Below are 41,534 nucleotides of genomic sequence, written 5' to 3' on the forward strand. Positions count from 1 at the left end.
ATAGATCATGGCTAAAGCTAAAGGTAATCGTGAGAAGATCAAATTAGTTTCTACAGCTAAAACTGGTCACTTCTACACAACTGAAAAAAACAAGCGTAACATGCCAGAAAAAATGGAAATCAAAAAATTTGATCCAGTTATTCGTCAGCACGTTATCTACAAAGAAGCAAAAATCAAGTAATCCTTGTTTAGTGTTTCGAGAAAAGCCCCTTATCTAAGGGGCTTTTTTTTTGGTCTTTTTTCGGCTTCTGGTCATCAAGTTGAGATAAATCTGTCCCATACTTGGCCAGTGCAGCTAAATCACATCGAGTTAAAAAAATGTGATCATTTATCAAAAATGCAATTTTTTGAAAATATAAGCACTTTATTGTATTAAAACTGCATTTTAATGAGAATAAATTCTTTATTGGTGAATTAAAATGCAATACTATACGCGTGTTTTAGTCATTCACTCCTGGTGTGTCATGTTGGCATTGCCAGCTCAAATATGAGGTGTAAACAACGCGTGCGTACCACTGAACTGGTTGATGGATTTCGTCATTCTGCTCCTTACGTCAATGCCCATAGAGGGAAAACCTTTGTGGTGATGTTGGGTGGCGAGGCTTTAGCACAAAATCAATTTCGCGGCATTTTGAATGACGTGGCCCTGTTGCACAGTTTAGGCATTAAAGTGGTGTTGGTGTATGGCGCGAGGCCGCAAATCGATGCGGCATTGGCAGCCAATGGGATTGAACCCGCCTACCACGAAGGTGTACGTATCACCGATGAAGACTCGCTCAAAGTGATCAAGCAGGTCGCGGGCGCATTGCAGTTTGATATCACCGCACGTTTATCGATGAGTCTCAGTAATACGCCGATGCAAGGCGCGCAAATCAACTTAGTCAGCGGTAACTTTGTGATCGCCCAGCCTCTAGGGGTCGATAATGGCGTGGATTTTTGTTTAAGCGGCAAAGTGCGCCGTATCGATACTCAAGGGCTTAAGCGTCAGCTCGATAATCACTGTATCGTCTTGATGGGGCCGATTGCCGCATCGGTCACTGGCGAAAGCTTTAACCTCACCGCCGAAGAGATTGCCACTCAAGTCGCGATCAAGCTGAAGGCCGATAAGATGATTGGCTTTAGTTCGCAAAACGGTATTCTCGATCGCAATGGTGATGTGATTGCCGAATTAATGCCAAATGACGCGCAAAACATTCTGACTAAGCTTGCTGAGCAAGGTTCGGCCTGTGTGGGTACTATGGCTTTTCTCAAGGCGAGTATTGATGCGTGCCGCAATGGTGTGCCCCGTTGTCATTTGGTCAGTTATCTCGATGACGGTGCTTTGCTGCAGGAGTTGTTTTCCCGTGAGGGCATAGGTACGCAAATCGTAACAGAAAGCGCTGAGCGTCTGCGCCGCGCATCGATTAGCGATATTGGTGGCGTACTAAACTTAATTCGTCCCTTGGAAGAACAGGGCATTTTGGTGCGCCGCAGTCGTGAGCAGCTTGAGATTGAGATCGAGCAGTTTATGTTGATTGAGCGTGATGGTTTAGTGATTGGCTGCGCTGCCCTGTATCCCTTCGAGGAAGATAACGCCGGGGAGTTTGCCTGTTTGGTAGTGCACCCAGATTATCGCGATGCAGATAGGGGTAGTTTACTGCTGAAAAACATCATAGGTCAGGCGCGTAGCCGTGGTTATTCCCGTTTGTTTGCCTTGACTACCCGCAGCATTCACTGGTTCTTAGAGCATGGCTTTGTGATTGAAGATGTGGAAGCCTTACCGCAGAAGAAAAAGCAGCTGTATAACTATCAGCGCCGCTCTAAAATTCTCGCCCTCGATCTGTAAGCATTTCACGCTTGATAAGATGCCAGACTAGCGCTGGCATTTTTGTTGACATAATATGTCTTTGTTGGCAGATTAAGCTTTTCTACCTTAAGGACTGCCCACCATGGTGACTCAGTTTTTCTCCCTCGCGCCTCTGACTCAAACCTCCATTTTAAGCTTTATTATCTTGTTGTTAGGTTTAGTTGGCGTACTGTGGATGTTGTGGGTTAAACCTATGCCGAAAGTGGCGAAATCGGCAAGCTTAGGCATCTTGTTAGTGATGATTGGCGGTTTTTCTTGGGTGTTTTATCAATCCCATAATGCTGAAATCGCGTTAACCGACACCGAGCTAAAACTCGATATTCCCTTCTATAAAGTGCAGTTAGCACGCTCCGAGCTGCTGGTCGAGCAGGCGCGCATTATCGATTTGAAGCAGGAGGCGGATTTAGCGCCCAGCTTTAAAACCAATGGTATAGGAATGCCAGGGTTTCAACTCGGCTGGTTTAATCTAAAAGGGAAGGGTAAGGCATTTGTGGCAGTGACGGATAAATCCGAACTAGTGCTAGTGCCAACAACGCGAGGCTACAATCTGCTCTTGTCTGTGCCCGAGGGCGAAAGGTTTATCACCCAGCTACAAAAATAGCTGTTAAGTACATGCTCACTTAACCACTATTTTTGCAACTGTCGGCTGCGGCGCGATGTTATCGCGCCGTTTTGCGTTTATAGGCCATATCGAATGTGAACACCAACAGGGCGCTCCAGATAAAGCCAAAGGTGATGCTCTTCTCGGCATCGAAGGGTTCATTGAATAAGGTTACCGCGAGGATAAACATAATACTCGGGCCGATATATTGGAAAAAGCCGAGCATAGACAATGGAATACGTACCGCTGCACCAGCAAAACACAATAGTGGAATTGTGGTGACAATCCCCGCTGCCATCAATAACAAATTAAGGTGCCAATCGTTGGTGAGCATATTCGCCGTGGCGCTATCTAAAGTCGCGACCAGATAAACCAATGCGACCGGTAGCAGGATGGCGGTTTCGACTAACAGACCCGATTTAGCATCCACATTGACCTTTTTACGCAGCAGCGCATACACCCCGAAGGTGCCCGCTAAGGCGAGAGAGACAATGGGAATAGAACCAAATGAAATCAACTGAATAAGCACGCCAGCACTCGCCAGCGCGACGGCAAACCATTGCAACTTACGTAATCTTTCACCTAAAAACAGCATGCCGAGCAGCACATTCAGTAGGGGATTAATAAAGTAACCTAAGCTGGCATCGAGCATATGATCGTTGTTCACGGCCCAGATAAAAATCAACCAGTTGGCGGCAATTAATAGGGAGGTGATGGTGAGCACGAGTAGCTGCTTTGGCTGTTTAAACAGTTGGCGCAGCTTTCCAAAGCCACCGATAAACAGCATGATGATCACCATAAACACAAATGACCAGATCACCCGATGCAGTAAAATTTCGGTCGCCGAAACATGGTGGAGTAGTTTGAAATATAAGGGCGCAAATCCCCACATACAGTAAGCACTGACGGCAAGTAGGATCCCTTTGCGGTATTCAGTATCAGGCATGAGACATCTTCGAAGGACAACAGGACGGCGATTGTAGGAGGCTATGGGAATTGACTCAAGGTGTGTGCGGTCGCCTTTTTCGTTACAGGATGTCTCTAATAACCAGTGCTCAGCAAAAATTAGAGGGAAACACCTGAATAATCAAGGTGTTTCCCTTTAGGTTATCGATGTTGAATACGGTAAAAAATTTCTAAAAAAACGATGTGTGACAACGGACTAGCCAACCATATAAGTGCCAGTGCCGAAGGCGATATGGGTTCCTTGCTCATTATGAAGCTCCATGCGGCATACCGAGACGCGATTGCCGGCACGGATCACGCTGCCCGTGCCAGTGAAAACCTGTCCACGTCCGGGGCGCAGATAATCGACGCGCATATCGATAGTGCCTAAGGTCTGCAACCGTTGTTGTAACTCTTCAACCGCCCAATCATCACGGCTTGCGACCAGCCCTGCAAAGGCGGTGAGCCCTCCGACCACATCGAGCACTGTGGCGGTGACGCCACCGTGGAGAATTTGTTGGTGAATATTGCCAATGAGTTCTGGCTTCATATTAATCACCACTTCGATGCCATCTATGTCGTAGCGTTTGATATCCAGACCCAATAAATTATGAAACGGTACGTGCTGATCAAACACTTCGGCAACACGTTTGAGTACTTCGGCTTGAATTGGGTTTGTCATGCTGTTCGTCCTTGTAGGCTGTAGGGCTTCTTAGAATAGGGCCGAAGCGTGCGCAATGGCGTTCAACTTAGAGCAATTAATCTACAGCCAAGCCTATGCCTAATGCAACTCGAGCCTTTGTGCGGGCAAATCGTTTTAGGCATTATGATTAGTCATGGAGTAGGAAGCCTATCCTCAGGTTGTTCGCGCGGAGGCAGTTTGGGCAAGATGGCGCAAGACAGGAGCGATTCTGTCCTTTAGAATAGGCGCCCTTACTTTTTAGCTAGAAGATCCATGGAAACTCAGTTACTCGACATACATGATGATCCGCTGTCGCAACGCCTCGCGCAGGTGTTTGGCTACCGTGACTTTAGGGACGGTCAGCGCGAGGTTATCGAACGTGTATGCAGTGGTGAGGACTGCCTTGTGATCATGCCCACTGGCGGCGGTAAGAGTCTGTGTTACCAATTGCCCGCACTGCTGATGCCAGGCATCACTATCGTAGTATCACCGCTGATTTCATTAATGAAAGATCAGGTCGATAGCCTGTTGCAGACGGGTGTCAATGCCGCCTATTTAAACTCATCGCAGCCGCGGGAGCAGAGTGTAGAGGTGCTGAGGCAGTTACATCGAGGCGAGCTAAAACTGCTTTATGTGTCTCCTGAGCGGTTACTTAGTGGCGATTTTATCGAGCGCATGCGCTCCCTGCCGTTATCCATGTTTGCCATCGATGAGGCGCACTGCATCAGTCAATGGGGACACGATTTTCGTCCCGAATATGCCGCCCTTGGCCAGTTAAAGCAGCTCTTCCCCCATGTGCCCATGATGGCGCTCACCGCCACAGCGGATCAGGCGACGCGGCAAAATATTTGCGAGCGCCTAGGGATTAATCCCTTTAGGTTACTATCGAGTTTCGATCGGCCTAATATTCGCTATACGGTTGCGGAAAAACTCAATGCCGCGAATCAATTACGACAGTTTTTACTGCAACAAAATGGCAGTAGCGGCATTGTCTACTGCAGCAGTCGTCGCCGTGTGGATGAGGTGGCTGAACGGCTCACCCTACAAGGGTTTCATGCTAAGGCATACCATGCGGGTATGACGCCGCAAGAGCGCGGTGAAGTGCAGGATAGCTTCCTTAAAGATCAAATTGATATCGTGGTTGCCACCGTGGCCTTTGGCATGGGGATTAACAAATCCAACGTGCGCTTTGTGGTGCATTACGATATCCCTAAGAGCATCGAAGCCTATTATCAAGAAACTGGCCGAGCGGGGCGTGATGGACTCGAGGCCGAAGCCTTTATGTTGTTTGATCCTGCCGATATTGGGCGAGTGCGCCATCTTATCGAGCAGTCGGAGCCAGGGCCGCAGCAGCAGGTGGATTTCCATAAGCTCAATACCATGGCTGCATTTGCAGAGGCACAAACCTGTCGTCGCCAAGTGTTGCTGCATTACTTCGATGAGAGCGCGTTAGAGCCCTGCGGCAACTGCGATATTTGTCTCGACCCGCCTAAACGTTATAACGGCACCGAGGATGCGCAGAAGGTGCTGTCTTGCATCTATCGGCTCGGACAGCGCTTTGGTATCAATCACTTGATTGAAGTCTTGCGTGGCTCTAAGGGCGCAGCTATTGTGGATAGAGGGCACGATAAACTCAGCACTTGGGGCATAGGCAAAGAGAAGAGCCATGAATATTGGTTGAGCGTGATCCGTCAGCTGATTCACTTAGGGCTTGCGAGCCAAGATATTACGCGGGGCTCGTCCATCACCTTAAACCCTTCGGCAAGGCCGATCCTTAAGGGCGAGGTGGCGCTAATGTTGGCAGAGCCACGGATTCAACTGACCAACATTAAGCGCAAAGTCACTCAATCGCGGGCACCGCTGAATTACGACCGCAAACTGTTTGCGAGGCTAAAAGCCCTACGTCGTACTATTGCCGAGGAGCAGGATGTGCCGCCCTATCTGGTGTTTAACGATGCGACCCTAGCGGAAATGGCGGCCATGATGCCCACCAGTCCCGGTGAAATGCTGGCGGTTAACGGCGTTGGTGAGCGCAAACTCAGCCGATTTGGCGACGATTTCCTCGATGAAATTGCCGCCTATTTAGCGGGGGAATAATCGCTTTGTGGGTCGCTCCCCTTGAGTTTACCTAATTGATTGATGCTCGCGCGCTTAACCAAAGAATCCAAAGTATCAAACTGTTGCATCACCGCAACGCCAATATTCACCTTGCTTGTTCCTTGTAAGGTTTGGATGGTGGGGGTGATTTGACCGACGACTTTCTGCGCGCCCACGGCAGAGGTATAGGGCAGCACTATGACTATCTCGTCTATCGAATAGCGTAATAGTTTGTCCTGCTCACGTAGCTTGTCTTGTAACTTATCCATTAGCGCGGGCAGATCGACTTGGCGAATTTGGCTGGCATTGAGCAGCAACAGCGACAATGGATAATCGCCTTGCTTAGCGCTGTGAAGAGTCAACTCGAGTAGTTGTTGTGGTGGCAGATTTTGGCTGTCTGATTCAGCTGATGGTGCACGATTATTTTGTTTATCAATGAAATACCAAATGGCACCGCCCAAGAAGGCCATGGCGACTAAAAATAACGTGCTATAGGCCCAATCGATATTGAGCTCTTTCAGTACCGAGTTGTGAGTTGGCTGATTCTCCTTGCTCGCCAGTTGTAGTCCTTGCTGATTTAATCTGGCCTTAAATTGCAGGATACGGGTGTTATTCATCGACTCGTTAGCAAGTTCTGTGGCATCGAAACGTTTTTGCAAATACTCGTAGGCAAGTTTGTAGTTGTCGTGGGTTTGATAATAATCACTCAAAATGCCATAAAACCATTTTAGATCAGAGTATTGCTTTAATGACTCTCCCTGCTCTATGGCGGAGTTCATAAGGGCTAACGCCGCTTCATCTCTATGTTGTGCAAACCGGATCTGTGCCAATAAACGGGTCGAGCGCATCATAGCCGCCCGTTGGTTTTGCAGCTTAAAGGTGTTCATGGCAATGGAGATGTATTCTTCGGCAGTATCCATTCGTCCCTTATCGAGGGCGATTGAAGCCAAAACGGCATAACTATAAGCCAGTTCTAAGGGAGAGCCGATTTCAGGTAACAAGGCTTTTGCCTGTTTCTCCAGTTGGTCGCTGTATTCTCTATCTTGATTATCTAACGCGAGACGCGATGCGTTTAGTAGTAACACATGCCGTGCCTTCCCCTTAGCATCGGGACTGTTGAGTGCCAGATTGGTGTAATACATGGCTTGGGGTAAATCATGGGTTGCGTAGAGTAAACTGCCCATAGCGGCATAGACATAGGCCTGCGGCGGCCACACCCAATTTTGTGTCTGGGTATGAATATCGGGATAGATGTCGATAGCGATGCGTAAATCTTCGATGGCGGAGGAAAAGTTATCCGTGTTGGTATCCAGTTGCCCCCTTAACCGCAGTGCATCGATTAAGGCTTGAGGTTGCTGATAACGTCTCGCGTGGGTAATCGCTGAATCGAGCAAAGGTAAGGCATCTTGCACATTATCATAATTGAGATAGGCATCGGCCTGACAATTCAAAAAGTAGGGACGTGCCTGATCGAGTTTTAGCTGTTTGGCATTGGCTTCGCCCATCTGGGCAAGGTTGATTGCCGCTTCATTTTCCCCTAATTGCAACAAGTTCTGGCACTTGAGCATACTGAGGCGAAGCCTATCAATATCACTAGAGTTATCAGCGGCTTGTTGTTTCTCTAGTGCGCTAATTTGCGTCAAAGCCTTGGTCGGATACTGATAAATCAGTTCTGCAAGTGCATCGAGTTGGTCGTTAGCACTGACCCTAAAAGGGAATAGCCATAACAACAGGCTAAGCGCTAAGACGCGAAAATCCATTTTTTGCTCCATACCATGCATTAATTCTAATATCCGTAACCGCGGGCGAGGATTATAACGTGTCTCAAGGCTTTTTTGCATAAAAAATGATTTTTTTGTTCAAATTTTGACTTGAGCCATTTTGTGGATTTTTCTCTACTGACAAGGGATTAACGAGAGTCTTGTCGAGTGAATATGGGTAAATTTTGCTATTTTGCAGCAAATAACTCGAAGAACATGAAAAAAATTGGGGTTGACACACTTAAGCAAGCGAGTTAAATATTAACCGTCCTTATTTTGAGTCAATAGAATAAATATTTAATTTAAATGAATAGAATTAGCAGCAAACTCGACCTCCTCCTTCTCTCTCTCGCGCCACAAACGCGGAGGTCTTAGTGTTGCTCGCTCGATAGATAGGCAAAACACTCATAAACCCCGCACCAATGTTGCGGGGTTTTTTGTATCTGAATACGGCAAAAGTTAAATAATGAACGGTGACGTTCCATGGAGAAGCGAGATGTCTAACAGAGTAATTATATTTGATACCACCTTACGTGATGGCGAGCAGGCGTTAGCGGCAAGCCTGTCGGTCAAAGAAAAGTTACAGATCGCCATGGCGTTAGAACGTCTCGGTGTAGATGTAATGGAAGTCGGGTTTCCCGTGTCTTCCCCCGGTGATTTTGAGTCGGTGCAGACCATTGCCCGTACCATCAAAAATAGCCGTGTGTGCGCCTTATCCCGCGCCTTGGAAAAAGATATCGATGCCGCCGCCCAAGCATTATCGGTTGCCGAACAGTTCCGTATTCATACCTTTATCTCCACCTCGACTATCCATGTGGAGAGCAAGTTAAAGCGCTCATTCGAGCAAGTGTTGGAGATGGCGGTGGGCGCGGTGAAATATGCCCGCAGGTTTACCGATGATGTAGAGTTTTCCTGCGAAGATGCGGGACGCACACCAATCGACAACCTGTGCCGTATGGTAGAAGCGGCGATTCACGCAGGGGCTCGCACCATCAATATCCCCGATACCGTGGGTTACACAGTGCCAAGCGAGTTTGGGGGGATTATTCAAACCTTGTTTAATCGCGTACCGAATATCGATCAAGCCATTATCTCCGTTCACTGCCATGACGACTTAGGTATGTCGGTCGCTAATTCGATCACCGCCGTGCAGCATGGTGCTCGCCAAATTGAATGTACCATGAACGGTATTGGTGAGCGTGCGGGTAACTGCTCCCTAGAAGAAATCGCCATGATCTTAGCGACGCGTAAGAATCTGCTGGGAGTTGAAACTGGGATCAATGCTAAAGAGATCCACCGCACGTCGAATCTGGTCAGCCAGTTGTGCAATATGCCGATCCAGTCGAATAAGGCAATTGTGGGCGCGAATGCCTTTACCCACTCTTCGGGGATCCACCAAGATGGCATGTTAAAGGCACAAAACACCTATGAAATCATGACGCCAGAGAGCATCGGCCTAAACCGTAACAACCTGAATATGACCTCGCGCTCAGGTCGCCATGTGATTAAGCATCGTATGGAGGAAATGGGCTACAGCGAGCAGGATTTCAATCTGGATGCCCTGTACGAACAGTTTTTACATTTGGCCGATAAAAAGGGTCAAGTCTTCGATTATGACTTAGAAGCCTTAGCCTTTATGGAAGCGCAAGCGGCGGAAGATAACTTCTATCAATTACAGCAGTTAGTGGTGCAGTCCGATTCCACCGAAGGTGTTGCCACGGCTACTGTACGCATCGATGTCGGCGGTGAGATTAAAACTGAAGCCGCGACCGGTAATGGTCCCGTTGATGCCGCCTATAACGCCATTGCCCGTGCGACGGACCGTCGTATCGATATTATCAGCTACAAATTGGGCGCTAAGGGTGAGGGACAAAATGCCCTAGGCCAAGTCGACATTACCGCGGTTTACCATGAACAAAATTTCCACGGTGTCGGCTTAGCGACCGACGTGGTTGAGGCATCAGCCCGTGCGTTAGTGCACGTGATGAACCTGACTTGCCGCGCTGATAAGGTCGCAGATTACAAACAGAATATGCATAAAAACAGAGAGCTGGGCGGCGTATAACCCAAGCGATATCGAGCATAAAGTTTTCACATTGAAGGAGTGAGCGGGCGTATGAGTTATCAAATTGCAGTATTAGCCGGGGATGGTATTGGGCCAGAAGTGATGGCCGAGGCGCGTAAGGTGTTAAAGGCGGTTGAGGCACGTTTTGGTCTTAACATTGAATACTCTGAATATGATGTCGGCGGTATAGCCATCGACAACCACGGTTGTCCATTGCCTGAGGCAACACTGAAAGGTTGTGAAGCGGCCGATGCCATTCTATTCGGTTCAGTCGGTGGTCCTAAATGGGAAAAACTGCCGCCGAATGAACAACCCGAGCGTGGTGCATTATTGCCATTACGTGGTCACTTCGAACTGTTTTGTAACCTGCGTCCGGCGAAATTGCATGATGGTTTAGAACATATGTCACCGCTGCGCAGTGATATTTCTGCTCGAGGCTTCGATGTTCTCTGCGTGCGTGAGTTAACGGGGGGGATCTATTTTGGTAAGCCTAAGGGGCGCCAAGGTGAAGGTGAGAGCGAAGAAGCCTTCGATACCATGCGTTACAGCCGCCGCGAGATTGCCCGTATCGCACGCATTGCCTTTGAAGCCGCCCGCGGTCGCCGTAAAAAAGTCACTTCGGTCGACAAGGCAAACGTCTTAGCTTGCTCGGTATTGTGGCGCCAAGTAGTAGAAGAAGTGGCGGTGGACTTCCCTGATGTTGAACTGGAACACATCTATATCGACAACGCGACTATGCAGTTGCTGCGCCGCCCCGATGAGTTTGACGTTATGCTGTGTTCTAACCTGTTTGGCGATATTTTATCGGACGAAATCGCTATGTTGACCGGTTCTATGGGCTTGTTGTCTTCGGCAAGCATGAATAGCACTGGCTTTGGTTTGTTTGAACCCGCTGGTGGCAGCGCGCCGGATATCGCCGGAAAGGGTATTGCTAACCCGATTGCACAAATTCTGTCGGCCGCGCTGATGCTGCGTCACAGCTTAAAGCAAGAAGAGGCGGCAAGTGCGATTGAACGTGCAGTGAGTAAGGCGCTGAATTCTGGCTATTTAACTGGTGAGCTATTAAGTAGCGACCAACGCCATAAGGCCAAATCGACAGTCGAAATGGGCGACTTTATCGCCGATGCAGTTAAGGCAGGTGTGTAATGACGACTCCTTCAACATCAAACGCTCCGAAAACCCTGTATCAAAAAGTGTGGGATGCCCACGTTGTGGCAATCCCAGAGGGCGAAGCGCCGATCATTTATGTCGATAGACATTTGGTTCACGAAGTGACATCGCCCCAAGCCTTTAGTGGCTTAAAAGTGGCTGGGCGTAAGTTACGCGCCCCAGAGAAAACCTTCGCGACCATGGATCACAACACTTCGACGCGCAGTGCTAGCCTAGATGCTTTAAGCCCTATGGCACGTACTCAGGTCGAGACCTTGGCGCAAAACTGTAAAGACTTCGGCGTGCGCTTATATGACATTCACCATCCTAATCAAGGGATTGTGCATGTGATGGGGCCTGAGCTTGGCATTACCTTACCCGGCACTGTCATTGTGTGTGGCGATTCCCATACGGCGACTCACGGTGCATTTGGCGCCTTGGCTTTCGGTATCGGCACTTCCGAGGTGGAACATGTGCTGGCGACGCAAACCCTGCGACAATTAAAAGCCAAGACCATGAAAATCGAAGTCCGTGGTCAGGTCACCGATGGCGTAACTGCTAAAGATATCGTACTGGCGATTATCGGTAAGATAGGTATGGATGGCGGCACTGGCTATGTGGTTGAGTTTTGTGGTGAGGCCATTGAAGCGCTGTCGATGGAAGGGCGCATGACAGTCTGCAATATGGCGATTGAAATGGGCGCTAAGGCGGGCATGGTCGCGCCGGATCAAACCACTTTCGATTACCTCGAAGGCCGCGAGTTTGCACCAAAGGGCGAAGATTGGGCAGAGGCCGTCGCCTCATGGAAGGCGCTGAAAACCGATGTCGGCGCTGAGTTTGATGCCACCGTCGCGTTGGATGCGGCCGATATCGCGCCGCAGCTGACTTGGGGCACCAACCCTGGACAAGTGGTTGCCATCGATGCGCCCGTGCCGAATCCTGCCGACGAGGCGAATCCAACTATTCGCGCCAGCATGGAAAAAGCGCTGGACTATATCGGCTTGACCGCAGGCACGCCGATGACAGACGTCGCGATTAACAAAGTCTTTATTGGTTCTTGCACTAACTCGCGGATTGAAGATTTACGCAGCGCGGCGAAACAGGCGCAAGGACGTAAAGTGGCTTCGGGCGTTACGGCAATCGTAGTACCGGGTTCTGGCCAAGTGAAGGCACAGGCCGAGGCCGAAGGGCTAGATAAAATTTTTATCGAGGCTGGATTCGAATGGCGTTTACCGGGTTGCTCTATGTGTTTGGCGATGAACGACGACAGATTAGAAGCGGGCGATCGCTGCGCCTCTACCAGTAACCGCAACTTCGAGGGGCGCCAAGGTCGTGGTAGTCGTACCCATTTGGTGAGTCCAGCGATGGCGGCAGCGGCGGCGATTGCTGGGCATTTTGTCGATATCCGTAAACCTTACTAACCGTAATCCCAAGAGGAGAAGTTAATGCAACCTTTTACTAGCCATACCGGGCTTGCGGTCATGATCGACAGCGCCAATATCGATACCGATCAAATTATCCCGAAGCAATTTTTATCTAAGGTGACGCGGGATGGATTCGGTGTGCACCTATTCCACGATTGGCGTTATCTCGATGATGCCGGGGATGTGCCTAATCCTGATTTCACTCTAAACAAGCCTCGCTATAGCGGTGCGTCGATTCTGCTGGCACAGGAAAACTTTGGCTGTGGCTCCAGCCGTGAGCATGCCCCATGGGCACTGGCGGATTTTGGCCTGCGCGCCATTATTGCCCCGAGCTTTGCCGATATTTTTTATGGAAACTCCATCAATAACGGTTTGTTGCCGGTGAAGCTGAGCGCGAATGAAGTACGCCAGTTAATGGATGAGGTGGCGAGCGAAGAAGGCGCACAAATCACCGTCGACTTAACGACTTGTAAGGTGACATCGCCTTCAGGAGCTGAGTTTAGCTTTACGTTGGCCGAGTCGGCGCGGCATAAATTGCTGAATGGTTTAGATGCCATTGGCTTGACCTTATCCCACGGGGCGCAGATAGGCGAGTACGAATCACAAATCCCAAGCTGGCGATGCTAAGCATTCGGCGAACACTTGTACCTTAATGGATGTTAATCTTAAACGCCTAGTTCGAAAACTAGGCGTTTTTATTATCTACGCTTAAGTGCTTAAGTCTAATTTGTTGTATTTATTGATTTAAAATGAATGTAGTCTTTCCTGTATCGCACTCAAAATGAGCGCTAGTGATTTATGCTGAATTTTAATGGGTAAAATGGCTTACAAGTGTTTATAGGTTTTTTGTCTGTTAATTCATTGTTTTTAAGTTGATTTAATTGTCAATGTAGTAACTTGAAAAATGTTTTCAGCAAATGACGCTTCGCGTTTTCACTTATTATTCTTGTTTTAAAAGTGATTTATCTCACTAAAAATATTGAATGTCTTTTGATGGCTAGTTTTTTTGTCTGTTTTATTCCCGCTTGTTGCAAACATCTTCTGCATCGGTAAACTCCCTCGCATTCAATCTGGAGTGTTTGCTCTATTTTGTGTGAACGCCATTGTGACCAAGTTACTGGCACAGATAACAATAATATTTTCTGAGAATAACAATGCAAAAACGTCTTCTGACTTTGGCTGTGACTGCGGCCTTATTAAGCACAACGACTCAAGTCCAAGCAGCGGGTTTCCAACTGGCTGAATACTCAGCGACTGGCTTAGGCCGTGCCTTTGCTGGTGAAGCCGCAATTGCCGATAACGCTTCAGTTCAAGGCCGCAACCCAGCAATGCTGACCTACTTAGAAGGCCGTCAGCTGTCTGCTGGTGGTATCTATGTTATGCCTAACGTGGATGTTAAAGGTGATGTGAGCCTAAGCTCGCCATTACTGGGCCCAAATCCCGTTGAAATGAAAGGCGGCGATGCCTTAGATGTGGCCGATGATGCGTTAGTGCCTAACTTCTATTATTCCAATCAGTTAAATGACCAATGGACTTGGGGTCTGGCGGTTAACTCTAACTATGGTCTGTCAACCGAGTTACCTAAAACCCACGCTGCGGCGATTTTCGGTAATAAAACTGCGGTGACCACAGTTGAGTTTAACCCTAACATCGCTTACCGCGTAAATGATGCTGTCAGCGTAGGTGGTGGTGTACGTATCGTTTACGGTGAAGGTGAAATCGGTGCCTCGTTACCGGGTTGGGTCGATGGCATTAAGCCCGTATTACCAGCACAAGTGTCTGCCATGCTACCGCCGGGTGGTACTGAGCTGAAAAGCATGAAAGGCGACGATATTGGCTACGGCTGGCAACTAGGCACGAGCTGGCAGATTAATCCAGCACACCGTGTCGGTCTGGCGTATCACAGCGGCGTAAAGCTTGATTTAGAAGGTCATGCATCAGGTGTGATTTACGATGGCGGCCAGAATCTGTCGATTGAAGGTTACATTCCGCTCGAACTGCCTGCATTTGCCGAACTGTCGTCTTATCACCAATTAACCGATAACTGGGCAATGCATGCCAGCGTTAACTGGACCGATTGGAGCGTATTCGATCAGTTAGTGGCTTACTTCCCTGGTGAAGTTAAACCAAAGGGTGACTTAGAGTCTGACTTAGTCAAAGAAGAGCACTTTGAAGATAACTGGCGCTTTGCCTTAGGTACCACCTATCAAGTCAGCAATGAATGGTTAGTGCGTGCGGGTGTGGCTTTAGACAAAACGGCGGCTACTAATGAATGGCGTACTACGACTATCCCTGACTCGGACCGTCTGTGGTTCTCTGTCGGTGCGGGCTATCAGGCGACTAAAAACCTGAATGTTGATTTCGCGCTGACCTATATCCGTGCCACGGGTGATGCGCCAATCAACGAACAGCAAAATCTGCTTAACCTTGCTACTGTGAGCTTCAACGGTGAAGCGAGTGGTGATGTTTGGTTAGCCGGTATCCAAATGAGCTACAAGATGTAATCATCTAGCTGATGAAAAAGCCCTGAATCTTCAGGGTTTTTTTGTGCCTAAAATAACGTGGCTTGATGCGCATTTGCCAGATGTTGGCTAGTCATGGCCGCCAATTGCGAATATATTCAGAGCATAATCAATGAGTCATTAAGAATCTGCCGATTTGAATATGGCAGAGGACAAATAGGATAGTCGTGTGCAGAAAAAATACGTAGTGGCGTTAGACCAGGGCACAACCAGCTCAAGGGCGATTGTGTTTGACCACGATGCCAATATTGTCAGCGTCTCACAGCGGGAGTTTACTCAGCTTTATCCAAACCCCGGCTGGGTGGAGCATGATCCCATGGAGATCTGGGCGAGCCAAAGTTCGGTGTTGATCGAATCCCTTGCCAGAGCGGGCATTCACAGCGATGAAGTGGCAGCCATTGGTATCACCAATCAGCGCGAAACCACTATTATCTGGGAAAAGGCCACTGGCAAACCCGTCTATAACGCCATTGTGTGGCAGTGTCGCCGCAGCTCAGAGATCTGTGAGCAACTTAAGGCCCAAGGTTTAGAAGATTATGTACGGGAGAATACGGGACTCCTGCTCGACCCTTATTTTTCAGGCACTAAGATCAAATGGATCCTCGATAATGTGCCGGATGCGCGTGCAAAAGCCAAACGAGGCGAGCTCTTATTCGGCACAGTGGATACTTGGTTGCTGTGGAAACTCACCGAAGGCAAAGTGCATGTGACCGATCCCACCAATGCCGCCCGCACGCTGCTGTTTAATATCCATAGTTTGAGTTGGGATACTAAACTGCTCGAGGCGCTCGATATTCCTGCGGTCATGCTGCCCGAAGTGAAACCCTCCTGCAGTGTCTATGGCACAACCCGTATTGCCGGTGAGGGCAGCGAAATTCCACTCGCGGGGATCGCGGGTGACCAACAGGCGGCGCTCTTTGGCCAGCTTTGTGTCGAGCCGGGAATGGCTAAAAACACTTATGGCACTGGCTGCTTTTTATTAATGAATACAGGCAATAAAGCCGTACGTTCATCCCATGGGTTATTAACCACAGTAGCGGTAGGTGCTCAAGGTGAAGTGAATTATGCCCTTGAAGGCTCAGTGTTTATGGGCGGCGCGACCATACAATGGTTGCGCGATGAGCTGGGGCTTATTCGCGATGCCAGCGATACCGAATATTTTGCCTCTAAAGTCGCGGATACCAATGGGGTGTATTTAGTGCCAGCTTTTGTTGGGCTTGGCGCTCCCTATTGGGATCCTAATGCCCGTGGCGCACTGTTTGGGTTAACGCGCGGCGCTAACCGTAATCATATTATCCGTGCGGCATTAGAGTCGATTGCCTACCAGAGTAAGGATTTACTCGATGCCATGATTAAGGACAGTGGTGAGCGGCTTAAATCCCTTAAGGTGGATGGTGGTGCGGTTGCTAATGACTTCCTCATGCAATTTCAAGCGGATATCACCGACGTTGAAGTCTTAAGACCGAGTGTGTGTGAGACTACCGCGCTTGGCGCAGCCTTTTTAGCGGGACTGGCGGTTGGCTTTTGGACATCAGTGACCGAACTTGAGCATAAGGCCTGTATCGATAAACACTTCAAACCGAATATTGATGCGAGTCAAAGGGAGCGGTTATATGCAGGTTGGCAAGATGCGGTGGCGAGAACTCGTTCTTAGTTTCTTTTAGGGTTGAAACACATAAGGCGCACCCTGAGGTTGCGCCTTATTTACTAACGGCCAGCACGTTAAACTTCGATATCGATGATGTGCTTACTGGGCGATTGCGCTGTGTCAGCGGTATCGTCAGTGACTTCGAGCACCACACCCTCTTTTAAGTCTTGTTGTTTGTCCGATGCGCGGCGTTTTTTATTGCGACTGGCGTTGTCGTTTTTGCGTCTTTCTCTGACTTTCACATCTAAGGTGGGCGGTAATTGTGACTGCGGGGTTTCATGGCTATCGGGCGCATTGGCGGTCGCACCGCTAACCTGATCGACGACCCGCTTGGGGGTAAATACGGGTTTTGCTGGCTGTGCCAGCATAGCGTAAAGACTGTCCAATCCACTCATAGCGCCTCCTTAATTGATGACCTCTTAGCTGCTTATCGGCCGGAGTTGCTTAATATTTAGACTATACGCCGATTTAAGCCTGTACGCGACACTCCTTTACTGTTCTGACTGTGGCCAATATCTGTGCTGGGCTTTGGTGGCTAATTCAAGTTTGCCAGGATGTGCCTCGTGTTGGCAGCTCAGGCGAATGCCTTGTGCTAGCTCTGTGGCGGTGAGTTTATCCAGATCATAATCATTGGGACAGGGCGGCTGCTCGACAAACCTGAGTTTACACAGGCCGCAGCGTCCGCCACCGCCGCATTGGGTTCTCAATCTTTCACGCCCTCGATTAATGCTCTCTAAATAAGTGCCATTGAGATCGGTGAATTCGGCGAGCGGCTGAGCGTCTTGAGTAAAAAGCGCCAGTTTTCCTATGGAGTTTTTGCGCCTCAAGAATGGCAGGGATAACTGACCTTGATGGAATTTATGCCCAAGGAGGTAAATCCCCGAAAGACCTAAAAACAGCGCAGCAATGCTGACAACTTGTACCAATAAGTGATTAAAACCAATGCCATTATCGGGAGCATAGTCCATAAAATGCAGCATAAAGAGTAGATCCTTGAGATCCGATTGACGATTTTGGTGAGCAAGAACCGCACCCGAGGCGGTATCGATATAAATTCGCGTTCCGACTTCATCTGCGGCTGTTAGCATGGCAACTGGGCCACTGGCATCGAATGGTGTTTCGCGGGTGAGGATTTGCGGTGCGCTGAGTTCACCTGAGCCCGAGTAGCTCTGTTTGGCAATCGCGACTATCTCAGCATCGTTCAAGGATAGCGGCTTTAGTGAGTCCGCCCAAAACCAGCGAGTTTGCTGAGTTGTAGTGAGGGCATACACGGCGCGGCTCAGCACTGAGGTTAGCTTAAGTTCGATAATGCCTTCTGCTTGATATTGTTGCAGTAGGTTTTCCGTGGGGGCGAGTGCAGTAGTGGGGCTCGCCGTTTTATGAGTGGCGCGATATGGGTTCGCGTCCAAAAACCTATCGTCAATTAGGTTAAAGGCAAGTCCTGTCACGACCCAAATCAATAATTGCAGGCCAACGATAAGACCCAGCCATTTATGTAAGGTTTGCAGCAACAAGCTGATGGAATGCTTGCTGCCAGCGGTGCTGGTATGGCTAAGAGTCGAGAAGCTCATACAGGCTCCTCCGGGTTTCGAAAACTGATATAGGTTAAGGCGATACCAAAGAGTGCGGTCAACAGGGCGAGGCTAGTCATTAGCGTAAGTAACGGATTATGCACATTCTCCCGCGTCTCATAATCCATAATATGCAGCATCCACATCAGATCGAAGAGTCGCCAGTAATCATGGCGCGCGCTGACCACTTGTCCTGTGACTGCCGAGATATAGAGTGTCGAGTGCATGGTATCGTCTAACGTCAGCTGCCAAACGGGGAGCACGCGGGCAGGGATTTCACTTGGAACGTTCTGCTCAATGAATGCCGAGCCGATAATCTTAGCCTGACCCGTATAGACTCGCAGCGCGGCGTCGAGCGCCTGCTGTTTATCAAGCAGTGGTAATACTTCGCCGGTCTCACTGCTAAAGCGCTGTAATTTCCCTGCAATCTTTGCGCTGTACCAAAGTGAGCCTTGATAGGCATACAGGCTGATATCCGTCGCACCGGGATGTGACTTAGTAAAGTCTGTAAAGCTATAGACGGGCGCATCAACTTGGAATATCGCCGTACTTGCCTTATCTACCAGTGGTTTGCCGCGAATAAACTCTATATCCATCAGCACCATGTAGGCACCCGTTCCTAGCCAGATCAGCAATTGAATGGCGGTTATCAGTGCAAACCACTTGTGGCAGGTACGGATCTGAGTCGCTGTCATAACGTTATTCTTTGAGTTTATCCCGCGGGAGTTTTGATCTTCCTCGCAATCGTGAAATAAAAGCCTTCCTAAATTGCAGAATAAATCCGCAATCAAAAATAATATTTCAGCGATTTATGCTAGAAATTGACGCTCTATAAGCTTATGCGAATGTAAAAATTGAGTCTATTTTGTTGTGCTTTGTGAGTCTAGCGTGATTTGTCTAACGGGAAAATCCCACATTTAGCGAAACTCTATGGCAAATATTGCATTGCAACTGCCTGAAAGCAAAAGGCTGCTGCTTTTTTGCTCGCATTTTATTCCTGCGCTTTCCATCGTTTAGCTGATTTTTCGCTGATCTTTTTGTCAAAACTTTGTCGCTAAGTTATAGGCTCAACATGCTGCTAACCCGCTTGCCGACTGGCTTTATAAAAGGATCCCATCCCTTGACAATGCTTGTCTACTATCCCTAAACTTAGCATTTGTGGGAAATAGTGGATATTTGTGGATCAAAAATCAAAGGATAGGATGAATTAGCGTGTTTCGTGGAGCCAGTGCTATCAACTTAGATACAAAGGGACGGATCGCTATTCCAGTGCGATACCGCGAACCTTTGCAGCTAGAGCACCAAGGCCGCATCGTCATCACAGTCGATATTCAATCTGCGTGTTTACTCCTTTATCCCATCCACGAGTGGGAATTGATCGAAGCTAAGTTACTCAAGCTTTCAGATACCGACAAAACCCAACGATCCCTTAAGCGCATGTTGCTGGGTTATGCCCATGAGGTCGAACTCGATGGCAACGGGCGCATATTACTGCCACCGCCGCTAAGACAATACGCCAATTTAGATAAGCGCATCATGCTGGTGGGACAGTTAAACAAGTTTGAGCTGTGGGATGAGCAAGCTTGGCTGCAGCAAATTGATGAGTGTCAGGAAACGATTCGAAGCGAGGAGCTCGCGAATAACGAGCGTCTGGCGGATTTTTCACTCTAACGAGTCGCATAACTAAATAAGAAGAGAGTAATGAGTCAAGAATTTGCCCATTTATCCGTTCTGCTCGAAGAAACGGTCGGCGGTTTGAACATCAAAGACGATGGCATCTATATCGATGGCACGTTCGGCCGCGGTGGTCATTCAAGACAAGTACTGCAAAGACTGGGTGAAAACGGACGTCTGATTGCGATCGACCGTGACCCTCAGGCCATTGAAGCTGCAAAACAATTCGCCGATGATCCCCGTTTTCAAATCGTACATGGCGGTTTTGGTCAATTAGCCGATTACGTCGAAGAGCTTGGTCTGGTTGGCAAAATTGATGGCGTGTTACTCGACTTAGGTGTGTCTTCACCGCAGCTCGATGATGCCGAACGTGGCTTTAGTTTCCTGCGCGATGGTCCGCTCGATATGCGCATGGACAATAGCCAAGGCGAAACGGCGGCCCAGTGGTTAGCGCGCGCCGAAATTGAAGATATGGCCTGGGTATTTAAAACCTATGGCGAAGAGAAAAATGCTCGCCATATTGCCCGCTGTATTGCGGCTGACCGCGATAAAACCCCGTTTTTACGTACCAAAGATTTAGCCGATTTGATTGCGCGGATCACTAAAAATAAAGAGCGTAATAAACACCCTGCAACTCGGGTGTTTCAGGCGATCCGTATCTATATCAACAGTGAATTAGATCAAATTGATCAAGCGCTTGAAGGTGCATTAACCGTACTCGCGCCGCAGGGACGTTTATCGATTATCAGCTTCCACTCTCTGGAAGATCGCATCGTAAAACGTTTTATTCGTCGCCATAGCCAAGGTGAGAGCGTGCCACACGGTCTGCCAATCACCGAAGATCAAATTAACAAGTCGCGTAAATTGCGCGCCATAGGTAAGGCGATTATGCCTTCCGATGAGGAAATTGAACGCAATGCCAGAGCGCGCAGCTCTGTGTTACGCATTGCCGAGCGATTAGATTACTAGAGGGCAAACAAAGTGAGTAAGCCCTCATTAAATCTGCCACGGATTGTGTTAAACGACCTGTGGCAACACAAATGGATCTTGTTACTCGCACTGCTCGTGCTCAGTAATGCTGTGGCAGTGGTGTATACCAGCCATGTGAGCCGTAAGCTCACCACCCAATGGGATCAGCTACTGCAGGAGCGTGACAGATTAGATATCGAGTGGCGCAATTTATTATTGGAAGAGCAATCCCAGACCGAACACAGCCGGATCACGCGGATTGCATCAAAGGATCTCAACATGAGTCGACCCTTACCCAGCGAAGAAGTTGTGGTAAAGGTGCCGTGAACATAGGGAAGATATGACTAGGCAAGCAAAAACCAAACAGGCCAGCAAAAAGCAAAAGCCACAACTGATCCACTGGCGTTTATACGTCGTGGTTGGCTTTGTATTTGCGATGTTTTCGAGCCTTGTGGGTCGTGCTGCTTATATTCAAATTATCGAGCCCGATAAACTGCGTCACGAGAGCGACATGCGCACCCTGCGTACTACCAGTCGTGAGGTGCAGCGTGGCTTAATCACCGACCGTAACGGCGATATGCTGGCGGTGAGTGTGCCAGTGCGCGCCGTGTGGGCCGACCCTAAACAAGTCAATGATAACAATGGTTTTACCGATATGCGCCGCTGGCAAGCGTTGGCGGACGTATTGCACGAACCCGTGGAAGATGTGCTCGAAAAGGTGCGTAGCAATCCAACCAAACGTTTTACCTACCTGAAACGCCAAGTCACGCCTGCGGTGGCAGACTATATTACTCAGCTTAAATTGCCTGGGGTGTTTTTAAAGTCCGAGTCACGCCGTTATTACCCCGGTGGTGAGATCACCGCCCAGCTAATCGGCATTACCAATATCGACGATGTCGGTATTGAAGGGGTCGAAAACGCCTACAACAGTTGGCTTACTGGTACACCATCTAAACAAAAAGTGCGTAAATCCCGCGATGGTCATGTGGTTGAGCGTCTCGATATCGTTCAGGAAGGCGAGAGTCCAAATGATTTAGTGTTGAGTATCGATCAACGTATTCAACAGCTTGCCTACCGTGAGTTAAAGCGCACTACTGAGATGAACCAAGCGACCTCTGGCTCGATTGTGGTGCTCGATATCCACACGGGTGAAGTCTTGGCTATGGTGAATACGCCGTCCTACAACCCTAATTCGCGCGACAATCTGCAAACCTTCAGAATGCGTAACCGCGCCATGACGGATACCTTTGAGCCAGGCTCGACCATTAAACCTTTTGTGGTTGCTGCGGCGTTAGAAGCGGGCACGGTTAAGTCTACCGATGTGATCCCAACGTCACCTGGCTGGATGCGTTTAGGTGGCCGCCAAGTACGTGATGCAACTAACTATGGCGATATGACTCTGGCACGTATTCTGGCGAAATCCAGTAACGTGGGGATCAGTAAACTCGCCCTGTCTATTCCGGTGCAGCAGTTATTAGGCACTTATCAATCCATGGGTTTAGGTAGCTTCTCGGGGATTAACCTCACGGGTGAGAGCGCGGGTTTGATCCAAGACCGCCACCGTTGGTCTGATTTCGAGCGCGCGACATTATCTTTCGGCTACGGCCTAACGGCGACCACGCTGCAACTCGCGCGGATGTACGCCACTTTAGGTAATGGCGGCACGCTATATCCAGTATCGATTTTAAAACTGAAAAAGCCGCCCGAAGGTGAGCGCGTGATCTCACAAGAGGTTGCTCACGATGTGCTGCAAATGATGGTAGGTGTGACCGAAAAAGGCGGCACAGGTACGCTTGCGCATATCGATGGTTATCCCGTCGCGGGTAAATCGGGCACCAGCCGTAAGGCGGTAGCTGGCGGTTATGGTGATGATTATGTTGCGTTATTTGCTGGCGTCGCGCCGGTGAATAATCCCAAACTCGCGATTGTTGTCGTAGTGAACGAGCCGAAAGGCGATCTCTATTATGGTGGTTCAGTGGCAGGGCCGGCATTCGCTAAGGTGATGTCAGGCGCACTGCAAATGTTAAATGTCGAACCCATTTCCGATAAAGAACAGGTGCAATTGGCGGGACTCGCCGGGAGAACTGAATGATGTTGTTAAGGGATCTATTAGCGCCTTGGTTCCCCTACGCGGGCGAACAAACCTTCTTAGATATGACTTTAGATAGCCGCGCAATACGTCGCGGCGATGTGTTTTTAGCGCTGCCCGGCCATAAGGTCGATGGTCGTCAATTTATCGATAAGGCCTTAGCCCAAGGTGCGACCGCGGTATTAGTGCATACGGATAAGATTGATGAGCAAGGCAAAGTTATTGAGACTGAGCAAGGCGTGCAGATTTATTTTTATCAGTTAGCTAAGCAAGTATCGGCGGTCGCCGCCGTGCGTTATCCCGTTGTCCAAGGCCAGTCTATGGGCATTGTGGGAATTACCGGAACCAACGGTAAAACCTCGACCAGTCAGCTCTGCGCGCAATTAGTGACCCTGCTTGAGGGCAAAGCGGCGGTGATGGGCACGCTCGGCAATGGCCTCTGGGGCGAGTTAGTCAACAGCGGTAATACGACCGCCGATGCCATTACGTTAATGCGCCAACTACATGAGTTTGCGGACAAAGGCGTGAATACCTGCGCGATGGAAGTCTCAAGTCACGGCTTAGTCCAAGGTCGAGTCGATGCCGTACCCTTCGATGTGGCGGTATTCACTAACTTGACCCGTGATCATTTGGACTACCACGGCGATATGGAAAACTATGCCGCGGCCAAGCAAATGCTGTTTCGCTTCGACGCTTTGCGCCACGGCTTAGTCAATCTTGATGACCCCGTTGGCGCCGCTTGGTTATCCGAGTTGGCAAATGTTCCCGCGAAGATGTGGGGCTTTAGCATTGAAGCGCATGCCGAGGCGGCGTTTTACACTAAGAATGCCCAATTTAACGACCAAGGCGTGCAGGCGACACTTGTCTGGCCCGAGGGCGAAGTTGACATTCGCTCTCCTTTATTAGGCGCCTTTAACCTCTCGAATTTACTCGCTGCTTTATCCGCCTTGTATTTGCTGGGTATGGATATGCGTGCACTAGCTGCCAAGGTGCCTTATTTAGTGCCCGTGGCTGGCCGCATGGAACGTTTTACCACTGCGGACAACATTACCTTAGTCGTCGATTATGCCCATACCCCGGATGCGATTGAACAGGCACTAAATGCACTGCGCCGCCACTGCGCGGGTGAGTTGTGGTGCGTGTTTGGCTGCGGTGGCGACCGTGATAAGGGTAAACGCCCGCTGATGGGACAAGCGGCGGAGCAATTTGCCGATCGCATTATGGTGACTAGCGATAATGCCCGTAGCGAAGATCCTAACCAAATTATTACCGATATTATCCAAGGGCTGACTCACCCAGAGCGTGCGCTGACCGAGGTTGACCGTGTAGCTGCGATTAAGCATGTCGTCGCGCAGGCTAAACCTGGGGATGTGATTTTGCTTGCGGGCAAAGGCCATGAAACTTACCAAGAGGCGGCAGGTGTGCGTCATGACTATGATGAGCGCGCCCTGGCACGTCAGTTATCGGAGCAAAGCCAATGATCCCAATTTCCCTCGAGGCGCTGAGCCAACACTTAAGTGCGCATCGAGTCGGTGACGATGTCACCATCCAAGCATTAAGCAGCGATAGCCGTAAAATCGGCCCTGCGACCCTGTTTGTCGCCTTAAAGGGCGAGCGTTTTGATGGCCATGATTTTGCGGCCACGGCAATTGAAAATGGTGCCGTTGCACTAATGGTTGAACGTCAATTGGCTTTCGATGTGCCACAGCTTATTGTTGCCGATTGCCAAAGGGCCATGGGCGCGATTGGCGCCTATGTACGTGACCAAGTGGATCCCATTTGTGTGGCCTTAACTGGCTCCAATGGCAAAACCAGCGTGAAAGAAATGATCGCCACGATTTTATCGGCGAAGCATCAAGTGCTTTACACCGCTGGCAATTTTAATAATGAAATCGGTGTGCCACTCACTTTGCTGCGTTTAACGCCTGAAGATAAGTACGGGGTGTTTGAGCTTGGCGCTAACCATAAAGGTGAGATTGATTACACCTCGAGTTTGGTGCGTCCTCACGTAGCCTTAGTCAATAACGTTGGCAGCGCCCACTTAGAAGGCTTTGGTTCACAGGCGGGTGTAGCCCAGGCCAAATCGGAAATCTACAACCATTTACAACCCGGTGGCACGGCGATTATCAATGCCGATGATGCCTTTGCCGATGTGATGCGGGTGAAAGCGAAACAATATAAGCAGTTGAGCTTCTCTCAGCAGGAAGGCGCGGCTAAACGTCAAATCGATGTGATTGCCACTGGCCACAAAGCCAATAGTGAAGGTTGCTATCGCTTTATCCTCAATTATGCGGGAGAGTCCTGCGAAGTGACCTTACCTTTAGCGGGTCGTCACCAGGTTAGCAACGCGCTAGCTGCGGCAAGTGTTTGTATTGCTTTGGGATTAAGCCTAAAGGAAATCGCCGATGGCTTGAGCCAGTTGACCCCTGTTAAGGGCCGTATGCAACCAACTCAATTAGGACGCGTTCGCTTAATCGATGATAGCTATAACGCCAATCCCGTGTCAGTGGGAGCGGCTATCGCTTGGTTAAAGGAAATTTCTGAAAATCGCTGTTTGGTACTGGGAGATTTGGGCGAATTAGGCGACAATGCGCCCCTTTTACACGCTGAACTGGGACAACTGGCAAAGCAACAGGGCATCGATGCTCTGTTCTGTACCGGCACCTTAACTCAGCACACTAGCCAAGCTTTCGGGGCGGAGCACCATGACAGCGTGGCGACGTTAGTAGAAAAACTCATAAAACACATCAACCAGTTGCCGGGACAGGTGACGGTTTTAGTTAAAGGTTCACGTAGTGCCGCAATGGAGCGGGTCGTGGATGGCCTAACAGTAGCCTTCGGGCGTGGGGAGTTAGTGTAGATGCTGGTGTATCTGGCCGAGTATTTAACCCGTTTTCATACTGGGTTTAACGTATTTTCCTATGTGACATTTCGAGCCATTTTAGGCTTGTTAACCGCATTAATGTTTAGTTTATGGTGGGGGCCTAAACTGATTGAGCGTTTGCAGTTAATGCAGATTGGCCAAGTTGTGCGTAACGACGGGCCAGAGTCGCATTTCAGTAAACGCGGTACGCCGACTATGGGCGGCTTGATGATTTTAGGCGCCATCTTTATCAGTGTGCTGTTGTGGGGCGATCTCGGTAGCCGTTATGTTTGGGTGATGCTGTTTGTATTGGGCAGCTTCGGCATGATCGGTTTTATTGATGATTACCGCAAAGTCGTGCGTAAAGATACTAAGGGACTGATCGCGCGTTGGAAGTATATTCTGCAATCCTTAGCGGCGTTGATCATTGCTTTCTTCCTCTACACCACAGCGTCTAACCCGGGGGAAACCCAGTTAGTCGTACCTTTCTTTAAGGACGTGATGCCACAGCTTGGCGCTGTGTTTATCGTATTGGCCTACTTTACTATCGTAGGTTCGAGCAACGCGGTGAACCTAACCGATGGTCTCGATGGTTTGGCGATTATGCCAACGGTAATGGTGGCCGCGGCATTCGCCTTGATTGCTTATCTGTCTGGCCATGCTCAATTTGCTAATTACCTGCACATTCCGCATTTACCAGGTTCGGGTGAGTTAGTGATCGTCTGTACTGCGATTGTGGGCGCAGGCTTAGGCTTTTTATGGTTTAACACTTATCCAGCACAGGTCTTCATGGGCGATGTGGGCTCGCTGTCTTTAGGCGCTGCCTTAGGCGCGATTGCGGTACTGGTTCGCCAAGAGATCCTATTAGTGATTATGGGTGGTGTGTTTGTAATGGAAACCGTGTCTGTGATCCTGCAGGTCGGTTCTTACAAGTTACGTGGCCAGCGCATTTTCCGCATGGCGCCTATCCATCACCACTATGAATTGAAAGGCTGGCCTGAGCCACGCGTGATTGTCCGCTTTTGGATTATCTCGATTTTCTTAGTGTTACTCGGCTTAGCCACGTTGAAGTTAAGGTAATCGCTCATGCAAAGTCAGTATTCACACATAGTGTTAGGTTTGGGTGCCACCGGGCTCTCGGTAGTGCGCTATTTGTGTGGAAAAGGCATTACGCCCTTGGTGATGGATAGTCGTCGCCAACCTCCTGGTGCGGACACCCTTGCCAGCGCATTCCCTGAGGTGCAGCTGATTGCCGGCGGATTCGATTGCCGTTACTTAGTGCAAGCAACGCAAATCATTATCAGCCCAGGCATTGCGATTGATACGCCCGAGGTGCGCGCGGCACTGGATATGGGGATTGAAGTCATTGGCGATGTGGAGCTATTTGCCCGTGAGATTGCCGACCGAAAACCTTGCGTGATTGGGATTACTGGCTCAAACGGCAAGTCGACCGTCACCACCTTAGTGGGTGAGATGCTGCGTGAAGCTGGTATGGCGGTGGCCGTGGGGGGCAACATTGGCATTCCGGCGCTCGATCTGCTGACGGAAAATGCCGATATTTTTGTGCTTGAGTTATCGAGCTTCCAGCTCGAAACCACCCATAGCTTGAACTGCGTGGCGTCGACCTGTTTGAACGTGACCGAAGACCATATGGACAGATACAGCGATATGGATGCTTATCGCAAGGCCAAGCTGCGTCTGTACCATCAAAGCCGCTCTATCATCTTTAACCGTGATGATGCGCTGACTATCCCGACTGAGCCGATGAACCAAAACAGCTTTGGTTTAGCGCCGCCAGAGGGCGATGAGTGGGGCATTTGTGATAGCAAGATTTACCACGGTCACAGTGAAATTATGCCGATCACCGAAGTATCGCTGATTGGTAGTCATAACCATGCCAACTTACTCGCTGCCATGGCGCTGGTGTATGCCGTGGGCGTCGATAAGCAAGTCATGGCTAAAGTGGCTCGTACCTTTACTGGCCTTTCTCATCGCTGTGAAGTAGTCGGTGTGAAAGCGGGCGTGACCTATGTGAACGATTCGAAGGCGACCAATGTTGGCGCCACAGTCGCGGCGCTCGATGGGTTAAGCGATCACTTAGGTGACATTATTTTGATTGCCGGTGGTGATGGTAAGGGCGCGGATTTCAGCCCGCTAGTCGAGCAGTTAACGAAAGTGACACACCTCATCACCTTAGGTCGCGATGGTAATAAGATAGCCGCATTGAAGGAAGGGGCCATCAAGGTGGACTCTATGGCTGCTGCAGTGGCTAAGGCCGCCGAGTTAGCCACCTCGGGCGATATCGTACTCCTATCGCCAGCCTGTGCGAGCCTAGATATGTACAGCAATTTTATGGCTCGTGGGGATGATTTTAGAAGCCAAGTGGAGCAACTCGATGGCGAGTGATGCAAGACAGCTCAGCCTGTTTGGGCGAGTGCTGAACGCACTGCCTAACTGGCAACGTGATAACGAGGTCCCGGGCGTGCAATTGTACGACCGGGCTTTGCTCACGGCCGTGCTGTCTTTGATTGGCTTTGGTTTTGTCATGGTCATGTCGGCCTCTATGCCTGAGGCGCAAACGTTGACGGGCAATCCCTTCCACTTTATGACCCGCCATGTGGGTTATCTGTTGGGATGCTTAGTGATTGCCGCTTTTGTGCTGAGGGTCGAGATGCAAACTTGGCAGCGGATGAGCCCCATCATGTTGCTAGGCGTGTTTTTGATGTTGCTGGCGGTGCTGGTTGTCGGTACCACGGTCAACGGTGCGACCCGTTGGTTATCCATAGGTCCCATTCGTATTCAGGTGGCCGAGGTCGCTAAGTTTGCGTTCTCTGTGTATATGGCGGGTTATCTGGTACGTCGGCATCAGGAAGTGCGTGAAAATGCGAAGGGCTTCTATAAGCCGATTGCGGTATTTGCGATCTACGCGATTTTGATTTTGATGCAGCCCGACTTAGGTACCGTGGTGGTGTTATTCGTCGGTACTGTGGGGCTGTTGTTCCTCGCGGGGGCGCGTCTGCTGGACTTCTTCGCGCTGATTTTTGCCGGGGTGTTGGCTTTCGTGGCGCTGGTTCTGCTCGAGCCATACCGTATGCGCCGGGTGACCTCGTTTTTAGATCCTTGGCAAGATCCGTTCGGTAGTGGCTATCAGTTAACGCAATCGCTGATGGCCTATGGTCGGGGCGATTGGTTTGGTCAGGGCCTAGGTAACAGTATTCAGAAGTTGGAGTACCTCCCCGAGGCGCATACCGACTTTATCTTTGCCGTGATCGGTGAAGAGTTAGGTTTTATCGGCATTATCGCAGTGTTATCCGTGCTGCTGTTTGTGGCATTGAGGGCCATTCGCCTCGGCAATTTATGTTTGGCGATGGACAAAGCCTTCGAAGGTTATCTGGCCTATGCCATCGGGATTTGGATCTGTTTCCAGACCGTCGTTAATGTGGGCGCAAGCATTGGTATGTTACCTACTAAAGGGTTAACACTGCCCTTTGTGAGTTACGGCGGTAGTAGTCTATGGGTCATGACGGCGGCGGCAATGACATTGCTGCGCATCGATTATGAGCGGCGCATGAGTTTAGTTCAGGCCGTGCAAGGGAGATTGAAGTAATGACCGACGCGGGTAAACGTATTTTAGTCATGGCAGGCGGCACGGGCGGACATGTGTTCCCGGCGCTCGCGGTGGCAAAATATTTAGCGCAGCAAGGTTGGCAAGTGCGTTGGTTAGGCACCGCTGACCGTATGGAGGCGCGTTTAGTGCCTCAGTATGGCTTCGATATCGATTTTATCGACATCAAGGGCGTGCGTGGCAATGGTTTAGTGCGTAAATTGGCGGCACCTTTTAAAGTGGGGCGCTCGATTCTACAAGCCAAGGCCGTGATTGCCGAGTTTAAGCCTGATGTGGTGTTAGGTATGGGCGGATTCGCCAGTGGCCCAGGCGGTGTGGCGGCGAAATTGGCGGGCGTGCCCTTAGTGCTGCATGAGCAAAACGCCATTCCGGGAATGACCAACAAGTTACTCTCGCGAATTGCGAATCAAGTACTGTGCGCCTTTAAAAATACCTTCACTCAGGTGAAGGCCAAGGTGGTGGGTAACCCCATTCGTCGCGAGCTTATTGCCTTAGGTGCCGAGCCTAAGCAAGCCGCGGATGATGCCTTAAAAGTCTTAGTGGTGGGCGGCAGTTTAGGCGCCAAAGTCTTTAACGACTTAATGCCAGAAGTGGTAGCCGCGCTGAGTAAGCAGCAGTCGATTACGGTTTGGCATCAAGTGGGTAAGGATAATCTGACGGGCGTTAAGTCGGCTTATCAACAGCAAGGACAAGAGGGCGGCGTTAACGTTGCCGAATTTATTGATGACATGGAAGCCGCCTATCGCTGGGCGGATGTGGTATTGTGCCGTGCCGGCGCGCTGACGGTATCCGAGTTAGCGGCGGTGGGACTACCGAGTATTCTGGTGCCTTATCCCCATGCCGTGGATGACCATCAGACCCGTAACGCCCAAGTATTGGTTGAGGCTGGCGCCGCTTTCCTATTGCCACAGGCCATCTTGGACGTGAATAAACTGGTGAGTAAATTACAGTTACTCGCCAATGACAGAGCAGAATTAGCCCAAATGGGCCAAAGAGCGAGAGATGTTGCCGTGTTGGATGCGACCGAGCAGGTGGCCCAAGTGTGTATCGCTCTCGCCGAGAAAGGATAGGTATGACTAAGACAGAAAGATACTTACAGCTAAGAAGTATGATCCCAGAAATGCGCCGGATTAAGCGTATTCATTTTGTCGGCATTGGCGGCGCGGGCATGGGCGGGATCGCTGAAGTATTAGTAAACGAAGGTTATGTCGTCAGTGGTTCAGACATCGCACAAAACGCCGTGACTGACAGACTCTGCCTGCTGGGCGCGAAAATTCATATCGGCCATGGCGCCGATAACGTGCAGCAAGCCGATGTGGTGGTGGTCTCGACCGCGATTAATCCCGAAAACCCAGAGATTATTGCGGCGAAGGAATTACGTATTCCCATCGTGCGCCGCGCCGAGATGTTGGCCGAGTTGATGCGTTATCGCCATGGTGTGGCGATTGCGGGGACGCACGGTAAAACCACGACCACCAGTTTGATTGCCAGTTTGTATGGTCAAGCGGGTCGCGATCCGACTTTTGTGATCGGTGGCTTGTTGAACAGTGCTGGCACTAATGCTCGCTTAGGCACGAGTCGTTATCTTATCGCCGAAGCCGACGAGAGTGATGCGAGCTTCCTGCATCTGCAACCTATGGTCAGCGTGGTGACGAATATTGAAGCTGACCACATGGACACCTACGGCGGTGACTTTGAAAAGCTCAAATCAACCTTCGTGGACTTTTTACATAACCTGCCATTCTATGGCGTGGCTGTGGTGTGTATCGACGACGCTGTGGTGCGCGAGATTATGCCGCGTATTGGTCGTCACATGATTACCTACGGCTTCAGTGACGATGCCGATGTGCAGGCGCTGAACTTCCATCAGCAGGGTCACCAATGCCGCTTTACCGTCAGACGTAAAGGCAAGGAAGATTTAGATCTGCTGCTTAACCTGCCGGGTCAGCACAATGTATTAAATGCGCTCGCGGCGATTGCCGTGGCGACTGAAGATGAAATCGATGATAGCGCCATCATTCAAGCCTTGGCCGAGTTCCAAGGTATTGGCCGTCGTTTCCAACACTTAGGTAAATTTGCGACGCCAAAGGGCGAAGTGATGTTAGTGGACGACTATGGTCACCACCCCAGCGAAGTGGCTGCGACCATTAAAGCGGCGCGTGCAGGCTGGCCAGACAAACGCTTAGTGATGGCCTATCAGCCACACAGATACACTCGTACCCGTGACTTGTACGAAGACTTTATTGAAGTGTTATCTCAAGTGGATTGCTTGCTGTTACTCGAGGTGTATAGCGCGGGTGAAGCGCCGATCCCCGGTGCCGATGGCCGTGCACTGTGCCGCTCGATTCGTTTGCGTGGCCAGTTAGATCCCATCTTTATCGCCAGCCCAGATCAGTTAGCCGAAGTGCTACCCGATGTGTTGCAGGAGGGGGATTTATTGTTGACCCAAGGTGCGGGTAATATAGGCGCCCTGTCGCGCCAGCTAGCCGCCTCTGAATTGGGCTTTAGCATTGCCGCGACAACCGAGGTAAAACCTTGATGTATTGCGGAACAACTCGGGTTTAAAGGAAATTTTGACCCGAGGCTTTAGCTCTATATAATGGCCGATTTTCTGTGGTTTTTAGTAGTGTCGTTGAAAGGTGGAAACAAACGTGTCTTGGAGTGATAAGAGGCGACACTGGTGGGCGAGGATGTCACGGGTTAATTGGTACCTGTGGAGCGGAATTGGTTTTTTATGGTTAGTCATTGGGAGTTTTGTCTTTGGTGGCTACCAACTGCATAAGTTTTTAAATGATGCCAGCACGCTGCCCATTGAGGCTGTGGCCATCAAAGGTGAACGGACTTACACCACAGATAGAGATATACAAATTGCACTACAGGATTTAATGCAGCGGAGTTTTTTCAGCGCAGACATCACCTTAGTGCAACAGGCGTTAGAAGCCTTACCTTGGGTGTATCGCGCGTCAGTGAGGCGTGAATGGCCAGCGAAACTCAGGGTGTATTTACAGGAGCAGCAACCGGTCGCCCATTGGAATGGCACCGCTTGGCTCAATGTGCATGGTGAAGTGTTTGAAGCGCCATCGCATCCTGAGCTAGAGCATTTGCCTTATTTATCTGGACCAGATGATATGGGGACCGAAGTGTTAACCGCCTACGCGCAGGTTAACTCGCTACTGAAGATTAATGGCTTTACCTTGGCCAATTTGAGTTTAACGCCACGTCATGCGTGGCACGCGACACTGGGTAACGGTATTGTTTTAGACCTAGGTCGAGAAGATAAAATGGCAAGGATACAAAGGTTTATCACTGTTTATCCGTTACTGGCGAAACAAGATAAACCGATTGCCAGAGTGGATTTGCGCTACGACACAGGGTTGGCCGTAGGCTGGGGCGATGCACAAACAAGAGAGCCGATAATTAATGACCAAAAACCAAGATAGAAATCTGATCGTCGGATTGGACATAGGAACCTCTAAAGTCGCAGTGATCATAGGCGAAGTTCTGCCCGATGGCGAAATCAGCATAGTCGGCCTTGGTAACCACCCTTCAAGGGGCATGGATAAAGGTGGCGTTAACGATTTAGACTCCATCGTGCGCAGTGTGCAACGCGCGCTCGATCAAGCGGAATTAATGGCAGACTGCCAAGTATCATCGGTTTACCTGAGCATCTCCGGTAAACATATCGCCTGCCAAAACGAAAATGGCATGGTGTCGATTAACGATGAAGAAGTGACACAGGAAGACGTCGACAACGTGATCCACACCGCTCGCTCGGTGAAGATCCCAACGGAACGCCGCATTCTGCATGTGTTACCACAGGAATATGCGATTGACGTACAAGACGGCATTCGCAGCCCTATCGGCATGTCAGGCATGCGGATGGAAGCCAAGGTACACATAGTGACCTGCGCCAACGATATGGCGAAGAACATCACTAAGAGTGTTGAACGCTGTGGTTTGAAGGTCGATGACTTAGTGTTCTCCGGCATTGCGTCGGCGGATGCGGTATTAACTTTCGATGAAAAAGACTTAGGTGTGTGTATCGTCGATATCGGCGGTGGCACGACGGATATCGCCGTGTACACCAATGGTGCGCTGCGTCACTGCGCGGTTGTGCCGGTTGCGGGCAACCAAGTGACCAACGATATCGCGAAGATTTTCCGCACACCTTCGTCACATGCTGAACAAATTAAAGTGCAGTTCGCCTGTGCGCGCAGCTCCATGGTGAGCCGTGAAGACAGTATCGAAGTGCCTTCGGTCGGTGGTCGCCCATCGCGTAGCATGTCGCGCCATACTTTGGCCGAAGTGGTAGAGCCGAGATATCAAGAGCTGTTTGAGTTAGTGCTCAAGGAGCTGAAAGACAGTGGTTTAGAAGATCAAATCGCCGCAGGTATCGTGCTCACAGGCGGTACGGCGTCGATCCAAGGCGTGGTGGACATCGCGGAGGCAACCTTTGGTATGCCGGTTCGCGTCGCCTCACCATTGCCGATTAAAGGGTTATACGAATACGTGGATCAGTCTATTTACTCCACTGGGGTTGGATTGCTTCATTACGGTGCAAGACGGGTGCTTGAGCGTCAATTCGAGCGTCCTGAGCGTCAAGGGGTTACCAGTGCTTGGAATCGGGTCCAAAGCTGGTTTAAGGGTGAATTTTAATAACGCAGGCAACACGGAGATCAGACAATGTTTGAGATCATGGACACTCACTCAGACGACGCGGTGATTAAAGTCATCGGCGTTGGCGGCGGCGGCGGTAATGCTGTCGAACATATGGTCAAACACAACATTGAAGGTGTTGAGTTTGTCGTTACCAACACAGACGCACAGGCGCTACGTAAATCAGGCGCTGGCTCAACGATTCAATTAGGTCGCGATGTCACTAAAGGTCTTGGCGCTGGCGCCAACCCAGAAGTAGGTCGTGCCGCAGCGGAAGAAGACCGCGAAAACATTCGTGCGGCGATCAAAGGCTCAGACATGATTTTTATCGCCGCCGGTATGGGCGGTGGTACGGGTACAGGTGCTGCGCCAGTTGTGGCTCAAATCGCTCGTGAAGAAGGCATCTTAACAGTTGCCGTCGTGACAAAGCCTTTCCCTTTCGAAGGCAAGAAGCGTATGGCTTATGCCGAGCAAGGTATTAGCGAACTGGCCAAGCACGTGGATTCGTTAATCACTATCCCTAACGAAAAATTATTAAAAGTATTGGGCCGTGGTACGTCATTACTCGATGCGTTTGCCGCAGCGAATAACGTGTTACTCGGTGCAGTACAAGGTATTGCCGAGCTGATCACTCGCCCAGGTCTGATTAACGTCGACTTTGCGGACGTGAAAACCGTTATGTCCGAAATGGGTAATGCCATGATGGGTACCGGTGTTGCGCGTGGTGAAGACCGTGCGGAAGAAGCGGCCGAAGCGGCAGTTGCCAGCCCATTGTTAGAAGACATCGACTTAGCCGGTGCCCGTGGTGTGTTAGTTAACATTACCGCAGGTATGGACATGAGCATCGAAGAATTCGAAACCGTAGGTAACCATGTTAAAGCTTACGCTTCTGACAACGCGACTGTGGTCGTCGGTGCGGTGATCGACCCAGAAATGAGCGACGAGCTGCGTGTTACTGTGGTTGCAACGGGTATCGGTGCTGAAAAGCGTCCTGATATTCAACTGGTTTCTAAACCAGCACCACGTCCAGAGCCAGTGGTTGTGGAACCAAAAGTCGAAGCCTATGTCGAAGAAGCAACTCATGTGAGCTATGCGGCGCCAAAGGGTAACGTGTTACCGGCATCGCCAGCACCGGCTCCAGCGCCAGCACCTTCAACAAAGCATGAATTGGATTACTTAGATATCCCAGCGTTTTTGCGTAAGCAAGCTGACTAAAACAGGTATTTGAGTCCAGCGTGTCGGGTGGTGCCTCTCTCTGTGAGGCTGTACCACCCAATGACTACATTTGTATGACATGGTCAACTTATGTTACCATGTAGCACCTATGTGGTCGTTTTGCCGCCGCTGTGTGTGCAAATATTAGGCTTAATTATAGAAATCTAAACGGGTAACTGAATGATATTTCAAAGAACTGTTCAAAAAATGGTGAAGGCTACTGGAGTCGGTTTGCACTCTGGGAATAAGGTCACCTTGAGCATTATGCCCGCACCAGTCAATACAGGGATCGTACTCGTGCGTACCGACATGAATCCTGCCGTTGCTATTCCAGCAAAGGCGGAACAAGTTCGCGAAACCACTATGTGCACGGCACTTGTCAATGACGAAGGTATTCGTATTTCGACTATTGAGCATTTATTTGCAGCCTTAGCGGGTTTAGGCATTGATAACGCCGTAATCGAAGTGGACGCGCCTGAAATCCCAATCATGGATGGCAGTGCGAGCCCATTTGTCTTCTTACTTCAGTCTGCGGGTATCAAAGAGCAGGCTGCGCCTAAGAAGTACTTAAAGATTAAACGCCCTGTGCGTGTTGAAGACGGTGATAAGTGGGCTGAGCTGAAGCCATTCAAAGGCTTTAGAGTCAACTTCAAAATTGACTTTGCTCACCCTGAAATTGCCCGTAGTCAACAGCATGTGGTGATGGACTTCTCTACTTCTGCTTTTGTTAAAGACATTAGCCGTGCCCGTACTTTTGGTTTTATGCGTGATATTGAGTATCTGCGTGCGAACAACCTAGCATTAGGTGGCAGCATGGAAAACGCGGTTGTACTTGATGAATATCGCGTCCTCAACCCCGACGGCCTGCGTTATGAGGATGAGTTCGTTAAGCACAAAATTTTAGATGCGTTTGGTGATCTCTACGTGGCAGGACACGCCATTCTTGGTGAGTTTACTGCCTATAAAACGGGTCATGCACTGAATAACCAATTAGTGCGAGCCTTATTGGCGCAGCAGGATGCGTGGGAGCTGGTGAGCTTTGAGAAAGAAGCCGATGTTCCCGTCAGCTTTACTGTGCCAGGTGGCGCGGTTTACGCTTAATAGCGCTTGATGTTTACTTATTACGGCTGGCCAATGTGGCCAGCCGTTTTAGTTTTTCGCCTAGTGTTCCGCTCACATTTTCTGCAAGCGCAGCAATATGTTCTGCCGCGGCCGGACTGAGTTGCTTGTGCGCCTGTTTCGGCTTTGCGTCATACAATGCTAATCTCGGGTTGACTTTAACTTCAATTGCGGTAAGGATTGGGAGCGTTTCTGCTTGAAGCTGCGCTAGTAGTTTCGGCTTTTGGAAATTAATTCGTGCAGCCCATGCTGCCGAAGTGGTTTCAACCACAAGAACACCCTGGCGGAAATTGGCGACTTTCAGCTGCTCCGCAACAGGACCTGCGACAATCTGCTTCACGTGCTGATCCAGATATAAAAGTAGTTCCGCTTTCTCAGCTATATCGGGCAATGTGCCTGACTGGTGTAGTAATTGGCTGAGATCCTGAGGGGGCTTTTTCATATGATAATAAGATGGCTGAATTAGGCTATGAGTGTAACAGTATTTATTCAAGGTCGGAATGGCGTCACGCGCTGGCAACCCAGTAAACGCTGGTTGCTCCTTCCCATGCTATTGTTGGCGACTGGTGCCGGTATTTATCAACACAACTCTGCTAAATTTGAAAACCAGCAAGCCAGTGTCGATAACGATCGTATCCAACGCGAACAACAAAAGAAGCAAGTTTTAGAATTAAAGAGTGCCACAGAGTCACAGCTAGCCATGCTGGCGACCCATGTCGCGCGCATGCAAGCTAAAATCACCCGTCTCGAGGCTTTAGGTCAACAAGTCGCTAAACAAAACAAATTGGATGAAGACTTTGATTTTTCCTCTGAAGTGGGTGTCGGTGGCTTGAGCGAATTAGGTTCGAATATAGAACTTGGTCAGCTTATCGATGATATGGATAAACTGGCGTCACGAATTGACAACAATAATGTTCAACTATCACTACTTGAAACAGTGTCATCTAACCACCATATAGATGCTGAACGTTATGTATCAGGGCTCCCACTCGATAAAGGTTGGTTATCGTCGCCCTACGGATTACGTAATGACCCTTTTAACGGTCGTCGAACCATGCATAAAGGGATCGATTTTACCGGTCGAGAAGGGGCTAAAGTTGTCGCGACTGCTGCAGGCGTGGTGACTTGGGCTGGGAATATGTTTGGCTATGGCGAATTGGTCGAAATCGATCATGGTAACGGTTTACGTACTCGCTATGGTCATAATAAAGCTTTGTCAGTAGCTGTAGGTGATGTGGTCGCGAAAGGCGAAACCATCGCCAGTATGGGAAGCACGGGGCGCTCAACGGGGGCTCATGTGCATTATGAAGTGTTGCGTGGCGGACAGCAGATAGATCCACAGAAGTTTGTCTACCGCAAGGCAGGTTAATTGAAACATTGGCTTCTAGTTTCCATCATGGACTTGGCCTACAGAAAATAAGTGATTCAGATGTTTGGTAAATTACTGACAAAAGTATTTGGTAGTCGCAACGACCGTACCCTCAAAGGGTTACAAAAAGTAGTTAATAAGATTAATGCGCTTGAAGCCGATTATGAAAAATTAACCGATGAACAGCTTAAGGCGAAAACCGCCGAGTTCCGCGAGCGTTTAGCGGCCGGAGCTTCGTTAGAGAGTATTATGGCGGAAGCCTTCGCGACCGTGCGTGAAGCATCGAAGCGTGTTTTCGAGATGCGCCACTTCGACGTGCAGTTACTCGGTGGTATGGTGCTAGACAGTAACCGCATCGCTGAAATGCGTACCGGTGAAGGTAAAACCTTAACCGCGACCCTACCAGCCTATCTAAATGCCTTAACCGGTAAAGGCGTTCACGTTATTACCGTCAACGATTACTTAGCTCGTCGTGACGCCGAGAATAACCGCCCACTGTTCGAATTCTTAGGTTTAACGGTCGGCATTAACGTAGCAGGTCTAGGCCAGCAGGCGAAAAAAGACGCCTACAACGCCGACATTACTTACGGTACCAACAACGAATTTGGTTTCGACTATCTGCGCGACAACATGGCGTTTTCGCCACAAGAGCGTGTTCAACGACCATTACACTATGCACTGATCGACGAAGTCGACTCAATTCTTATCGACGAAGCCCGTACGCCATTGATTATCTCTGGTGCCGCCGAAGATAGCTCTGAGCTATACATCAAGATCAACACGCTTATCCCAAGTCTTATCCGTCAAGATAAAGAAGACTCAGAAGAGTATGTGGGTGAGGGTGACTACAGCATCGATGAAAAAGCCAAACAAGTGCACTTCACCGAACGTGGTCAAGAGAAGGTTGAGAACCTGCTGATTGAGCGCGGCATGTTAGCCGAAGGCGACTCACTCTACTCTGCGGCAAACATTTCTCTGCTGCACCATGTGAATGCGGCGCTGCGTGCGCATACCCTGTTTGAGCGCGATGTTGACTATATCGTTCAAGATGGCGAAGTGATCATCGTTGACGAACACACTGGCCGTACTATGCCAGGTCGTCGCTGGTCAGAAGGTTTACATCAAGCCGTTGAAGCCAAAGAAGGCGTTCGTATTCAAAACGAAAACCAAACCTTGGCATCGATTACCTTCCAAAACTACTTCCGTTTATATGAGAAGTTAGCGGGTATGACAGGTACGGCTGATACCGAAGCGTTTGAGTTCCAACACATCTATGGTCTAGATACTGTGGTTGTGCCAACCAACCGTCCTATGGTACGTAAGGATATGGCGGATTTGGTTTACCTCACCGCTAATGAAAAATACCAAGCGATCATTAAAGACATCAAAGATTGCCGTGAACGTGGCCAACCTGTTCTAGTGGGTACAGTTTCCATCGAACAGTCAGAATTGTTAGCGCGCTTAATGGTGAAGGAAAAGATCCCGCACCAAGTGCTTAACGCTAAGTTCCACGAAAAAGAAGCCGAAATTGTTGCCCAAGCGGGTCGTACTTGCGCTGTGACTATTGCCACTAACATGGCGGGTCGTGGTACCGACATCGTGTTAGGCGGCAACTGGAATATGGAAATCGAAGCCCTCGAGAATCCAACGGCTGAGCAAAAAGCTAAAATTAAGGCCGACTGGCAAGAGCGCCACGATGCCGTGGTCGCCGCCGGTGGTTTACACATTTTAGGTACTGAGCGCCACGAATCTCGCCGTATCGACAACCAGCTACGTGGTCGTGCGGGTCGTCAAGGTGACGCGGGTTCTTCACGTTTCTACCTTTCTATGGAAGATAGCTTAATGCGCATCTTCGCCTCAGATCGTGTCTCTGGCATGATGAAGAAACTGGGGATGGAAGAAGGCGAAGCGATCGAACATCCATGGGTTTCCCGTGCGATTGAAAACGCGCAACGTAAAGTAGAAGCGCGTAACTTCGATATTCGTAAGCAACTGCTCGAATTTGACGACGTCGCAAACGATCAGCGTCAAGTGGTTTACGCACAGCGTAACGAGTTGATGGATGCCGAAAGTATCGAAGATACCATCAAAAACATCCAAGACGATGTGATCAGTGCGGTGATCGATCAATACATTCCACCACAATCAGTGGAAGAGTTATGGGATGTGCCAGGTTTAGAGCAACGTTTACAGCAAGAATTTATGCTGAAACTGCCAATCCAAGAATGGCTAGATAAAGAAGACGACTTACACGAAGAAACATTGCGTGAGCGTATCATCACTTCTTGGTCTGATGCGTATAAAGCAAAAGAAGAAATGGTCGGTGCACCAGTACTACGCCAGTTCGAAAAAGCCGTGATGCTACAAACCCTCGATGGTCTGTGGAAAGAACACTTAGCGGCAATGGACCACTTACGCCAAGGTATCCACTTACGTGGTTACGCGCAGAAGAATCCAAAGCAAGAATATAAGCGCGAGTCTTTCGAACTGTTCCAACAATTACTGTCGACCTTAAAGCATGATGTCATTAGCGTGCTATCTAAGGTACAAGTACAGGCTCAGTCAGACGTAGAAGAGATGGAAGCGCGTCGTCGTGAAGAAGATGCCAAGATCCAACGCGACTATCAGCATGCAGCAGCCGAAGCCTTAGTGGGTGGGGATGATGGTAGCGACGAGATGATGGCTCATACGCCAATGATCCGCGATGGCGATAAAGTGGGTCGTAACGATCCTTGTCCTTGTGGCTCAGGCCGTAAGTATAAGCAGTGCCACGGCAAGCTAAGCTAATAAACACGTAAACTCATTTAAAAGGCGACTATGATAGTCGCCTTTTTTATGCCTGCTGCTTTATCGGTGCTTTAACTCTCCACCGGCTCTAAAACCCTTCGGCTATAAATCCTGAGTGATGCTGCACTAAAATTAATCGCTTTTATCTGTTTTGTGGATAAGTTTGAGGATAAATAGTGGGTATTTTGTGACTAACTGAAACTATTGAAAAAAGATCAAAAAAACCGAAAAAAGCCCTTGCACAAAAAGTTCTGCTGCCTATAATGCGCATCCACTGACACGGCAGACAGCGATACGCAGTTTCAAGTGCCAGTTCATCGAGTGATTCACTCCTCGATGAGCGAAAAGAAAGTTGCAAAAACTACTTGACGCAAAAACGGGAATGCGTAGAATACGCAGCCCTGACCCGCTGAAATCACTTACGATAAGGTGATGGTCAACGCTCTTTAACAATTTATCAAGCAAATTTGTGTGGACACTCACAGGTGTTGAGTTAATCGAAATTACTCTGCCGTTTGGCGAGTAATCAAAATTTAAATCAATGAATGAGTGTTCATAGCAATATGTACAAAGTTTTGGTTTCGCTTTTTTAAAAGCGGAAACAAACGACAGAATTCATTGAGTCGTTTAACGCGAGTTAAACAAAAAAACTTTTAATTGAAGAGTTTGATCATGGCTCAGATTGAACGCTGGCGGCAGGCCTAACACATGCAAGTCGAGCGGCAGCACAAGGGAACTTGTTCCTGAGGTGGCGAGCGGCGGACGGGTGAGTAATGCCTAGGGATCTGCCCAGTCGAGGGGGATAACAGTTGGAAACGACTGCTAATACCGCATACGCCCTACGGGGGAAAGGAGGGG

Annotated in this window: 35 protein-coding genes and 1 rRNA gene (1 of these 36 cut by a window edge); 29 read left to right on the forward strand and 7 right to left on the reverse strand. The window is 49.6% G+C overall.

What is annotated here, in order from left to right; all coding sequences use genetic code 11:
• From rpmB to M0415_RS17595, 4 genes are all read left to right on the forward strand, one after another.
• Window position 1, forward strand: partial view of a 50S ribosomal protein L28 gene (gene rpmB / locus M0415_RS17580; RefSeq protein WP_006079870.1) — a 1-nt sliver only. It extends 236 nt beyond the left edge of the window; just 1 of its 237 coding nucleotides falls inside the window; its start codon lies beyond the left edge, outside the window; only part of the stop codon is in view: it crosses the left edge, with 1 base visible at window position 1.
• Between the two features lie 6 nt (window positions 2-7).
• Window positions 8-181, forward strand: coding sequence for a 50S ribosomal protein L33 (rpmG, locus tag M0415_RS17585; RefSeq protein ID WP_006079871.1), 174 nt, complete (start codon window positions 8-10; stop codon window positions 179-181).
• A 324-nt stretch (window positions 182-505) separates the two neighbouring features.
• Window positions 506-1,825: an amino-acid N-acetyltransferase gene (gene argA / locus M0415_RS17590; protein WP_041412827.1), complete on the forward strand. Its 1,320-nt coding sequence runs from the start codon at window positions 506-508 to the stop codon at window positions 1,823-1,825.
• A gap of 103 nt (window positions 1,826-1,928) precedes the next feature.
• Window positions 1,929-2,447, forward strand: a complete 519-nt coding sequence (locus M0415_RS17595) for a PH domain-containing protein (RefSeq protein WP_249556359.1) — start codon at window positions 1,929-1,931, stop codon at window positions 2,445-2,447.
• A gap of 58 nt (window positions 2,448-2,505) precedes the next feature.
• Here the strand turns inward: M0415_RS17595 and rarD are convergent, their stop codons facing one another.
• Both rarD and M0415_RS17605 read right to left on the reverse strand, forming a co-directional pair.
• Window positions 2,506-3,393, reverse strand: a complete 888-nt coding sequence (gene rarD, locus M0415_RS17600; RefSeq protein ID WP_011718514.1) for an EamA family transporter RarD — start codon at window positions 3,391-3,393, stop codon at window positions 2,506-2,508.
• A 216-nt stretch (window positions 3,394-3,609) separates the two neighbouring features.
• A complete protein-coding gene (locus tag M0415_RS17605; RefSeq protein WP_249556358.1) occupies window positions 3,610-4,074 on the reverse strand; it encodes a thioesterase family protein in 465 nt (154 codons plus the stop codon).
• 273 nt (window positions 4,075-4,347) lie between these two features.
• On the opposite strand from M0415_RS17605, the gene recQ reads away from it, so the two are divergent.
• A complete protein-coding gene (gene recQ / locus M0415_RS17610) occupies window positions 4,348-6,171 on the forward strand; it encodes a DNA helicase RecQ (RefSeq protein WP_249556357.1) in 1,824 nt (607 codons plus the stop codon).
• On the opposite strand, the gene M0415_RS17615 is transcribed toward recQ, so the two are convergent.
• On the reverse strand, window positions 6,153-7,931 hold the full coding sequence (locus M0415_RS17615; RefSeq protein WP_249556356.1) for a diguanylate cyclase domain-containing protein: 1,779 nt from the start codon (window positions 7,929-7,931) through the stop codon (window positions 6,153-6,155). The genes recQ and M0415_RS17615 overlap by 19 nt on opposite strands.
• Window positions 7,932-8,427: 496 nt before the next feature.
• Between M0415_RS17615 and leuA the strand changes: the two genes are divergently transcribed.
• From leuA to glpK, 6 genes are all read left to right on the forward strand, one after another.
• Window positions 8,428-9,996 carry a 2-isopropylmalate synthase gene (leuA, locus tag M0415_RS17620; RefSeq protein ID WP_011718510.1) on the forward strand — a complete coding sequence of 523 codons (1,569 nt, stop codon included), beginning with the start codon at window positions 8,428-8,430 and terminating at the stop codon, window positions 9,994-9,996.
• Window positions 9,997-10,047: 51 nt separating this feature from the next.
• Window positions 10,048-11,142 carry a 3-isopropylmalate dehydrogenase gene (gene leuB / locus M0415_RS17625; RefSeq protein WP_220054048.1) on the forward strand — a complete coding sequence of 365 codons (1,095 nt, stop codon included), beginning with the start codon at window positions 10,048-10,050 and terminating at the stop codon, window positions 11,140-11,142.
• Window positions 11,142-12,566, forward strand: a complete 1,425-nt coding sequence (gene leuC, locus M0415_RS17630) for a 3-isopropylmalate dehydratase large subunit (RefSeq protein WP_249556355.1) — start codon at window positions 11,142-11,144, stop codon at window positions 12,564-12,566. Before leuB ends, leuC begins: the two co-directional genes overlap by 1 nt.
• A 24-nt stretch (window positions 12,567-12,590) precedes the next feature.
• Window positions 12,591-13,196, forward strand: a complete 606-nt coding sequence (gene leuD, locus M0415_RS17635) for a 3-isopropylmalate dehydratase small subunit (protein ID WP_220056686.1) — start codon at window positions 12,591-12,593, stop codon at window positions 13,194-13,196.
• Between the two features lie 527 nt (window positions 13,197-13,723).
• Window positions 13,724-15,073, forward strand: a complete 1,350-nt coding sequence (locus tag M0415_RS17640; protein WP_249556354.1) for an outer membrane protein transport protein — start codon at window positions 13,724-13,726, stop codon at window positions 15,071-15,073.
• A 187-nt stretch (window positions 15,074-15,260) separates the two neighbouring features.
• Window positions 15,261-16,745: a glycerol kinase GlpK gene (gene glpK, locus M0415_RS17645; RefSeq protein ID WP_249556353.1), complete on the forward strand. Its 1,485-nt coding sequence runs from the start codon at window positions 15,261-15,263 to the stop codon at window positions 16,743-16,745.
• A gap of 68 nt (window positions 16,746-16,813) precedes the next feature.
• On the opposite strand, the gene M0415_RS17650 is transcribed toward glpK, so the two are convergent.
• From M0415_RS17650 to M0415_RS17660, 3 genes are all read right to left on the reverse strand, one after another.
• Window positions 16,814-17,134 (reverse strand): hypothetical protein, encoded by a 321-nt coding sequence (locus M0415_RS17650; protein WP_220054043.1) that lies wholly within the window; start codon window positions 17,132-17,134, stop codon window positions 16,814-16,816.
• A 96-nt stretch (window positions 17,135-17,230) separates the two neighbouring features.
• Window positions 17,231-18,310, reverse strand: coding sequence for a PepSY domain-containing protein (locus M0415_RS17655; RefSeq protein WP_249556352.1), 1,080 nt, complete (start codon window positions 18,308-18,310; stop codon window positions 17,231-17,233).
• Window positions 18,307-19,005 (reverse strand): peptidase, encoded by a 699-nt coding sequence (locus M0415_RS17660; RefSeq protein ID WP_249556351.1) that lies wholly within the window; start codon window positions 19,003-19,005, stop codon window positions 18,307-18,309. Before M0415_RS17660 ends, M0415_RS17655 begins: the two co-directional genes overlap by 4 nt.
• A gap of 517 nt (window positions 19,006-19,522) precedes the next feature.
• On the opposite strand from M0415_RS17660, the gene mraZ reads away from it, so the two are divergent.
• From mraZ to lpxC, 15 genes are all read left to right on the forward strand, one after another.
• Window positions 19,523-19,981: a division/cell wall cluster transcriptional repressor MraZ gene (gene mraZ, locus M0415_RS17665; RefSeq protein ID WP_011624306.1), complete on the forward strand. Its 459-nt coding sequence runs from the start codon at window positions 19,523-19,525 to the stop codon at window positions 19,979-19,981.
• A 30-nt stretch (window positions 19,982-20,011) separates the two neighbouring features.
• Window positions 20,012-20,953 carry a 16S rRNA (cytosine(1402)-N(4))-methyltransferase RsmH gene (rsmH, locus tag M0415_RS17670; RefSeq protein ID WP_011624305.1) on the forward strand — a complete coding sequence of 314 codons (942 nt, stop codon included), beginning with the start codon at window positions 20,012-20,014 and terminating at the stop codon, window positions 20,951-20,953.
• 12 nt (window positions 20,954-20,965) lie between these two features.
• Window positions 20,966-21,280: a cell division protein FtsL gene (ftsL, locus tag M0415_RS17675; RefSeq protein WP_011624304.1), complete on the forward strand. Its 315-nt coding sequence runs from the start codon at window positions 20,966-20,968 to the stop codon at window positions 21,278-21,280.
• Window positions 21,281-21,293: 13 nt separating this feature from the next.
• Entirely contained in the window at window positions 21,294-23,045 is a 1,752-nt protein-coding gene (locus M0415_RS17680) for a peptidoglycan glycosyltransferase FtsI (RefSeq protein WP_011624303.1), read from the forward strand.
• Window positions 23,042-24,523 (forward strand): UDP-N-acetylmuramoyl-L-alanyl-D-glutamate--2,6-diaminopimelate ligase, encoded by a 1,482-nt coding sequence (gene murE, locus M0415_RS17685; RefSeq protein ID WP_249556350.1) that lies wholly within the window; start codon window positions 23,042-23,044, stop codon window positions 24,521-24,523. Before M0415_RS17680 ends, murE begins: the two co-directional genes overlap by 4 nt.
• Window positions 24,520-25,902: a UDP-N-acetylmuramoyl-tripeptide--D-alanyl-D-alanine ligase gene (locus M0415_RS17690; protein ID WP_086903076.1), complete on the forward strand. Its 1,383-nt coding sequence runs from the start codon at window positions 24,520-24,522 to the stop codon at window positions 25,900-25,902. The genes murE and M0415_RS17690 overlap by 4 nt, the downstream gene beginning before the upstream one ends.
• The gene (mraY, locus tag M0415_RS17695; RefSeq protein WP_011624300.1) at window positions 25,903-26,985 is read left to right on the forward strand and encodes a phospho-N-acetylmuramoyl-pentapeptide-transferase; all 1,083 of its coding nucleotides are present in this window, start codon (window positions 25,903-25,905) and stop codon (window positions 26,983-26,985) included.
• Between the two features lie 6 nt (window positions 26,986-26,991).
• Window positions 26,992-28,311 (forward strand): UDP-N-acetylmuramoyl-L-alanine--D-glutamate ligase, encoded by a 1,320-nt coding sequence (gene murD, locus M0415_RS17700; RefSeq protein WP_249556349.1) that lies wholly within the window; start codon window positions 26,992-26,994, stop codon window positions 28,309-28,311.
• Window positions 28,301-29,512: a cell division protein FtsW gene (ftsW, locus tag M0415_RS17705; RefSeq protein ID WP_011624927.1), complete on the forward strand. Its 1,212-nt coding sequence runs from the start codon at window positions 28,301-28,303 to the stop codon at window positions 29,510-29,512. Before murD ends, ftsW begins: the two co-directional genes overlap by 11 nt.
• The gene (murG, locus tag M0415_RS17710; protein ID WP_249556348.1) at window positions 29,512-30,600 is read left to right on the forward strand and encodes an undecaprenyldiphospho-muramoylpentapeptide beta-N-acetylglucosaminyltransferase; all 1,089 of its coding nucleotides are present in this window, start codon (window positions 29,512-29,514) and stop codon (window positions 30,598-30,600) included. Before ftsW ends, murG begins: the two co-directional genes overlap by 1 nt.
• Before the next feature lie 2 nt (window positions 30,601-30,602).
• The gene (murC, locus tag M0415_RS17715) at window positions 30,603-32,069 is read left to right on the forward strand and encodes a UDP-N-acetylmuramate--L-alanine ligase (protein WP_011718496.1); all 1,467 of its coding nucleotides are present in this window, start codon (window positions 30,603-30,605) and stop codon (window positions 32,067-32,069) included.
• A gap of 151 nt (window positions 32,070-32,220) precedes the next feature.
• Window positions 32,221-32,970, forward strand: a complete 750-nt coding sequence (locus tag M0415_RS17720) for a cell division protein FtsQ/DivIB (protein WP_011718495.1) — start codon at window positions 32,221-32,223, stop codon at window positions 32,968-32,970.
• Window positions 32,951-34,186, forward strand: coding sequence for a cell division protein FtsA (ftsA, locus tag M0415_RS17725; protein ID WP_011718494.1), 1,236 nt, complete (start codon window positions 32,951-32,953; stop codon window positions 34,184-34,186). The genes M0415_RS17720 and ftsA overlap by 20 nt, the downstream gene beginning before the upstream one ends.
• 27 nt (window positions 34,187-34,213) lie before the next feature.
• Window positions 34,214-35,401: a cell division protein FtsZ gene (gene ftsZ, locus M0415_RS17730; protein ID WP_086903078.1), complete on the forward strand. Its 1,188-nt coding sequence runs from the start codon at window positions 34,214-34,216 to the stop codon at window positions 35,399-35,401.
• Between the two features lie 180 nt (window positions 35,402-35,581).
• The gene (gene lpxC / locus M0415_RS17735) at window positions 35,582-36,502 is read left to right on the forward strand and encodes a UDP-3-O-acyl-N-acetylglucosamine deacetylase (protein WP_011624293.1); all 921 of its coding nucleotides are present in this window, start codon (window positions 35,582-35,584) and stop codon (window positions 36,500-36,502) included.
• 13 nt (window positions 36,503-36,515) lie between these two features.
• Here the strand turns inward: lpxC and M0415_RS17740 are convergent, their stop codons facing one another.
• Window positions 36,516-36,962 carry a DUF721 domain-containing protein gene (locus tag M0415_RS17740; RefSeq protein ID WP_011718492.1) on the reverse strand — a complete coding sequence of 149 codons (447 nt, stop codon included), beginning with the start codon at window positions 36,960-36,962 and terminating at the stop codon, window positions 36,516-36,518.
• 27 nt (window positions 36,963-36,989) lie between these two features.
• Between M0415_RS17740 and M0415_RS17745 the strand changes: the two genes are divergently transcribed.
• The 3 genes from M0415_RS17745 to M0415_RS17755 all read left to right on the forward strand — a co-directional run.
• The gene (locus M0415_RS17745; RefSeq protein ID WP_011624932.1) at window positions 36,990-37,889 is read left to right on the forward strand and encodes a M23 family metallopeptidase; all 900 of its coding nucleotides are present in this window, start codon (window positions 36,990-36,992) and stop codon (window positions 37,887-37,889) included.
• A 60-nt stretch (window positions 37,890-37,949) separates the two neighbouring features.
• Complete coding sequence (gene secA, locus M0415_RS17750; protein WP_249556347.1) at window positions 37,950-40,676, forward strand: preprotein translocase subunit SecA; 2,727 nt, start codon at window positions 37,950-37,952, stop codon at window positions 40,674-40,676.
• Between the two features lie 654 nt (window positions 40,677-41,330).
• Window positions 41,331-41,534, forward strand: a 16S ribosomal RNA gene (locus tag M0415_RS17755); the annotation flags it as partial.

It is taken from the genome of Shewanella sp. 10B (genome assembly GCF_023475885.1).
GTDB classification, from domain to species: Bacteria; Pseudomonadota; Gammaproteobacteria; order Enterobacterales; family Shewanellaceae; genus Shewanella; species Shewanella mangrovisoli.

Bases quoted from the DNA above. Each gene is read 5' to 3' on its own strand.
- M0415_RS17615 (WP_249556356.1), bottom strand. From the start codon at position 7,931: ATGGATTTTCGCGTCTTAGCGCTTAGCCTGTTGTTATGGCTATTCCCT.
- M0415_RS17690 (WP_086903076.1), top strand. From the start codon at position 24,520: ATGATCCCAATTTCCCTCGAGGCGCTGAGCCAACACTTAAGTGCGCAT.
- leuB (WP_220054048.1), top strand. From the start codon at position 10,048: ATGAGTTATCAAATTGCAGTATTAGCCGGGGATGGTATTGGGCCAGAA.
- M0415_RS17650 (WP_220054043.1), bottom strand. From the start codon at position 17,134: ATGAGTGGATTGGACAGTCTTTACGCTATGCTGGCACAGCCAGCAAAA.
- murG (WP_249556348.1), top strand. From the start codon at position 29,512: ATGACCGACGCGGGTAAACGTATTTTAGTCATGGCAGGCGGCACGGGC.
- M0415_RS17720 (WP_011718495.1), top strand. From the start codon at position 32,221: ATGTCACGGGTTAATTGGTACCTGTGGAGCGGAATTGGTTTTTTATGG.
- murC (WP_011718496.1), top strand. From the start codon at position 30,603: ATGACTAAGACAGAAAGATACTTACAGCTAAGAAGTATGATCCCAGAA.
- ftsW (WP_011624927.1), top strand. From the start codon at position 28,301: ATGGCGAGTGATGCAAGACAGCTCAGCCTGTTTGGGCGAGTGCTGAAC.
- M0415_RS17745 (WP_011624932.1), top strand. From the start codon at position 36,990: ATGAGTGTAACAGTATTTATTCAAGGTCGGAATGGCGTCACGCGCTGG.
- M0415_RS17640 (WP_249556354.1), top strand. From the start codon at position 13,724: ATGCAAAAACGTCTTCTGACTTTGGCTGTGACTGCGGCCTTATTAAGC.
- mraY (WP_011624300.1), top strand. From the start codon at position 25,903: ATGCTGGTGTATCTGGCCGAGTATTTAACCCGTTTTCATACTGGGTTT.
- lpxC (WP_011624293.1), top strand. From the start codon at position 35,582: ATGATATTTCAAAGAACTGTTCAAAAAATGGTGAAGGCTACTGGAGTC.
- M0415_RS17680 (WP_011624303.1), top strand. From the start codon at position 21,294: ATGACTAGGCAAGCAAAAACCAAACAGGCCAGCAAAAAGCAAAAGCCA.
- rsmH (WP_011624305.1), top strand. From the start codon at position 20,012: ATGAGTCAAGAATTTGCCCATTTATCCGTTCTGCTCGAAGAAACGGTC.
- murD (WP_249556349.1), top strand. From the start codon at position 26,992: ATGCAAAGTCAGTATTCACACATAGTGTTAGGTTTGGGTGCCACCGGG.
- M0415_RS17655 (WP_249556352.1), bottom strand. From the start codon at position 18,310: ATGAGCTTCTCGACTCTTAGCCATACCAGCACCGCTGGCAGCAAGCAT.
- rarD (WP_011718514.1), bottom strand. From the start codon at position 3,393: ATGCCTGATACTGAATACCGCAAAGGGATCCTACTTGCCGTCAGTGCT.
- M0415_RS17660 (WP_249556351.1), bottom strand. From the start codon at position 19,005: ATGACAGCGACTCAGATCCGTACCTGCCACAAGTGGTTTGCACTGATA.
- leuA (WP_011718510.1), top strand. From the start codon at position 8,428: ATGTCTAACAGAGTAATTATATTTGATACCACCTTACGTGATGGCGAG.
- M0415_RS17605 (WP_249556358.1), bottom strand. From the start codon at position 4,074: ATGACAAACCCAATTCAAGCCGAAGTACTCAAACGTGTTGCCGAAGTG.
- ftsZ (WP_086903078.1), top strand. From the start codon at position 34,214: ATGTTTGAGATCATGGACACTCACTCAGACGACGCGGTGATTAAAGTC.
- rpmG (WP_006079871.1), top strand. From the start codon at position 8: ATGGCTAAAGCTAAAGGTAATCGTGAGAAGATCAAATTAGTTTCTACA.
- secA (WP_249556347.1), top strand. From the start codon at position 37,950: ATGTTTGGTAAATTACTGACAAAAGTATTTGGTAGTCGCAACGACCGT.
- leuC (WP_249556355.1), top strand. From the start codon at position 11,142: ATGACGACTCCTTCAACATCAAACGCTCCGAAAACCCTGTATCAAAAA.
- leuD (WP_220056686.1), top strand. From the start codon at position 12,591: ATGCAACCTTTTACTAGCCATACCGGGCTTGCGGTCATGATCGACAGC.
- recQ (WP_249556357.1), top strand. From the start codon at position 4,348: ATGGAAACTCAGTTACTCGACATACATGATGATCCGCTGTCGCAACGC.
- M0415_RS17740 (WP_011718492.1), bottom strand. From the start codon at position 36,962: ATGAAAAAGCCCCCTCAGGATCTCAGCCAATTACTACACCAGTCAGGC.
- M0415_RS17595 (WP_249556359.1), top strand. From the start codon at position 1,929: ATGGTGACTCAGTTTTTCTCCCTCGCGCCTCTGACTCAAACCTCCATT.
- ftsA (WP_011718494.1), top strand. From the start codon at position 32,951: ATGACCAAAAACCAAGATAGAAATCTGATCGTCGGATTGGACATAGGA.
- murE (WP_249556350.1), top strand. From the start codon at position 23,042: ATGATGTTGTTAAGGGATCTATTAGCGCCTTGGTTCCCCTACGCGGGC.